The following is a 45,840-nucleotide window of genomic DNA, read 5'->3' on the forward strand; positions in this document are numbered from 1 at the left end:
TCACGCTGGCCCGGCGCTCGACGCGGTGGCGAATGTGCTGCTGGCGCAACCATCCATACAGGTGCGTATTGAAGGCCACACCGATTCACGAGGAGGGCTTCAGTATAACGAGGCCCTCTCCGAACGCCGCGCCAAAGCTGTATATCAAGCTCTATTACAAAGAGAAGTGCCGCCCGGGCGGTTGGAAGTTGTGGGTTATGGGCTCACGCAGCCGACAGACACGAACAACACAGCTGCCGGGCGCGCCAATAACCGCAGGGTCGATTTGGTGCCATTCAACTGTTAATGCAAAACGGGTCGTGTCGCGAAGAGTGTGGAAATTCCGGAGCGATACCTCCGGGCAGGTTTTATACGACGCGGCTCAGCCCGCGGCGTCAAGGACTGCGGTTCGAGCGGTTGATGCAGAGTTTCCCAGCCATCCAGCTTTCGCATCTGGATCTAGCGTGAGACCATCAGCGCCCAGACGGTCTCGGGGGTAGGCAGCACGGTCTGCGTTTTGATGCGCAGGCGGAATTCCTCGTTCAGGCGCTCGATCACGTTCGTCGTCATGACCGCCTTCCATTGGGAAGGGCCCAGGCGGGTGAGCGTCAAGAGGCGGTCTCCGACCTGTTCGAGGCTGTCTGCGACCGCTCGACATCGCAGGCGCCATTTCCGCAGGAAGATCTAACGCCGCTTCATCACCTCCAGCGCCGTTTCGGTATAGATCATGGCGTGGAATGAGGCGGAGCCTGCCCTCAGACGTCAACCTCGACGACGTCAACCTCGACCAGTCGGGCTTGCAGATTCGCTCCCACCGCCCACTTCGACGGCCGAAGAACCCTTGGCAGACCGTCTGGGCTCAAAAACGGACGACGCCGAAGCGGTATTTCAGTCATTCCTCAGATTTGACCGAAGAAGCGCGGAGGTACTAGATCAAGCCAGCCTGGGCAAAGGGGAAGAACCCTGCTTTTTTTGCAACTGAGCGCTTGATGGACACCGCTTAAAAGACTAAAAACATCTAAAACCGGGACAAAGCACAAATTGGCACATAACTACGTTTCACAAACCACCCTAGACGCCAGGGTCGCTGACGCTATCAGTCGTGCGCACGACGTTTTTTTGCGCGCGAACTCCCCTAACAACTTCTATTTTCACGATTTTCTGAATGTATTTATCACACTTATCCAGCAGCCCGCAATATTTGTTCTGTACCGCCAGGCAGCCGGTGATGTTTTGGAGAGGCATTACATTCTTTCAAGAGATAAAGGGTTTTACTCGGGGTTATTGGATCACTTGACCGAAGAAGAGCCAGAAAACAACCCTGAAAAACTGTTTTCCATCTTCCCCTCAGCGTCTGATTTTGCTTCAGAAGTAGAGGGTGAGATATCAAGCCAGCGTACAAAGTACTTTCTTTTGATTTCAAAAGTAATGGGTTCCGCTCAAGAAAAAAAGTATGAACGTGTTAAACCGCTAGAAGGCACTCAGCAGATCGCCTCAAACCCCTTCGACTACATAGCTTTATGCGCAAAAAAGTTTTTTGATACGGAATGGGCTGAATACCCTAAAAGCTTTCAAGTTTTAGCATACGACTATCTACAGCGCTCAATGACAGACCTCGTTCAGGGGCACATTAACCGTTCAGCGCGCCCTGAGGAAGATCCTGAGACAGCCAATCTTCCTGCTCCAAGCTTACAGACCGCTTGGAATAAAAAGCTTTCTTCTGACCTTTCGCCACTATTTGATGGATTGACGGCCCGGCTTTCTTATCTAACAGAGATGGCCAGCATTCGAGCAGAAACTGAAGAAACAGATGAAGATGCTGTTGGTCCACGTCTGAGCAATTTTTTCTTGGCAACGAGAGCTTACACGCGACCAACATCTAGACGGCCTTTCACCAGCAAGGCCTACGAAAAGTCCTTTGGATATAAATACGATGTTCGGTTCATCATACCAAGAAAGCAAGAAGATGAACTAATGAATTTTTTCATTTGGCTGAAGTCTTCGGCTAACAACTCTAAGCTTACTAAATATTCTAGCGCAAGCTTGGGCAGAAAATACTTAAAGCAGAGAAAAATACTAGAAGAAGAATTTTTTAGTATCTTGCGCGGTCCAGATGGGCCCCGTGAGATACTGAACATATATACCAGCAAAATTGGGGATCACGCCAGGTCGTTCACTGATCCTATTTTTGAGACAGGATTAATCGATTTTCGCGACGTATTTGAGGATGGTGGTCTCGCGAGAGTTCCAGGCCTTATATCACTTAGAACGACTGGATCACTCTCCGCGCACTCTGACGTGCAGGATGGACTTCGTATTGTGGCGGCGCACTACGTGTTCTCGCAAATGGCTCGGCGAGCACTTGGGCAAAACGGAACAGGTCGTGTGAAGATGATTCTGATTCCGATTATGGAACGGGGGACTGTGTGGGCCGTTTCAGGTCATTTCTACCATGCCAACCAGAACGAGAGTTTCCCAATCTATGACAACCGAATTTGGCAAGCCGTTTTCCACTTATCAAACTACATTCGGAGCATAATTAGACGAGCTTCAAGCGAACTGCTTTGGGAGGACTTTTCCCATTTGATCGTTAACACTATTGCTCAGTTCGACTCGCGAGCGCTTCAGAATGCAGCTAACTTGGGGGCTTCCCTAAAAGCTCTTGAGGACAAGGCGAAGGCACATGGAAGACTGAACCCATTGGGCTTTCCTGCGTTCCGGGAAAGTGGAGGCATCTTGTATTGCTTTCCAAACCCAAACCAAAATTCTGATCCCGTCGAAATAAGAGGCATTACGGAAAGCAACGCGTTCTTTCAGTCTGTCCAGAATTGGGGTGGTGTTGAAGAGCGTGACTATTCACGAGCAATCGATGAAGGCATGAACGCCTTGTACAATAGAGTCGCCTTGGAGAGGATGAATAGAAGCCGTCCCTTGTCCAAAGCCCAAACACGGAAAGCACGGTAAGATGACAGAAACAAAAGAAAACCCATCTTTTATTAGCGGTGATTTCGCGCCAGTGGCCGAATTTTTGAAGAACACACTCACGGAAATAGATCAAAGCTATGAACCAGACATGGATTCTGAGCAGATGGACGCCTTGGCGCGAGAGAGGGAGCTTATTTTTGGCGAATCCACACAGGTCTCCTACATCGGCCTTGAAGAAGTCATTCCTCAGCGGGCCGTTGAAGAGAAGATTGAACTTTTTGACAAAATCAATTCGGCAGTTTTTTTTCGCGCTGCTGAAGTACCATTTATAGTAAATCCATCAAGGCGCAGCAAAAAGGACGTTTTAGAGAATCACTCCAGCTCGGAATTCATAGATCGCGTTATTGATAAGATGTGCGTGGCTATGAAGGCTGTGGGCATAAATGACCAAACAATTTTCACCGTGAAATCAGCCGCAAAAATTAATATCGAAAATTCATTCATGAAAAACGAAGGAACACCTCCCATTCCTGAAGTAGCCCCAAAGAAATACCGTGGTGTCATTCAAGACGGACCACCGGTAGAATTCATAAGATCAGTTTACGCGCAATGGCTAATGGCGGAGGTTCTTGACCGGGAAACATTAAACCAACTTGATCAAAACTTGGTTCTTGCCGTTTATTCCTATAAAAAACGTAATCCAAGCGCGCCAACGCTTAAAAATGTTCTTGCGAGCAAATCGGCTGCGACCGAAAATCGGAAGAAGATTTACGGTGTGCTAACTGATCAACAACATCAGCACTGATTGGGCTTATAACGGCACGATAATCTCAGCCTTGACTTTGACACTTGGCTTGCCAGGCATTGATATTTAGCCGATACTCTCGGTGCTGAAAATAATTAGGGGAAGGTCACGCTTCCCCTTTTCGCGGTGGACGGGCTTATTCTACTGACCTGCCACATCCAGAAACCGGTCCAGCCGCGCATTGCCCTCTTTGTAGGCGTCTGCATCGGGCGCGGACCCGGTCGCGGCATCGGGGTCTCGCGCTTCCATGGCATCGATCTCATCACGTCTCTTGCCGCCGCGGCTTTTAACCGGGGCTCCAAGCTCCCCGGATCGGGCCTTCGGCACATCCAGCGCCCCGATCTTTGCCTCGAGCGCGCGGAGTTGGCCCTGCAGCCCACGCATCTGATCTCCGGCTGAGGGGTACGGCAAGTCACCCGTCTGTTTGTCGTAAATCGCCTTGAAGAAGCGATCGTCGTAATACTTGATCCGCTTCGCGCGCACGGGCATTTGCGCGTCGACCACCATGACGATGTCACCCAGATCCATGCGCCGGGCTTCGTCCTCGGGCAGCAGCGCGGTTTCTTCGGTCCGCTCGGACATGCTGCGCCCGGCAAATGGGTTGCGGCCTACGGAGCGCGACCGGGTCACCACGCGTTTCGTGGTCTTGCCGACGGCCTTGCTGAGCTCTTCGATGGTCTTTTCATCCGAGGGGGTCAGGTAAAGCTTTATGCCGGCATTGCCCTGCAGCGCGCGGCGGGCGTTTTCGCCATAGATTTCATCGAGGGCGGGGATGGTCTGCGTGACGATCGCCAGGTTTGCCCGGTAGGAGCGCAAGGTCTCGATACTGTCCATCACGATGGGCATTTTGCCCAAGCGGTTGAACTCATCGAGCATAATCATCACCGGCCAGGGCTCATCCTTGCCCGGCTCGTGATCCTGCAGCGAGGCAAGAAGATCCGAGAAGAACAGCCGGATCAAGGGCGCCAGCGGTTTTACCATCAACGGCTCGACCACCAGATAGACGCTGAAGGGCGCCTTGCGGATATCGCGGAAGTCGAAGTCCGAGGTCTCGGTCGCGCGGTCGATGGCGGGGTTTGACCATTGTTTGAGACCAGAGGTCATCAGCAGCGAGAGGTAGGAGGTCAGCGTGTCATTATTGGTCGAAGCCATGCGCATGAAGATCAGTTTGGCTGCGGGATTCACCACCTCGTCAGCCCGACGACGGTATTCCTTCTGCTTGTCGCCGCCCGAGGCCGTGATGCGGTAGATCTCGCCCAGGGTCGGCCGCTTGCGCTCGAATGCCAGAAGCCCGGCCGCGACGAACAGGTCGATACCGCCGTCGAGAAGGCCCTGCACGCGATCACTGTCAGCCTGCAGGAAAAGCGATGCCAGAAGCTGCAGCTCCATCTGCTGGCGATCGACATTCTCGAGCGACGCGATGCGCAGGAGGGGGTTGTAGCGATGCGAGCGGCCATCCTTCCAATCGGTGGGGGCAAAGCGGAACACCCGGTCACCCTGAGCGGCACGGCGACGCGCGGTCGCCTCGAAGTTCTCACCCTTGACGTCCAGTACCACCGCGCTGCCCTGATAGGTCAGCAGGTTCGGGATCACGAAGCCCGTGGTCTTGCCGCGTCCCGTGGGGGCCACGATCAGGGCATGTGGAAAGACCTTGGACATCACGAAGGGCGCGCGGCCGCGGGGCGCGCCCATCTTGCCCAGGATGAAGCCGTGGCCGGGCTTGCCGAAAAAGCCGTTGCGCTTCATCTCGGCGCGCGTCTGCCAATGGGTTTCGCCAAAGCGGGTGAGTGCGTCATTCATCAAGACGGCGCTTAGGAGCAGTCCGGCACCCGCATTGATGCCGATGATCAGATGCACAATCTGCATGTCAGCGGGGTTGGTAACGCGCAGATCGGCATAGCTGCGGGCGATCAACAGGAAATCAATCTCGGCACCGATACCAAACCAGCGGAAGGTGACAAAGGCCGAGGCCAAGGCATAGCCGAGCGCGGCGCCAAGCAGCGCAAAGCTCAGAACCCCGAGAGCGATGCGGGCCTTACCCATGGCTCACGCCCTTTTCACCGTCGGTTTCTGCATGGCGCGCGCGCTGGACGTCGATCTCTTCATTGGCGATCTCGTCGCGCACGTGCTCCATGGCCGCGCTGTTTGCCAGCGCGGCATCGCTCTGCAAATAGGCCTTGGCCATGTAGAGCCGGTCCAGCCGATCCTCGAGGACCTCGTCCAGAGCCGCGTCATTGCCCATCGCCAGTTCAGCCGTGCGCTCCTCGCCGATCATGTCACCAATTTCCTCGCGCAATGTCGCCTGCTCAGCGGGATCACGGAACGGATCAGCGCTCGGGTCATCGCGCATGCGGGTCATCACATCGGCGGTGGTCGGCGGCAGGTCAGCGATATCGGGATCACGGACGGCGCGCTCTATTCGCTCCGCCTCATCCACGGCCCCGCTGTCGCGCAGCACCTCGGCCTCAGCCAACACGCGGCCCAGATCACCATGCGCCGCGTCGAGCCAGTCGATGGCCGCCTCCAGCTCATCCGCCCGGTTTAAATCCAGCCCCTCTGTCTCGGCAATGGCCTTGAGGTCCTGGCTCAGCCACTGCCGCTCCAGCGCGGCATTGTCGGCGCCCAGCTTGACACGGGCAACGACGTCTTGCGCGGAGATCCCGGTGCCGTCGAGCGCGCGTTCGACGCGCTCGGCCAGCTCTGGGGCCTGCAGCCGCTCGGCGGCCTCGCGGTCGATGTTCGCGGTGGAATAGATCCCGCTGGCCGAAGGGGCGTCCAGCAGCGTGTGGGATTGCGACCCGATCGGGCTCAGATGCGAGATATCGCGGTAAATCTCGTTGAGCTCATGCTCCAGCGCCACGCGCCGGTCCGGCGGGGCCTCAGCGACCACGCGCTCGGCCTGGGCGATCTTGTCATGGAACGCATCCACGACCTCGTCGAATGAGAGCTGGTCCTCTGCCATGCCATACACCTTTCCATCTGCTGTGATTGCCTGACCTTGTCCGAGCAGCGTCGCCGCCCGGTTCAGGGCTGTCGCGATCTCCTCATGGGTTTCGCGCGAGGCCTCGGCCGCAAGCCCGCGATAAAGCCGGGCGTGCCCGGCAATTTCCGCCAGGGCTCGGTCAAGCTCAGGGCCCACACGCTCCCGCTCGCATACCGTCTGGCCGCTCTCCATGGCGCGCCGCACCTGCGCATCGGCCGGGGCCTTGGTCACCACGCCGCGCTCCGCCCGCCTTGTCGCCTCGAGCCGCAGACCATAGCGGTCGCTCACCTCCACCATCGCCTCGCGGAAGGCGTCATAGTTGAAGTGATGGTCCCGCTTGAGAAAGAAGACCTCGCCATCCTTGCTGCGCCGGTTCAGCACGATATGCGCATGCGGGTGGTCGCGGTCCTCATGGACGGCGGCGATATAGTCAAAATGGCTACCCTCGCCCTGGAAAAAGCGCTCGCAGATCTCGCGGGTGATCTCGCCTACATCCTCGCCCCGTGTGCCGATGGGAAAAGCCATCAGCAGATGCGAGGTATGTCCCAGCTTGGGGTGGAACCCCTCGTTCCATTGCGCAGCAAAACGGCGGGTGACCTGTTCGGCTTCCTTCTCGCTGAGCCGCTCCTGCCCGTCATAGGTGCCGCGGCTGTCGATGATCATGCTGGATTTCGAAGTAAGGTAGCCAAGCTGATTGCGCAGCTGCGCCCGGGTATGGGTCCCGCCACCGCGAATGGCTTTGAAGATCGCGGGCGAATGCCCCATGGCGGCGCGCACCATCTGCTTCTGGCGCGCCCGCGGGACGCTGCCACTGATCCGGCTCCAGTCGCGGTCGAAGAACGCGCTCTGGGCCGCGGCCACGGCGGTATTATTCCGGGCCATCGCTTGCTCCCTCCAGCACCCGCACAACCTCGGCTGAGAGCGCGCCACGCCGACGCTCGGCCATCTCCTGTACCTGGTCGGCGATATCAAAAACCATCGTGCCCAGGGCTCGCACCTGGGCATGGGCGCCGTCGCCATAGGGCGGGGTCTTGCCGCGCCGCTTTGCCTCGTTCAGCCGCTGCGCGATCTGGTTCACGTTATTGCCCGCACGGTTCAGCGCCGCCGAGAGCCCGCGCATCTCAAAGGCCAGATCATCATCGGGCACGAAGAGATCACTGGCGGCATGGATCAGCCGGCGCAGCGCCTCGGCCCGGCTTGCGATCTCGCGCCGGGCTAGCACCGCGTCGAAGCGAGACAGCTCCTGCGCGGTGAGCCGGACATTCACCACCTCGCTGCGCACCCGCCCGTCGATCTGGCGGCTCCGGTCGGTCTGCAGCGTGTAGTAGATCGTCCGCGGTGTGACACCGAACTCCCGCGCCAGATCGGCCACCGGCACGCCCTGCCCGCGCTTGCGCACGATGGCGAAGCGCTGCTCCTGGCTCAGCCGGTTCACTGGTTTGGCGCGGGATCGGGCCATGTGAAGTAATCACCCCTATTTCTTGCCACTCTCATACAGGCAGCACCGTTATGACGCTTCGTCATAATTGTTGCAATACTATCATATTGCAGCAACTGCCTGTATTCCGTTTGGCAGCCAGGGGCTGCCTCTTTCGCCGGGGGGCAGAATGTCCCTCCGGCGGGTCTTCATGCTCCGGGTCGATCCCGGGCGTGAAGGGGCTCTGGGTAGGGACCCGCGCTTGATTCATGCCGAGAGCATCGGTATATTCAAATAGAATATAGGTGGAGTGAGAACGACCATGGCCAGCACATCAATGACCCTCGGCCCCCACTGGGAGGGCTTCATCAAAAGCGAGATCGAGGCGGGGCGCTATGCAACCGCATCGGAGGTCGTGCGCGCCGGTTTGCGGGAGCTTGAAGAACGTAGCACCAAGCTTGAGGCGCTGAGGGATCATCTCGCCACTGGGCACGCGGAGGCGCTGAGAGGCGCCTATGTCGACACCTCGGCCGAAGACATCATTACTCGGGCCAAAACGCGGGCAGCCGGCTCCGATCAATGACCGCAACTTACAGGTTGACGCCAGCAGCCCTTCGCGACCTGGACAACATCGCAGATTACACGCTCGCCCACTGGGGCGTGGACCAGATGGATAGATATGTCCGGCGCCTGATGGAGCGCTGCGCGTGGCTTGCAGGCTACCCCAACGCTGGCAGACGCAGGCCGGATATCCATCCCGAATACATGTGCTTTCCGGAAGGCAAGCATCTGGTCTTCTACCTTTCAGAGGCGGACCAAGTCACCGTCATCGGGATCGTGCACCAGTCCATGGATGTGGTCGCGCATTTTGACGGGTGATCTTAGGTTGTGCGCAGGTTCCTTCGAGCAGTGATGGCGGGCCCGAAGGCCGCCCCCGGAGCCAGTCTTGGATGACCGCGGCCGCGGCGCGGCGGCGCTCGTCATGGCCGAAGTCGTCAAAGCTCTCGGCGACGAGCCGGTGCCGTTTGCGCCTCAGACATGGGGCAGCAATTCACCGGGCAGGATCATCTCCGGGCTGACCACCAGTCCGGCGAAAAACCCGTCCAGTTCTGGCAACAACATGCCGCCCGCCTCTTCCGGGATCGAAAGCAACAGGGCGTCGAGCTCGTCCAGGTCTTTGTCGCTGAGCATCCGCTCCTCCTAGCGCCAGTTTTGTCCTGGCATCATGAGGTCCAGCACATGCACCTCGTTCGTGTCTTCATGGTATTCGTAGAGGTAGGTGTAGCCTTCAAGCGTCAGAAAGCGCACCCTGCCCTGGAAGAGCGCGCCAGCCTCGGGGAAGTCTGACAGGGTGCGCGCCATGCGCTGGTGAATGCCCTCAAGGAAATTCAGCACATCCGGGATTTCGCTGGGGTCAACGTGGTCGATCAGGCGCAGGATCGCTCCATCCACCTCGGGAGCGAGAATGATCGTCGCGTTCTTCATGCAGGGCTATCAGGAAATGCGGGACAGCGCGCGGTCGCGCAGCGACGCAAAATAGCTATCGTCCGCGACAAGGCCATTGCCCTCGGCAATCGCCTTGCGCCCGGCCTCCAGCCGCCGGTTGATCTCCAGCTGTGCCATCAGCGCATCGAGTACGGAACGTTTGCCCTCTGCCACCTCGGCCTTGAGCGGGTCAGCCAGGAAAGCATCCGCCAAAGCCTGAACATCCTGCATCGAGAACATTGCGGCGATCTCGCGGTTGTTCTTCGTCACCATCACCGGCTCACGGTGGGTCGCCTCCAGAAGGCGGCCAAAGCTGTTCTTGGCCTCAACGGCCGTCACGGTTTTCATGGTCATACTCGCAGGGGTTACAAGCTATCACTGGACTGTATAGCCAGAATGGCTTGTTTTGCAAGTTTTTGAGTGTCGAACCTTGGATGCGTTCCCGCTTGCCGCAATCTGGCCCCAAGGATAATCCAGTTTCCCCCTCGGCGCTGTCATCTGACCCAAACGCCCCGTACCGACAAGCGGGGCAGATACGCCGCGACGGCGCAATGTGGTGGGCTGCCTTGGGGATGGCGGGCCCGACGGCCCGCCCCCGGGATCAGTCTTCGACGACCGCGGCCGCGGCGCGGCGGCGCTCGTCGTGGCTGACGTCGTCGAAGCTCTCGGCGGCGAGGGTGACACCGTAGACGGTGGTGCCGTCCTGAGCCTCCCACTGGCTCTGACGGATCGTCCCGCGCGCGTGGACGATATCGCCGGGGCGGACGTTGGCCTTGGCCCAGGTGATGGCCGCCTCGTTGAACAGGGTCACCTCGTTCCAGAAGGCGTTGGGCTGGAAGTTGCCCTGCTCGTCCTTGCGGCCGTACTCAGCGGCGATGCTGATGCGCAGGGTCGGGCCGACCTCCTTGAGTTTGCCAACCCGGCCGATGATTTGGAATTCGCTGAAGCTCCGCATGATCTCATCTCCTTTTCAATGCGTGGTTCGATGGGAAACGCCCGGGCCGGGACGGGCTGCGATCCACTGCAAAATCGGAGGGTTCGCGGCGCGGAAACCGATTTTGTGGTTGAAGGGCGTGGCACCGCCGCGCCCGGTCGCCAAAGCCTGGCCCGCGCCAAAGGTCGCGTTTTGAGAACTCCGCAGAAAAGGTGGGGCCCAGATCGGCATGCGCGCGTCAGACGTCCAAATCGGCCGGGTGCTATGACCAGTGGTCGGCATCTCCAGCAAAGACATTCGCGCGCCTCGACCAAGAACAGGGCATACCAGCCAAGGCCTGAGAACGACCGGGATCCATGAGACAAGGCGGCCCGGACCGAGGCGGAGCAGTCCGGGCCGGAGCAGCGACCAAGACCCCGGGCAGACCGGTCTCGATCGCAGGCAGAGCCGGCGTCAGGGCTTGTGGCTGTCAATCCAGCGGCTCAGCATCTGCCGATCCTGAAAGCATTCGTCTGGAACATTGGTGCGCTTGATCGCGGCGAGGCGCTCCGCGAAGGCAACCTGCTTTGACGTGGGACGGCGCGCCGCGTCTGAGGCTTGGGCGCTCGCCTTCTGCGCATCGATCCACCGCGACAAGGCCCTGCGGTCCTGCTGCGCTTGCCAGGGCAAGATCGCATTGGTCTGTATTGCAAGCTGACGCGCATAGAGAATTTGCTTTTCCGTCGGCGGCAAGGTGCCCGGCGCGGGCATCATGGTGGCTGTATCAGACATCGGGGCAGCTCCTCTGTTGATGCGCCAAAACTGGAACAAAGCATGATCAAAGTCAAGTATGTTGTGCCTCTCCACCAAATCTACGCAACATATAGTGTCGCCACTTGACGCCTCACCGTCTGACGCGGTCGCCAGCGTGCGACGCGCCGGTCCGGTCGGCGGGCGGGCCCGCCCCGCATGCCGACAGGACAAAATTTTGCGCTCCGCACCGCCAGCAGCGGGCCGGCGGTGCGCTCGGGTCAGTGGCTCCAGTGCTCCGTGCCAGCGCGGGTCACGAAGAGTTTCCGGCCATACATCCGCACCGGCCGCGTGCTGCCATCGCTGCATTCCACATGGCCGCAATTGCCGTCATACTGTGGATGCTCCGGCCACTCCGCGCGGGTGCTGAAGCCGGTGACGTTGTAGCACCACGGGCCGGGCGTCGCCGGACCCGGCGCATAGGTGAACACACCCGTCGCGGGGTCGTAGTCCTCAAGCACGCGCGCAAACTCTCGCGCGACACGCCACCCGTTTATCTCTCCGACCTGCCAGCCAGTGCCATCCGGACGGCGCAAGTCCTGAACGATCCGCACTCTGGTCATGCCTGCCCCTCCTGCTCAGAGGGGGCGACAAAGAACTGATCCGGCTGGCCATTGAGTCGCGTGCCGCTCCGGTCGGTCAGCCCGATGGTGTCGCCATTCCGGATGAACACGATCAGGTATTGCCCAAGACGGTCACAAATAACGCGGTAGCCCGGGTTGGCCCAGTGGACGCGATGCCTCGCGTCCACGGCTGCCTTGATCTCCTGCAGGGTCATCTCAGCGCCTCCTCGAGCATTGCGATGGCCACAAGGCAATCGTCGATGAAAGGGCCCTCCTCTCCTTCAAGATCGTTCAGCTCCAGCCGGCTCAGGGCGCTGTAAAGCGCGGCCCTGGCCTCCTGCGCGGCGCTGCGCAGGGTAAAGGTATCTTCAAGGCGGGCGGTTGCGAGGTTGTCGCTGTAATGATCAACGCTCATTGCTCTGCTCCCGTCCCGGTCTTCCAGCGCGGGGCGATATCCTTCAGCGCAACGGTGAACGGCGCGAGCTGGTCAAAACCGTTCGCGTTCCCCACCACCTGCACTATGGCGCGGGCTTCTCCAACCTCGAGGATCTCCACGGCGAATACGCCGCCCATGCCGGACGGCACGACGATCTCCTTCAGGGCAGACCGGTGCTTGCCGCAAAAGACGCAAGCCGCATAGAGCCCGGCGATGATGTGGCCGCCGGTGGTGCGGTCGCAATCGCAGGTCCAGAATTGCGGGGGGTGATATGTGTGAGCCATCTGTGGCCTCCTTCCGATTGACGCGGTCGGCGGGTGCTGCCTTGCCTTCCGCCTTTGGGCTGCGCCTCGGCCAATCTGATCTGACCGGAAACGCATGTTTCCGGCGGAACAGAGTGGCTGAGGGCAAAGCCCGACCCACGGCCCGGGAGCGGACAGTCAAAGGATCGCAGACGGGGATGGTGCGGCCCGCAGGCCTTGGGCCGAGGACACGGTCCCCGGCGAAGACGACGCGCATGCGGCGCTTGTCTTTTGACTTTCCGATCCCGGGATGTTGGGCGGATCTCTTAAAACAGAAACAGGCCTGCGCGGGGCTGAGCGGGCCAAGGGCCCGTCGAGGCCGCGCGCAGACATTTGCACCATGTCGCCCGTGCGCATCAGCGCGGGCTCCACTCTCATCTTGCACGAAGGGGCATCACCCGCATGGGCCGAGACAGCGGCCCGCTGGCTCGGGTCCGGCTGGCCGGACTAGAACCTGGTCACGGCAGGGACGTGCCACAAGGAATGTCGGCTCTGCGCAGAAAGCGGGTTTTGCAAAGGAGGCCAGCGTCAGCCCCTGGGGTGGCGATCCAGCGTGATTTCTATTGCCGGGGCCGGAACAGCACCGAAACCAGGCAACGAACCCAACGCAAATCTTTGCCGCGCGGAATCAAGGCCGAAGGCCGCCGCGCATCGCCGGGCCGCCCCCCGGCACGGCGATTGGGCTGGTCTTGGTACATCGCATGAATGTCGCGCGCCAGTTGCAGAGATAAACCGCGAAAGCGTTGCCGTCTGATCGCCGCACCGCGGCCCGTCAATGCGCGGCTTGATCGAGCGTCCGCTCAGAGGCTGACTGCCGTCATCTGACAATTTTTATAGGCCTTTCGAAACACGGCACCGTCCGCAGCTGCGCACCCACTCTGACCTACCCTTCCAATGGCCGTTCGTTCCTGCCGGCCGCGCCAGATGGCGGCGGCTCCCGCGCGGACAGCGCCGGTCCGGTTTGAGGTCGGGCTCGCTCCGGCCTCAAACCGGACAATTTTTCAGCCTTCCGGATGCCCAAGGCAAAACCCCCGCCACGGTTGGCGGGGGCTGCAGCTGATCAAAGCGTGATCCCGGGTTTGAGGTTTCCGTCCGGGTCCAGCCATCGGCGCGCTTCGGCGCAGTCAAGGCAGATGCAGGTGCCAGCGCCGGCCACCACCACGGGAGCCAGGAAGATCACCGGGTTAGACGTGCCGCATTTGCGGCACGTCATTGGGGGCAGGATTGCCGGGGCCGTCATGCGGCGGCCTCCTCGCGGCGGTCGGCGGCGTCCATCAGGAAATCGGCCGCCTTCTGGGCCTCGGACGCGGCGCGGAAGATCGCGCGCTTGTCATCTTTCAAGGCCTGAAGCCAGCTTTCCACATAGGCCGCGCTCTGATCGAATTCCGGCTCGATGCCGAGCTGCGCGCCAAGGAAACAAGCGCCGATCTCGGCCACCAGCTCCTCGAAGGCATAGGCCTCGCGGTTGGCGAATTTCTTGATCCGGTCAAGGCGTTTCTCGCTGCCAGTCCAATGGATTGATTCATGGGCAAGGGTCGCAAAATACCCCTTCGCATCGTGGAACGTCGCCACGGGCGGCATATGGATGTGATCCTTTGCCGGGCTGTAATAGGCGCGCGGCTCGTCGGTGGTCACGATCTCCGCGCCAGTGCGGGCGAAAAACTCCTCCAGTTCCGGGTCGGCCTCGGTGCCAAGGTCGCAGGCCGGTTCGGGCTGGATATAGTATTCCTCTGACAAGCCCTCGATCTGATCGGCGTTGAACACGCGATAGGCGCGGGCATAGGGGATCTCCTCCTCCATGCCGGCCTCGTTCTCGCGCTTGAACGTGCCGTATTTGACGACCGTGGCGGATTTCTCGCTCTTGCAAACCTGCGCGCCAAGTTCCTGCGCCTGCTTGTAGGTCATCCAGCGGCTCGACAGGTAGCCCTGCTTTGCCGCCATTACCCAAAGCATCAGCACGTTGATGCCGCGATATTCCTCACCGTTGTGCCGGGTGGGAAAGGCAATGCCGGACGTGCTGCCGGTCCACGGCTTGCGCCATGGCGGCGTGCCAGCCTCGATTTCAGCGATGATGGTGTCGGTGACATGGGTGTAAACGTCAAACTTCGGTGCCATGTGTGGCCTCCCTTCAAGGTGACGCGAAAGGGCCCTTCCCTTCCGCCGATGGGCTGCGCCTCGGCCACCTGATCTGACCGAATACGCATGTATTCGGCGGAACAGAGTGGGAGAGGGCGAAGCCCGACCCACGGCCCTGAACGGGGCTGTCAACCAGCCACATTTGCGAAGAAAATGTCTGCCCCAAAAACCGACGCCAATTTGCGCCGCGAGGAATGGCTCGCTCGCGAGACAGGGGAAATTGGCGGCTGCTTTTGGGGATGGCGTGTGGTTGACCGACCCGATCAGGGCTGTTGGGCGGACCAAACAAACACAAAGATGCCTGAGCCGGGGTGAGCGGGCCATAGGCCCGTCGATCCCCTGCGAAGTCTGCCGCCTCAGCTGCCCGCGCGCATCAGCGCGGGTTCAATAAAAAAGGCACCGCGAGGTGCCCTGAAAAGATGTTCTTTTCAAATGTGGGTAAGCTCAAAGCCTCATTTGCGGAAGATGCCGGCCTCTTCCTCGAGCTGCTTGATGCGCTGCTCTATAAAATCCTGGATCTCGGCGCCCATCTTGCGGCCCGTCGCGCTGCAGGCCGTCTTGAAGCGGGTATGCATCGACGCCGGCAGATCAAGGCTCAGCCGTTTCATCGGCTCGGTCGGCCGTGCCCCAGCGTCCCCATCCACCGGACGATCATGTCCCGCGCCGCCTTGCTCGTAGGCGCTGATCTGGTCATCCGTTGGCGGCTTGGGCTTCGGCGCTGTTGAAAACGTCTTCTTGGGCATAAGCGTCAATCTCGGTTGTGAGGGTTTCGATTTCGTCAGCCGCGCGGCTCCCCGGCGCCCATTCGAAAATGGTCTGGCCCATGGTCAGGCTCTCGGCAAACGCGACGCGCTGCTCGATCTCCGCGTCGAGGATTGGGATGCCTGCCTCTGCGGCCATGGTACGGATTTCGCGGCCGATCACCGTATTCCCGATTTTGCGGGAAACCACGAACCCACATTTGAGGGTTGGCTTGAAGTCCTGCGCCTCACGGACCTGCGTTACGGTAAGATCCGAGGCCCACGCCGAGAGGCCTGAAGGCTCGATCGGCAAGACAACGAAGTCCGAGGCGATAATGCAGGAGCGCGCCACCTCTTGGGCGTGGGGCGGCCCATCGATGATGGTGTGCGTGTAGTCCGCCGCGAGTTTCAACGCGTCACGCGCCATATTCGCCCGCGCCATGTTTACCACCTGGAACGGCGCCTCCTCGCGCAGGCCGGCCCAGGTGCTGGCCGAGGCTTGCTTGTCGGCGTCGATCAAAAGCACCTTTCGACCCCTTCTGGCCAACTGCGCCGCTACATTCACGGCCAGCGTGGTTTTGCCGACGCCGCCTTTCTGATTGAGGAACGAGATGATCATGCGCAAAGACTCTCACAATGCAGGGTATGTGTAAATGTAAAAACCCACATTTGAGCATATATAGGAATGTGGCAAGAGCTCTTTGGCATGCTCGAAGCCTCTTGGTTTCAGATGGCTTGGGGCTCAGGCACCACCCTGCACCTGCGCGCGGTTCTTGATCGCTACGGACACTGGAGCAGCAGATGCGCACGTCTTGTGTAAGCGGCTCACTGCAGAGCGGACAAAATCACAGGACTTCAGGCCCAAGATCATCATCCCCCGACGCCAAGCCGTTCGGCCACATCCTCGAACCCCGGATCAGCCGCGTAGATGCGCTCGAACTGCTGGCGCGCCCGGGCGCGCTGGCCGGTCTCATCGTACAGCACCGCCCGGTCGTAGCGGATCTGATGCAAGAGCCCATCGGGCCGGTCCTTGCGGCGGCGGTTGGCCAGGGTAAACACATCTATCGCGGCATCCGGCAGGCCCAGTGCGGAGAGCGCACGGCCGCGATAGAGCAGGATCGCAGTATCGACCGGGGTCTTGTTCTCCACATGCACCGTGGCGCGCACCACCCGGTCCATGAGGGAGCGATCGCCGGGCGTGTCGAGCGCCAGTTCCACGAAGGACAAAAGCACCACCGGATCGGTCGGGTCGAGCTCCATCAACCGCTCGACATGCGCCATGGCGTCATCATGGCGGCCCTCGATCTGCGCGATTTCCAGCAGGGCCAGCCGTGTGCCCCGTTCGCGCGGGAGGATGTGGGCGAAGATATCCTCGGTGATCGGCAGGCTGGCTTGCGCAGCGATCTCGTATTTCTCGAACAGCACGCCCAGATCTGAGAGGCGATCCAGAGCATGGTCGAAATGGGCCTTGGCAGCTTCGAACTCCTCACGGCGCAGGCGGATCAGCCCGGCCATCCAGGCCGCATCAGGCAAATCACGCGCCTCCTCCAGCGCGGTGAGTGCCGTGTCCAGATCCCCCTCGTTCAATGCGCGAATACCATCGACGAAGCGCTTCTCGTCCGCCGGGGTGAAAAGCCGCTGAAAGAACCCGAGGGTCAACCGGTCCTGCGCCGCCACCTCTGGTGCAGGGGCCGCGCCGCCGCGGCCCGCCCGCTTGCGATCATGAACGGTATAGAACAACCCCGTCCCGGTAAGCCCTGCCGTCGCCCGATTGCCGCGCGGGCTGATGGTGTATTTCGCGCCCTGCGGCCCAATAGACAGCGAAGCCATCGACTTCGACAGGTTAAGGGTCACGCCCGGGGCAAGGCGGATGCGGCGCCAGAAGCGGAAACTCATGCGATCACCCGCATGACATTCGCCAAATCTTTTTCAATGTAGTCAGTAATCGCACCACCTCGAAGCTCAGTCGTCACATTGCCACTCGTCACGAAGGCCCTCTACAACTTACAATGTTTCAGGAATGCCGCGGGTCGACCTAAACATAATTTAAGGGCCGATGACACCGACCTGCAGTAAAATTGGTTGCGGGAGGGCGCCTTGGACTTCGTTTGCTGTTTGCGGCCTATTGTTTACGTCCTACCCTCCCCGAGCCGCGTGGCTCTGCCGCTGGCTGAATAGCCAGGCCCAAGTCGCTTCGTCGGCGTAAACGACCTTCCAGATCGTATAGCCAGCGCCTTCCATTGGGAAGAAGGCCGCGTACGAACCGCGAAAAACTAAGGTTCGGTTTCTGGATTGAGAATGACTGCCAGATTGCCGAGGGGAAGGGCGTAAGACTCCCCGGGATACGTCTGCGAAATTTCTTCGGCTTCAGTTCTCAGTAGTGACGCGATATCGGCGATCGTGGCGCGCGGATTCTCGTAGCGGACCCGCATCAAATGATTCCAGTCGGCCCATACGGCACGATCGTCGCGAGACGAGAACCCGCTAAAAAAGGCATTGTAGCGGGCGACAACGAATAGATAGACTTTGGTATCGGCACTGATCGAGAAGCCTGCCCTTCGACCAAACTCCGCCAGCCCGTTGCGATCCAGCCAACTGAGCACGCGCTCCACCCAGTCATTACCCTGCGAGACAAGGTTCTTCCCCGCACTCCGTCGGGCGCGATTGTCCATGCCGACAGGATGTTGCCACTTGAGCTGAAAGATCGCCAGCTGGTCGTGTTCCCTGTCGTAGGCGATATAGTCGATGTCGGTAACGGTCTTCCCGCCCTCGCGGAGTTTGAGGTTCCGGTCATTGATCTGCCATCTGTTTCCCGCGAACAGCTGGTTCAGGTCCGCTAGCCATCGCTGCTCCCTGTTGTTCGCGGCCCGGAACCAGTCTTTTTGGAAGCGGGCCTGCAAGTCCTTCAGCAGGAACAGGAAAGGATTGATTTCAAGCCCGTACACCGGAAGAATGTAATGGTGGACAGATGAACGGATGATCGGTGCCCACGTCATATCACCCGACACTGTGTGAACGTCGCGATTGTCGGGACCGATCACGAGGGGACGAAGCAATTTTTCGATCTGCGTGGTTTCGGCGTCCAGGTGTGCGGCAAGTCCGTCTATAAGATCGGTACACGGCGAGAACGTCGTCAGTAAATTCCGGAGCTGCAGGTCCGGACGTCGCCTTTTGAGAATCGACGCATAGCACAGGTGTTTTTGCGCGCGCCCCGCGAGTGCAGCAAGGACGCCGAGATAGTCGCCGAACGGTTCACCGCCGATTTCGTCGTCGGTACCGAGTAAGTCCTGGCTCCACATGCGTCGGAGATACAGTCCACCGATATCCAGAAAGTGATTGTCGATCTCGTCGGTCGTCGTGTAGCCGATCCCCCAGCCACCGAAACAGCCGACCGAGCGTTCGAGTTGGCTCTCCAACGCAGCATGGCGCTGCTGGAGTTCTCGTTCTAACGGTTCGTCATGCTCTACCGTCAGATCGCTGATCCAGGCCCGGTGCGTGCGGGCAACCACTTCGCCGAACATGGAGAGGTCTTCGGACTTCAGTACGAGGATTTTTTCCGTCCCGGACGGTAGCGCCTCGCGAATATGGTCGATACGAGCACCAAGCAAGCCCTCCCGCAGCCATCCTTCAAGGGTTTCGGCGCGCTGGAGGATTCCGGCCTGAAGCAGGAATTCATCGGCTTGGGCCCGCGGTTGTCCGGAGCCGTCGAACAGGCGGAATGGCCCGTCGGGAAGCTCTTCGGAAATCATCAGGGAAAGAGCCTTGTTCACGCCCCATGAAGAAAGAGTGTATTGCGGTTTGGGCGTGCGTTCCGGCGTGCCCTCTTCGAAAAACAATTCTTCGCAGAACAGATTATCCAACGTACGGACCATTTGGAACAGAAGCGGCTCGGCGGGTTGACGCCAGTGTTCGAGATAGCGTCGTTGGCCCTCAATCTTCTCCCCAAGTAGCGACAGCGCTTCATCACTCATCGATAAGCGGTGTCCAGTCAAATACCATCTCAATTTCCCGCCGATAGGCTGTTGCGATCTGCACCGGTGCCTTGCGAACATATTCCTCGGCGCGCCTCTGTGGCTCGCCCGTCAATGCTTGGAGATACTGTATGACCTGCCCGGCGTTCGGCGTGATGTAGTTTGGCCCGAATTTGGGTTTCAAAGCTGTCCAGACGACGCCGCGATGCCCGTATCCTTCCGCCCACTTGCCGATTATATCCGCGTCACGATGGTCGCTCACCGCGCTCGGAGACCAGAAACCGATCGAGCGATGGGCGAACTTGTCCGGCACCCCCTCCCTTATGGCGAGCCGCTCCTTGGCGTCGTCGACCGACGGAACGTCGAGTTCCGCCCAATACACAGGAACCGGAGCGGCCCCTGGCGTAAGCACGAGTGTAATCCGGCCATCGCTCGATTGCCGCGCGAATTCCACAGGCAGCGAAGGGCCGTCCGTTCTCCAATCCGAATTTACCGGCAATGCGCCTGGGTCCCAGATCAATGAGCCCCAACCGAGACAAACGATAGTCACGAGCTCCCCACTTTCTTCGAAATCAATCCCGACAAATGCCCTTCGATCACGCCGGTTTCTTTTCCGGAGTGTAGCCAACGAATGACAGACGCCACGACTTCTTCGAGCGGCCATGCTGTCTTGCCTTTGAGCGCGCATTCCCAGACGGTCATAACGCGCCAATGGCGTTCTCTCAGAGCGGTATCGTTGCGGGCGTCACGTGCACGATTGGCTGCGAACTTGTCCCGCCAGAAGTCCTCGCGCGTCTTCGGAACGGTAGAGCGATAGCAGCCGTGGCTGTGCCAGTAGCATCCATGAACGAAAATCACCGCTCCGAATCTGGGAAGGACGAGGTCGGGACGTCCCGGCAGCTCTCTCCCATGAAGGCGATAGCGAATTCCGGCCCGGTGCAGGCCGCGGCGCAGGGTCAGTTCGGCACCGGTGTTCTTCTGGCCAACGCTAGCCATGATGCGTGAACGGGTTTCGGAACCGACGCGATCCATGTCACACCCTTTCGATGACGCCGGTTACCGCCAGTGCGTCGAGGTGAAGGTGCAGATTTTGCGGAACGGTGCCCCCGGACACGAGAATCCCGGCCTCCATGTTTTTTTCCATGGCATGGCCAGTGAGATTGGCACTCGAAATGAAGCAGCGTCGTTCGTCCGCAACCGCGACCTTGGCATGGACTTTTCCACCAACAAATGCGTCTGGGCGCTCTCGCCATGAATACACAAGAACATCGGGGAGTGCCTTCTTCATTGCGGCGATTCCATCGATCGAAACACCCCCACCGTGATCTTCGCTGGCTTCGAGAAGAATGGAGACGGCTACGCCACGGGCAAGGGCAGCGTCTATAGCCTCAATGATCGTGCTCAGTTTGTATGCGACAAAACTTGTCATGAAGAGCTTAGTCTCCGCGGCACGAATGACTTCCAGTAGCGCCTGTTCTGTCTTCCGCGTCGCGATCATTTCGCTCGACGGTCCGGTCCATACGAGTTCGACGGTCTCCTCGGCTTTCGCCTCGCGGTAAGCGTACGCCGCCCCGGCGAGCATCCCCGCCAGCTCTGGAGCCGGGACATCCGTACCGTTCCAGGCATCGATCAGCGCACCAGCACGACGTTTGCCGGCGGGCGTCACGGCCCACGCATCGAGCTTGCGCCGATCGAAGGGCTTCGGTTCGCTTTTGATCAGTTCGGCAAGATGCGTCACCCTTTTGGGCGGCGTATTGGAAACGATGGCAGTGATGGCGTTCAAAAGCTCGTTCATGCCGCTCCTCAATCGAAGAAGGCGGCACCGGTTTCGTCCAGGGTCGGGACGACCAGAGCGCGGTCGATATAACGGTTACCGAACTCGCAAGAGGTCTCGGCGACAAACGAGCAGGCATGGCAAGCGGCGGCGTGTAAAGACCGGTCTTTCTCCGGCCTGTGCTCTGCACAGAGCGGATCGGACGAACAGACCTGGGACCGTGCGAGAGCCTGCCGTAGGAGACGCCCCAGATTTTCCGGACGACCGAGATTTACCAGCCCGCCGAGCGTGCCGTCGGAATCGGCTGCAGCCGTGTAAATCAAGATGCCCGCCTGATCTTCGTTGCCGGACGTATCGGCGTAGATTCGTTCTCGGATGCTCGCGGCGTTATATCCGCATTCCAAGGCGAGCTCGCGGATCAACAGATGGGCGACGGTATGGAGCATGGCGTAGCGAATGCCAGGATAGTGCTCATCCGGATCGAGCCGCCGCGCAGCGCGCCATCCGCAATGTCCGCCGGTCAGGTGCCGGTCGCGGGTGACCACGGCTTCGCGCTTCTCCCAGTCTTCTATGGTCGACAAATCGAAACAGATGAAAATCCCTTCTCCATGCACTTCCGACGCCGGCACCCATTCAGGTGCACCTTTGCACAGGGCGGCGCGCGCCGGCCTTTCGTCCGGTGCTCCACCTTCTTCCGGCGCTTCGACACGAGTGAAGCCGAGAAGAGCGTTCACTTCACGCAGGCGTTCGAGAAGCAGCACTGAAGAGATGCATTTCTCGAACCCAGTCGGTGGTGCGGCGGGTTTACTCAAAAAATGCGGCCAATCGGTCGGCGGATGCGGGTTCGTAAGAACCTTCCATTCCGGTCCCTTGATATCCGCCGCATCGACAGCGGACTCTCCCTCGCCGGACCTTCTCGCTTCTATAGCGCCCCAAACTTCGTCGAGTGTGAAGTCGTCGAGGCCGGGCATCGCCTCCCTCTTCTTCAAGGCCTTGAGAACACCCTTGAGTTCCGCCTTGTCCTCCACGTCTTCGAAGTCGTCCCATAGCGAGTCGACAATGTCGCGCGCCGAACCGACGTCGACCGGAATTGCGAGCGCCGAGAGAGTGATCGGAAACCAGCTGTTTGTCGCCCCGAGCAGTACAGCGCGCGCCTGCTCCTGGCAGCGCTCGCCGTATTCGTCGAGATGGGGATGACGACCGCGACACGCCGGAAGATTGTCTTTGCCGGCCTTGCCGAACGCATGGGCCATGCTGCGGGATGCTCCGCAAGTATCGCACTTGACCCAGAGGTTTTCGGTCTGGAGTGATGCCCCGCTTTCGAAGAAGCGCAGAGTCCCTTTGCAGGCCGACGGTCCGCTATGTACAAAGTAATGCCACGGAAAGTCATCGAGATGCCCGTCGCGACATGCCAGCAAGAAACGTGCGGGAACGGCATCGGCGTCCTTTGCCTTCTGGTCGCCCTTCGAGCCGGTACAATCCTTGTGCACGAAACGTGTGCGTTCGGGTTTGAAGTGCTCTTTGCATTCGAACAACCCGAGATCGTACTCGGACAGGAGTCCGCATTTGACGCAGCGTAGCCAGCGGGGAAACGGGCGGACAGGAACGCCGATGAGCGATTCCGCCGAATACCGTTCGACATTCTCTTCCGGCGTGAAGGGTGGTACACGAAGCGACTCCACCTGAGGGCCGAGTACGCGCTTGACGGCTGCGAGCAGCCTTTGTTCGTCGATCGGTTGGCAACGGCTCTTTTCCCAACGGTCCGTTCCGAGCGTCACGACCGAGAGGTTCGGGAGATCAATGAGCGCTCCGGGACCGTAAGTCCACAGAAGCTGCGAAGGCCGGACCTGGCCGACCGGTGTGCGATCATCGCTCATGAGCCCTCCTCCCCGTCATCGTCGTTTCCGGCAGCCGGTGGCATCCAGTCAGGACCGGCTCCGCCGCGTAGCTTGTTCATCACGAGCCGCACGCCGGGCTCGACCTCACGCATGGACATCGGAACCGTAAAATCGTCCCAGGCTTTGATGCCGGGCGTTTTCAGGAGCGCTACCATGGTGTCCTTACCGGACCCCTTTTTTTCATAGGCGAGTGTACGTCCGCCCTTTTTCGCTTCGCTGCACCATTCATCAATCCGCGACTTGATTTCGGTGTTCGCGAGACTCTTGATTTTGCTTTCCTGCGTCACGTTCCATGCCCGTTCTACGAGAACGCTTGCGGCATGGCAGATCGCGTCATTGTCGGTTCGATCAAGCGCACCGGCTCCCGTATTCGAGTTGAACTCTTCATTCGCCAGACGGGCGACACTGACCAGTGCGCCTGTCAGTCCGCGATCCATCGCCCGTGGCGAAAATGGCGTTACGGATTGAGCTTCCACATGTTTGTAGAAGGTGGAGTGATAATGCTCGAAGGTTTCATAGTGTGACAGATCGCGGGGGCGCGCCCATGTCAGGACCGTGCAAACGAGACCGGGTGAAGCGCGTCCGACGCGGCTCGTGGCCTGGATGTACTCGGCGGTGCCCTTCGGTTGACCATTAACCACCATCAGCCCGAGACGATTCACATCGACACCGACGGACAACATGTTCGTCGCGAGCACGACATCGACAGACCGATCGTCGCTTTCCTCCCATTCGGTAACGTATTTTCCGGCAGCTGGATCGAAGCGTGCTTTGAACTTCACTTCCAGTTGGTCGAGCCGCTTCGGGATGTCGCGGCTCGAAACCCTCGAAGTGAGTTCGCCGATGTTGCTCACGCTACGTTGTGCAAGACCGGGCCGGTCGACCATACTCATCTGGACCCTGTAGGATCGTGTCTGCACATCGTCCTCGGCAAGACGCTTCATGCCGCCGAGTTCCCTTAGAGAATTGAAGTATCCGACGGTTGTCATGTACGGGTCGGCGGCTTGCCCGAACCGGTCGAATAGTTCCTGTGAAGCGGTCAAGAACGCCGTGTAAACACGGATCAGCATGGCTGGACGCGAGCTTCCGGGAGAGCATATTCCGAGATAGCGACGGCCGGGTATCTGGTCGATCGGTCGCTGTATCGAGAAAAAATTATCGCTGATGTCGAGACCGTGCGGCGGGAATACCGCGACCCTGCGCATGAAGACGTTGTTGACCTGTTCGGGCGCCTTCCGGACGGTTGCCGTAGAAGCGACGATCTTGGGCCGAACGACGTGACCGCCCGATTTCCAGCCGGATAGCTCGTCTATGGCGGTTTCGTAGAGGCCGACCATCGTTCCGAGCGGGCCACTGATGAGATGGAATTCATCCTGAATGATCAAATCGGGTGGCCGGAGCGGTGAGATCGTCTGCACGCTCGTCGTTGGAAGTCCCTTATATGCTCTGTGATTGCCGTTGCAATCCGCCTCCGGCCATAGGAGTCCGTGACGGGGACAGGCTGACGTCGCACGACCGAACAGTGTTCGCGCCTCGCCACGCCAGGCCATCAATGCGAACTTGTCGACGGTCGCGATCATCATCGATGGCGGACGGTGATAGATTTCTTCGTCTACCACAACCACCGGAAGGCCGGGATGGACTTCCTGACTGGATTGTCCTTTCGAAAAGGCGCAGCGGCCCTTTTTGTCGCCGCAGTAGAGGATTGTCCTCTTACGGGCTTTGTCGACCTCAATATCACGTTTGTCGAAGATTTCGGTCCCACACCAGGGGCAGCTCGTCAGCTGTGCGGGAGAGCTATTGCCTTCATCGTATTTGTCCGGATCGCGGATGTCCTGAATGGCGCGGTGGCTGTCCTCGGTCGTACCCGGCGTCACCTTGTTTCCGACCCACAAGCCGATCGTAAAGGGCGAACGTCCGAGACGCGCATCGCCATTCGCGATTGCGTCACGACGGATGACTTCCATTGCGCAGATCAGCGTCGATGCCCGCTGGAATTGCTGCAAGGTCAATAGGCGCAGAGTGTAGCGCATAATGACACCGAGCCCCCGCGTGCCGTCATACCCGTCGATCTTTCTATGCAGACGTCGGATCGCCATCGCGAAAGCGGCGACACCGAGATAGGCTTCGGTCTTTCCGCCTCCGGTCGGAAACCAGAGCAAATCCGCAAGCGCTTGATGCGGCTCCGTCCGGTCACGGTGCAGCGGATCGGCGAGAGACGGCAGCGATAGCAAAACGAACGCGAGCTGGAAGGGGCGCCACGAACGGTTCTTCCGGACTTCGAACTCCGAGAGCGGCTTGTTCTCACCGCGCCGTCGGGACAACGCGAACATGCTGTGTATACGTTGACGAGCCATGGCACGGTTGGCGAACCGGAAGGCTTCCAGAGGTCTTTCGTCACCAGTGTCCGCCAATACGGCGATGCCTTCCTCCAGCCTTTGCTTGATGTCTTTACAGCGGTCGAGCGCCTGAACGGCCTGCGCATCGTGATTGGTGATTTCTTCACCGATGCGGGCTCTCTGTTCGTCGATCCATGCCCCGTAGTCGTCCGCGAGTTTCTGTAGTGCGGCCGTCAAATCGGCCCGCTCCATGTCCGCGAGGACTTCCATGTCGAGATGGCCGTCGGCGATCATTTCCTGCATCGCGAAACGGTCTTCAGGCCTGAGGCCCGGCGTTTCGGTCACGGGGACTTCGTATTGCGGCATGACCTCAGTGCGGACGAGCGTGGCCCGCTCGGGATCGCCCGCGCGTGTGTCGGCATGAACCGCTACGCCGTGTCCGACGGCAAACTCGACCTGGCGCCGATAGACCATCTCCAGTGCGTCACGCTCCGGATCGTCGCCGTCAGTCGGCACTGCCAAACGACGCCGGAATATCGCGGAGTCCTGCGCAGTCCCATGTGCGGTCGCGATCACCTCGGGTTGGAATAGCCAAGCGCTGTCCTTGTTTTCTTCGGGCTCCTCCTGTCCGTTGACCAGAAACAGCGTCACGAGACGATCGCCGTTGGCGTTCTTACCACGGACGGTTCCCTGCACGCGCACGTCGGGATTCTCGTCATCTGGCTTGCGTGAACTCAGCGGGCCTTCGGTCAGCGGAATGGTGATAGTGCCACCGCATGGAACACGCTGCCAGACCCGCGCCTTTACCTCCTCCTGCCGCGTTTCGAGGACGTTGCCCTCTCCGTCACGGATTTTCCTGTTCACGGATTTGGTATGGTCATGGTCGTGGACCCGGACATACTTGCCCCACCGCGCCTCGACCTCGATGGACTCGACATCGCCGTCGACACATAACGTGAAGCCAATACTCGAGGGCACGAGGGACTGATTGCTGGCGGCGTCGATGTCTTCCGCAGCCTCGACCTCGGCATCCACACGCCCTGTCGTGGTTTCGAACTCGGCGCCCGTTTCGTGCCGCCCCGTATGGACCTGAAGGTCCTCGGGCTCCTCTTCGTCGCCCTCCACATCCAGCGGTCCTTCGAGACCTTCCAGCCCGCCGGTCGCAGCACTTCCGGGCTGTCTCGGCGCGAGTTTACCGACCAGATAGCGGTCCCGGACCCCCATATCGACGATCTGCTCGTGAGGGCCGTTCGCCGGCCCGAGCAAGTCGTCGGTGACGGCGAGCTGCAAGAGATCACGAATGTATTCTTGCGCCTCGATTTGAGGCAGGTCGTCAAACGGCAAACCGGTGAGGACAGGCACCGCGGCGACGAAGTCGTCCCATTGCAGGCGTGTGATCGCTCCCTTCGACGGTAGCGGAAGCCCGGCTTTTCCGAGGTCTGCTCCATCAGCACAAGCGCCCTGGCGATCGAAAAATACGGTGGTCACATCCGGACCTTCGCGTAGTCGCAATACCCTACCGATGCGCAATGGCTTGCCGGACTCGTCGATAACCAAGATACCGTCGTGCTCGGCGACGCCGGACTTCAGAGTACCGACCCGCGCCAGAGCTACGGAATAGTCTTCGTATGCCTGCGCGTCGGTCTTCGCTTCAGACCCGATCACCAACCATGCATTCGAAGTGTTTGTCATGGCCGGCCCCTACAATCTCTCGACAATTTTTTCGAGCCGGTCGAGTTCCTTGCTCTTTTTCAGATAGTCGTCATAGGATGTTTGCGCGCCCGCGATGAGAGAGTCGTAGTGAACGATCCGGCTCCCCGGCGAAATCGCATCCATCGAGGACTTCACACGGTTCGGATTGCTGGTTTCCTCGTCTACGGGTTTCCCGACAACGAAAATTACTTCGATGTTCGGTGAAGCGTCGCCCTGGGCGGCGAGTATTTTCCTCAATTTGTCGACATAAGTCTGCCCCTGCTCCTGGAGTTCCAGAAGCTTCATTTTTCTACCGGCTTTCTTGAGTTCGACGATAATGTGCTTTCCGGCATTCGTCCGGTAGGCGATATCGACGCGGCCGAGTTTCTCCTTCTCAGTCAGGTCATCGACTATCACACCCTCCGTCGCGAGACGCGACTCCATGATCTGGCTATCGGTGGCGCGTTCCCACGCGGGATCAAGCAGCCACAGGTGATCGAACAAATATTGTTGAAGTACTTTTTCCTTCGCATCCTCGTCGACGATCTCCTGAAAATCGTTGATCGCATCGAGACGCGACTTGACGATATCGCGATAGAGTGAGGCTTCGAGCGCGTCGCGGTCCGCAAGCACGGAAAGAAGTTTGTCGACATCATGAACGCTCTCGACGAACTCGTCCGCCGATCCCCGGATTCTCATGCGTTCGAATGCGAGGATTCCGTGCCTATACAATAGCTTGCGGTCGTCATCCTCGTCGACCGGCAACGCACTGAGCTTCGCGATCAGCGTCTCCGCGCTTTTTCTGAAGCCGTCGGGCAGGCTTTCGAACCACTCCTTGAGCGCGGGCGATGTCTCTTGCGCATCCTGGACTTCGTGCTTGCGGCGCCATTCGGTCCAGCGCCGTTCGACTTGACTCAGGCGGGATCGCAGGAACGCGATCAGCTGGGCGTACCGCGGATCGTCCTCCTGCACACGTTGGCGATCGCTGGTCGCGATATCGGGTTCGTCGTCGTCATCTAGAAAGTCCGCCTCGATCTGACCGGTGAGATACTTGGTGTAGAGACGGCCATCATTGACCTTGTCGAGTATGTTCTCGTGAAACAGGCGCCCGCGGGCGAAGACAACGATACCGTTGAGGTTGCCCGTATCCTCGCTGTCGAGCTGTTTCGGCTTACGGGCCGTGCCGATCCACCCTTTGACGTTCCAGTCTTCCTCCCAACCGTCAAATCGACTGGGTAGCCTCTCCTGCTCCTTGACCCGAGGGATTGATCCCGGCTCGGGCTCGAAGTCGCCCATGGTCCAGAGGAACTGGACGATCGGCAAATCACCCCGTTCTTCCGTCGTGACAGGCTGCCCGTCGATCATGATTTTGAAGTCGTACAGCTCGCCGATCACCGAGAAGCGACGGGCCAGTCGTTTCCGAAGGGCCGCGGCACCGCGACCGAGTCGCTGGCGTTTGATATCGCGCAGGACGATTTTCGTTCCCTCGGTGACGTCGATCTCTTCGGCGGGAAGCGCATCCGGAGCATAGTGGCGCTCTTTTCGGTTCACGGACTCCTTGATGCCGTCGACACTCATCCGGAGACCGTGGGCTTCGCCATCTTTGGAGGATTGTACATCGATCCGGTCCGCGATCGAAAACAGCGACAATTTCCCAAGACCTTTGCGACCCATGACTTGACGCCCTTTGGCCGTGGTTCTGCCGTGCGCCGCATCTTCTTCCCGCCTGCGATAGCCGACACGCAGATACTTGTCGTTCATGTCGGCGACATTCATGCCTATGCCGTCATCAATGATTTCGATCCAATCGCCGTTGGGGTCGATCGAAATCACAACGTTCTCGGCGTCAGCGTCCCAAGCGTTCGCGACCGCCTCTGTCAGGACGGCAGCGATGTTGCTATAGAGATTAATGCCGAGATGATCAAGAACGTTTAGATCGACCGTCATCCGATAGATGTCGTCGGCTCCTGTACCCTTATTGCTGCTCGCTATCGTGTTTTCGCTCACAACCGTCATTTATGGCTACCTCCCGCAGAGAAAAGATCGCCTGAGTCGGCGATCACCGCCCGGGGTGCCGAGTCCGCTTTTGATCGGCCCTTTTCTTCGGCCTCGCTACGCAAACTGTTCAAGCTCACCAACCTCGTTAACAATTCCAATCGTGCACCTTCAGAAATCGCAAACCGAGTCCGGTCTGTTTTTGGCAAACTTGAGATTTCTCTAAAGTCATGTTCCAGCTCTACGCCCTGCCAGTCGTACGCCCTAGTCACGGCAACATCGAGAGCCGCGAAGATCTTTCTAAATTCGAGCACGGCGCCTTCATCGCAAGACGGGTCATGAAGAAGATTATAAAATTTGGTGAAGCCAACACCCAAAGAAGAGGAAATCGCCTGCCGAGCATCATAATATTCTTTCGATATCTCTTCCAAGTTTTGAAAGTTTCCCGCTGGAATCGGGAACGTATCGAGCGCCTTAGACGTCGAGTAAGACAAAGTTACACCTCTAGCTCCCGAGCGCCACCGCGCCCAAGCGTCGTGAATCGACGACTGAAGCACTCCAAAAGCCCAGAAATCCTCATAGAATATCGCCTTTGTTTTCTGATTAAAAACGGCTTTTCCGGAATACCTGTGTATGGCCAGATACTTGGAAACTGAGGGCATCACTAAGTAGACTGAACCTGAAGCTTGCGCAGTTCTGAGCTTCGGACGCATGTCCCAGAACTTCCAATAACAATCCTGGTGAATTTGACCCGACTGACAATCTCTAAATGGCTTTACAAGTTCCTGAACCCGAGAAACTGCAATAGGCCAAGCTTCTATCTCAGTTCTAGACCTGTCCTCGAAATCGATACACCAACGCTTCGCTTCCAGCTTCGGAAGCTCCATTAGGTCATCGCCACCAAAATATGGCCTAATTATTTCGCGATAATGAAACCCATGACTGAGGAGGTTTTCGACTTCAACTTCATCCAATACAAAACCTTCACCCATGAGCTTGAAGCCATCAGACTTGACATCGCGCATAGACTTGAGCTTATGAACTTCAAGGTCGACGAACTCGTCCAGAGATGACGAAACGTAGGGCACGCTCTTCCCGGAAAGTGTCCTGTCTCCTTCCCAAGCCCCCTTCGTAATGACGAACACGCTCACCACGATTGACGCGCCTCCCGGCCAAGGCAAGTCGGGCTGAGCGTGAATTACAATCCCGTCACACTTCATTATCTGCTGAAGTCCAACTTCCCGGTTTCCAGTGTCTTTAATGGCGTTTGTGGTAACCAACCCGACACAAGCCGTAGCTCGGCAGAGAGAGAAAGACCTTAGCAAGAAGTAGACTGCCAAATCAGGCGACCCTCGGACATGATTTCTCACATGATCTAGAAACGTATAATATGAAGCTCCAAAATTGGACGATATTATTCGGCCACCCATGTATGGCGGATTCCCGACCACAGCATCAAAGCCGGCATTAACTCGACAAAATACTTCAGGGAATTCGAGCGGCCAGTGAAAAGGGTTTCTGGCAGACTTTCCGGCTGCGAGACCGATGCTAAGTCCATTTTCGGCTCGCCGGCGCAAGAGTCCTGTCGCGTCGCTGTCACCACCTATAGCCTTGCCCGCTTCGATTGAAAGTGAGGTCGCGTCGATGGCTTTCTTACCGGCGGCTAGTGCCTCAGCCACCAGGGCGTCCGCAATGAATTCCGGAAGGCGCAACTTTTTTCGGGCCATATTGTCGAGTCCGGCCATCTCTTCGACGTCGCGAATATCTCGAATCGGCCGGTTACGGAGATCAGTACGAAGCGCCACAGCTTCGGATACAGCTTCATCAATATCTGCAGCAAAAAGATTTCTCGCACTGTTCTTCGTCGGCGCCATCTCAAGACAAAGCAGCTGGTTTAGCTCGCGGATGCCCAGCAGGCTGTCCCCTGCCCGAAGATTGTGGTCCAGAAACCCAAAGGGCCTGCCCTTTGCCAACGTCACCAGCCAAATCGAGAGCTTCGCCAACTCGACCGCTAGCGGATTGACGTCAACACCGTAAAGGCAACGCTCCGCAATGAGGCGACGAGCCGTCAGCAACCTTTCTTCCGGGTCGTTACGTAGCGGTTCATAGCCGTTTTGTTTTTCGACGACGATGCCGTCAGCCGTAACGGCATTTCCCGTCCCTTCGGCGTCCGCCCACGCTTCGACCAACCGCTCGGCGAGCCAACGGCAAACCTGCACCAAGAACGCACCGGAACCCATCGCCGGATCGCAAATCTTAAGGTCGAGCAGCTCGGCCGGTGATTTCAGCTTCCACTCTTCGCGCGGTATGCCCTCCGAAGGCCCCACATAAACGATCGGTTCGAGCGTTTCCTTGACGATCGCCTCGGTCAAGGACTTCGGGGTGTAATGCGTGCCAGACTCCCGCCGATCGCTGCCGCTCGTCACCATGAAAGTCCCGACCGGATAGGCCAGCGGGTACCCCCAACGGTCAGTACGGAGCAAATGGAAGTAAGGCTTGATCCTATCCCGTAGGTCTGTGCTTCCGTGACAGGCCGTGAGCAACTTGTCCGCGTCCGATGCGTCCACGGCTTTCGTGAGATCGTTTCTCACCCGACTGGCCGAACTACCGGTGCGCTCCTTGAGCAAGCCGGCAACAGCATCGTCGCCCTTGGCCGCGACTTCCTCGACCTCGTCCAACGTCACCCAGGGTTTCTTGGCATTTTTCGTCGCATCGAGATCAAGCGTTACGTGGTCCGCGCGCACAACGGTACGTTCCAGCAAGCCCTCATAAACATAACCGATTTGCTCTACATCGAGCGCCCGGTACGATAGCGCACGTCCTTGGAAAAGTTGTACGGCGTCGAGCAGCAGAAGGACTGTCCGATTGTCGATCGGTAGCGGGGTCGCCGCATCCTTCCGCCAATCGGTTCCGCGCGCACGCCCCTCAAGGAATGGATAGCGGTCGGGATCGAAAAGCGAGCCACCTAGCGCTGGCATCCTCAGGGCTTCGTGCTCTATGCCGCCATAAACGGCACGGAAGATCGCCAATAACCGTGACCAAGCGTCGTTCCGCCGCTCCAATATTTCTTCGGATTCGGCGCGCAGTTGCATGCGAAGAGTCGATACGGCGTAGTTGGCCTCGTATCGCTCGTCACCAAGCAACAACAAGCCACGCTCTTCTGCCGAGAGAAGAAACACGATGCGCATCATGACGGTCAAGCCGGCTTCGTAGAGAGCGGTTGGTTCGATGCCGGCCAAAAGCTCCCGATTTCTGTCGACGTCGGCGCGATCCAGCGACTGGATCAAGACCTCGACGGCACGTCGGACCTGTTCGCCGAGCGCGTCGGTCACCTCGTCCTGTAACTTAAGAGAGGCGTCGAGCAGCGCGGGTAGTTGGTCGTCCTTGCCTACGAAGAACCGGCGCACACCGAGCAAATTCACGAAAGCCTGCAGGGTTTTCGGTTCCTGGCTCCAGAGGCGAGCATACCAGCTCGCGAATGTCGTCACGGCTCCGACCGGCGCGTCAACGAGCATCCAGCGCTCACCGTTCGTTACGAGACCCAACCGCGTTCCCGTCGCGCGGCATAACTCCACCAGGCGTTCGGCCGGTGACGTCGCCCACCCGTCTCCCCGAACGGGTTCGTCCAGAGGACGATCGGGGTCCCAAACCGAGATAAGCATCAGCGGATTGTTCGCCTCACGGTCATCGACGACCGCATAGTCCGGCATTAGTGTGAGATCATGCTCCGGTACGCGATGGCACAGGCCATCTCCGAGTTCATTCCCGGATTTGAGGATATCTCCGGCTCCGTCTTCGTCGAGTTCGAGGCCTTGGCGTAATACGAGGTCGATCCAGGCTTGGTGCAAATCGGACAGATCGGCATCTTCCAACTCTTTCGCTTCCCGCCATTCGTCATAGGCTTGGCGGAGTAATCTTCGTTTGTCGGACGCAACGTCTTCCAGACCTTGAGGAAAGGCATCTTTCAGGACGGGTTCAGCCAGAAAAGGACCGGATATTTCGAGAAGGGCCAGCCATTCTCCGTGCATGCTCATTTCGGTCATAACGCGCCTCCATGAGCCATCGAATCAGGTAGCAGCAATATGACGGCAACAGGAAATGTGCGGGCGGTGAACCCGTCATAACGAGCTTCGATCGCAGCGATCTCCCTTTCTTTTTCTTCTGGTATGCCTGCAAGTCGGGCCCTTAGGGCATCAATGTCGCGACGCACTTGAGTACGTTCGTCCTCATGAAGCTGGCTGATCCAGTCCAGCTGTTCCGGACGGGTATCTTTCGCGATCTCGTTCTCGATCGCTGCACTCAGATCATCGAGCACCGTTCCTATGTTTCTGATCTCCTGGTCTTTACGGGTGCCAAGAGTGTTCTCGAGGTTCCGCAGCCTATCACGTGAACGTGCCTCGACAGTCTGCATGATCGATTCCTTGAACTTCGTGAAGCGCTCGGCCAACGCCTCGAAGGCATCGGTTGATGGCGTCGCGGGAGAGGCGCCCTCCAGCCACTCGTTCACGCGTGTGACCCGTTGCTCCCGCGCGAACGTGTCCTTACGGAGATAGCCCCCCGCAACAGTGAGTTCTTCATGAAGCCTGTGATGATTACCTCCCGTAATGACAAGCCGGGAGACGACAGCGGCGGCGGGTGTTTCCAACAATGCGTCTGGGATCGCACGGACATCGACGCGGTGGAGTCTCTTCACGTCGTCTTGCGCCCAAATCTCGGCGCGCATCAGCCGCAAGCACATCTGCACGAGCCGATGGTTGAGGTGAACGAGAACGACGTCGTCCCGTCCTTTGGCTACCCCATGATCGAACGTAATCGGTCGTATCGTTCCAGTATGCGGGTGGCGAAGCCCCTCCATGCATCGGGACCACGATCCCGTCAAAGCCGGCATATTAAAGACAGTCCCAGCCGGCGCACCGTCCAGGTGCACTGGTTCGAGAGCAGGCCTCTCCGCGAGGGCCAAACCGGTTTTCACCGCCGCGCAAATTCTGTCGGGTGTGAGGTGAAAATCCTTTCTGGTTTCCATCAGGCGGTCGTGTAGTTTCGCGATCCTGTCCTTGAGTTCACGCTCGGCGCGCACGAATTTTCTCGCTTTTGCCGCTCTCGCCTCAGCAACGCGGGTGTCGAGCTGCTTGCGGGTCCCTTCGATCAGACCCGCCATCTGTGGCGCGATGACCGGATTAACGCTCCCCATGTCTTCGCGCATCGACTCCAGCTTGGTCAGTGCACGAATGATGTCTTGCTCGTGACCCCCAAGGCTGTCTCCTTCGGCCGCACCGCCATCGACGGGATGCCAAATAAGTACCTCCCCGTACTTCTGGCCGTGCCGATCTATCCGGCCGTTTCTCTGCTCCATGACGTTGGGGTTGTAGGGAATTTCAACATGAATCAAGCAGTTACAGTAATTCTGTAGGTCGATTCCTTCTGCAGCTGCATCGGTCGCCAGCAAGATGCGGACATCCGAGTCTTTGGGGTTGGTCTGGAACGCGGCTTTGACCTTCTCGCGCTCTTCCTGGTCCATTCCGCCATGTATCGTCGCGAGACGGTCACCTCCAAAGTCGTGCGACGCCAGAATGCGCTGGAGCCATTGATGTGTTGACCGGTACTCCGTGAAGAGAATGACGCGCCGCTCGTTCCACTTCCCATTTTCTCTAAGATTTTCTTCGATCCACGATACGATTGCCTTGGCCTTCGAATCCGGCTTATTCGCGGCCCGCTGGGCCCAATCGCGCATCCTGTCTATCAGCGCGTGCTGTTCGTCCGTTAGCGGAGCACTGCGTTTGCTGGCTTCTTGTATGGCCTCTTCCTGCGCGGCTTCCGCCTGCCGATCGTCTGCATAATCCTCCTCGGCTTTCATGATCGCTCTTCGCAGAATGCGATCACCGAGCACATTAGCGTCCTGCGAGCGGGCGCCGGATGTTACCGTTTGGATATGCTTCTCCAAAGTTGACGCAAAAGCTGCTGGTGAAGAGAACAATCTCTTCTTCAGCAACGTGTTGACGAACTTGGTGCCGGTATGGGATTTCTCGTCAGTCGAACCCTCTCGACTCTTGCAGTATCGATCCAGCGTCGCGTGTATCGAACGCTCGTCATCCGTGAACGGCACCGACAGTGCCTTGAGGCACCGGCGCGGGTACAGAGGTTTTCCGTCGCTATCGATCAAATCGGTTTTCAGCCGTCTGACCATCACCTGCGAAAGCTGCCTCTCGTCGGGCATGATGTTACGGGAGAAGCGCTGGTTATCGAGCAACTCAAGCAATGATGTGAACGACTCGGTATACCCGTTGTGAGGGGTTGCTGTCAGGAAAAGCCGGTGCTGAAAATGAGGGGCGATCCTTCTGATCAAGCGCGTTCTCTGGCTTTCGATAACGTAGTTTGCCGAACCCGCAGGAGCGACGTTGTGAGCTTCGTCGACAACGAGAATGTCGAATTTACGCGGATATGTCGGATGCACCGGCAAGACATCTCGCATCATTCGTAGAGGATCACCGGCTTTGAGCCAGTCGATCGAGGTGATCAAGCGGGGATAAGATGTCCAGGGGTTCGCGTGGATTCCCCGATCCCGTCGAAGTTGCTTGATGTAGTCGGTATTGACGATCCGGAACTCGAGACCGAACTTTTCCAGCATCTCGACACGCCACTTCTCTTGAAGAGATGCAGGACAAACGACGAGTGCCGTTCGTGCACGATGGCGCAGCAACAGCTCTTGTATGACGAGCCCGGCCTCTATGGTCTTGCCCAGACCGACATCGTCCGCGATCAAGAGGTTGGCTCTCGCCATTTCTATCGCGCGAACCATCGGGTCGAGCTGAAAATCTTCGATGCTCACGCCGCTTCTGAATGGGGCCTGCAGGAAGCCACGGTCGGCATTCGTGGCTGCGCCCCATCGCACCGCGTCCAGAAACGCTTCCAGTTCGGTAGTGTCGTCCTGCCCCGTGATCGATGGCAGACCTGCCTTTTCGATGACGTGCGCACCCGGTTCGAGCTCCCACACGACTTCGATTTCTTCACCGAGATTGTCATCGTCAATCGAGGAAAGAGTCAGCAAATGCTGTGGTAGTGTCCCGGCCCCTGTCAGGGTCGAGCCGATAACATCCGCGACGACCCATTGGCGGCGACGAACCTCGACCAACTGGCCAGGTTCGGGAACGGCAATAACGGGATGGTCTTCGGGAACTGCTGCTGCCGACGTCTGGGTGCTCACGCAGCCTCCGCTTCGCCAGCCCTGATGGCCTCGACATGCTGAATGATGCTCTTGCCGATGGCACGTCCAAGATTGACGGGAACGGCGTTACCGATCAGGCGACCGATATGCTTCGTGTGAATCGGGGCTCCATTTGGTACGAACTTGTACCCTTTCGGAAAACTTTGGAGCACAGCCCCCTCCCTGAGCGAGATCGCACGATCCTGCTCGGGATGACCGAACCGCCCGTTTCCGAACCCGAAATACTGCGTGGTCATCGTCGGAGCGGGAGCATCCCATACCATGCGCCCATACACGCTTGCGTAGGTCTTGCCTGTATCTTTGCGATGGCATGCAGCAACCAGGTTCTCGTCCCAATCCCTCCAGCTGCCACCGGGCTTCGAGGCGCGGATTCGCAACAGGTTCAATTCCGAAAGCCTCGACGAATGGTGCAACGGGTCTTTGTCATGACGCTGCCCCGCTTCTATGGGTGGAAGCTTTCCGATGGCGTCGCGGACCGTCTTTCTTTTGCCCGCCGGAGTAGTCGGTGGACACAAGCGCAACTCGCCGAGCTTGGACGCCAACAACACCAGCCGATTACGCTGCTGAGGGACGCCATAGTCCGCACAGTTGACGACACCGTGCGACACATAAAATCCTGATTTCTCCAATAGAGCTACGAACTCGGAAAAAACCTCCTGCTCTGCGAGACGCGGTACGTTCTCCATCGTCACGAAATCGGGGTTTACCTCTCGGACCAAGCGGCCGAATTCCATCAGAAGGTTCCATCGCTCGTCCGATGGCCCGATCTTCCCCTGCTGATATGTGGAAAACGGCTGACACGGAGCGCATCCGGCCAGTAATTTATAGTCCGCACCTTCGAACGCTTCGTTCAGTTCGGCTGCAGTGACGTCCGATACCGATCTCTCGAGAAAGCGCGCACTGTTGTTTTCTTCGTAAGGAAACTTGCACTCGGCATCAAGATCGACGCCCAGCCTGACCTCCAAACCGGCTTTCTCCAAACCACGAGTAAGCCCACCCGCACCACAAAACAGATCGACGCCACAAATCCCGACGTCACGCTTTTGCTCTTTTCCCTTCGCCCCTTTTTTCATTGCTCTCGTTTTTCTCTGCTCGTGTTTTCTTTATGCCGCACTCCGCTCAGAGCATTATGATTCTGGACGTATTGCCGCATGAACTCCCTAAGGACTTGCGCTGCAGACTTATCCTCCGCCTTGCAAGCTTCTTGGAAGCTTTGTCTCAACTCACGTTGGACACGGATGCGCAGCCCTGCATCTTTCATCGGAGAGAAGTGTACCCAATGGATACACATTTGTGTAGTATTTTCATTGTTTTCCCAGAACATATTCCATTCAGCACAGCGCCACGGGCGTACTTGCAGGGTCATAATGGGACATTTCTAGGAGCGAGCCGGGCCGGCCGCCGCCGGAACTGCACCAATCGGCGGAACCACGGTGCAACCTGTCACGATCCATCGTTGGACAAGTCCGGCTACTCGTCGCTGAGTCAAGCACCCTGTTCATGGCCGCACTCTAGTGGTTGTTGGTCCGTCTAGATAGAGACATTTCACCCGTAGCGAGACCTATCGCCCTGCTTCGCCGGAGCCGTCCGTCACCCCTCACTTGCTGATGGGGGTGCGGCGGCGGAGACGATGCAGGGCACCGGCGCCCGCCCTGCTTTGCTGGAGGGCTCCCGAGCCTTGTCGTGGCGGCAACGCTTTACCATTCGTCAATTTTGTCCATCCAGGACGGACCAAAAGCATTCTTTTCAAAGAATGGAACGGGGCGTTGCGGGGTGTCCCCGCTGGAAGGGGTAGCGGAAAACCGCCAGCGGCGGGTTGCAGCGAGGGGAAGGCTTTCCCCGCCTGCCGTGATAATCAGGACCAGCTTGATACCCGTGCTGATGCTCGATCTGTGTCGCGCGTCATACCATAGTCGCGACCACGTCCGCGCCGGTGACCTTTTTCCTGCCCGCCCTTCTTTGCTGGTGAGACGCAAAGCTCTTTGAATTTCATCCACCTTGTGCCCTGTCGGTACACCGGATCAACGTTTCCCAAACAGCTCCGAAGCTTCTATACGCTCCAGCAGATATTTCTGGTTTATTTGTTTCGGCGTATAATTAAGCATTATCCGTTACACCGTATATTGATACTATATGCGCTATGGCGTATATTTACTGCATGAGTAACCTTGCACGCACACCAAAGCAGATCGGCACCATCATCCAGCGCGCGCGCAAGAAGTGCGGCTGGACACAGACGCAACTCGCCGAGCGCGCCGGCCTCCGCCAGGGCACGATCTCCGTGATCGAGAAAGGCGACAAGCCCGCAAAGCTCGACTCGATCCTCGCCGTCCTCGCTGCCCTTGATCTTGAATTCAGGGTTGGAGAGCGCTCCAAGGGCGCGGGGCAGGATATCGAGGAGCTGTTCTGATGGGACGGCGCCCGGCCTATGCACCGCTGCGCGTGTATCTGAACAACCGCCGCGTCGGTACGCTGAGCCGCGAAGCCAGCGGCGCGATCAGTTTCACCTATCATGAAGACTGGCTGGGCTGGGAGCATGCCCTGCCGGTTTCACTGTCGCTGCCGCTACGCGAGACACCCTATCGCGGCGAACCAGTGGCTGCCGTGTTCGAGAATCTCCTGCCGGACTCGGACAAGCTGCGCCGCCTTGTCGCCGAAAAGGTCGGGGCACGGGGGATTGACGCCTACAGCCTGCTAGCGAGGATCGGCCATGACTGCGTGGGCGCGCTACAATTCATCACTGGAGATGACGCGGCGCCTGACAGCACGAGCAAGCTGGAGGGCGAAGCTGTCGATGCCGCCGCCATCGAAAAAATCCTCAACGGTCTGAGCCAGGCCCCGCTCGGCCTGAGCAGTGATGACGCATTCCGCATATCCGTGGCCGGGGCACAAGAAAAAACCGCCCTGCTTTACCACGAAGGCGGCTGGATCAAGCCCCACGGCACAACACCGACCACAAATATATTGAAGACGCAGATCGGTGCGCTGCCCGGCGGCATCGACCTGTCCGACAGCGTCGAGAATGAATATTACTGCCTGAAACTGACCGAAGCCTTTGGCCTGCCGGTCAACGCGGCCACCATCGAAACCTTCGGCGACACCAAGGCGCTTGTCATCGAACGCTTCGACCGGCGCTGGACAAAGGACGGGCGCTTGCTCCGCCTGCCGCAGGAAGATTGCTGCCAGGCGCTGTCTGTACCCCCGACCCTGAAATACCAGAATGAAGGCGGGCCGGGCATGGTCGATGTGCTGGACCTGCTCAAGGGCAGCGATACGCCGATGGAGGATCAGGAGGCTTTCCTGAAAGCGCAGATCATCTTCTGGCTGATCGGGGCCACAGACGGCCACGCGAAGAATTTCAGCGTATTTCTGAGCCCCGGCGGCAGCTACCGCATGACCCCGCTCTATGACATTTTGACGGCTCAGCCCGCGCTGAACGCCCGCCAGATCGAGCGCAAGCAGATGAAAATGGCGATGTCGGTCGGAAAGAACCGCCATTACCGCTTCGATCAGATTCACGGGCGGCATTTCGTGCAAACGGCCATGCGTTCCGGCATGTCCAAAAAACGAGCAATGGCGATCATCGAAGAGATCACGGTATGCGCGCCAAAGGCGCTTGAAGCAGCAAATGCCAATCTGCCGAAGGACTTCACGACGTCCGTTGTTGATGCTGTGAGCGAGTGTGTCACGGACCGCCTGCCCGGGCTTGATCTGGCAGCTGTAGACTGAACAGCCGCCCTGGCGCTCAGGTCACTCGGTGACTGGATCTTCGTCCCGGTGCGGAAGGGCGACCATTTCGACGTCGGGGATCCTATCGGAAGTTCGACCCCAGATCAGAGCCAGCCCAATTTCGCACGCTTTGGGCCGTCCGCCGTCTTCACTCAACTGTAGCGAATTGGTCTTCAGCCCAGCGGCGGATTTTTTCTTCTCGCGGCATACCTCGATATTGGCGCGGAGTATTCCAGGCTTGGGTTGATGGGTGCCCTGTTCGGTAGGCTCTTATGTCAGGCATATGCGCTTCAAACACTTCGTGGGCGAACTGTGCCGCCTTTCCCAAATAAACGATGATTTCGGGCTGAACGCGTTGCAAACGGGCAATGAGCCTAGCTCGGTTCTCGGGTGCCAGAACGTCCTGTTTGCGTGGCTGCGTGCTCCCATCATATCCCTCGCGCTCGGGATATCTTGGCAGTGAATGTGCATTGACTAAGCTGTAGGCATCCAGTTGCGGCGATGGAAAAACCAGCGGATGCAGGACCTGCAAGCGTCGCAGCATGATTTCAAGATTTTGTCCGGACTGCCCTGCGAAAGGCCGTCCTTCCCGTTCTTCTTCACGTCCAGGGCAGGCCCCGACCAGCAGTACTCTTGAATGTACATCGACAAATCTGAAATCAGCGGCGTTCCTACACATCTCGAAAACCTAGCCGACCATGATAGGGAAGCCCGAAGGCGTTTTCGTCGGCAAGCCAGTCGTCATGATAGGTAAAGGACACCCCCTCTTGGCCGCGCCCAGCTGTGCGGTGGAGCGCACCAACCCGTTTCAGCCCCTTCCAGTCGATCCAGACCTCAACCATTTTTCAGTCTCGCACGCTGCGGGAGGCCATCAAGGGCCATCTGCTCGCCAACCGGATCATCAATATCCCCCCAGCCTTTCACAAGGCCGAGCCCCTGCAACACGGCCACGTAAGTGCCGATCTTAACTGCGGGGTTCCCGCTTTCGATCTTGGCGATGGTCTGCCGCGTAGTGCCAGCGCGCTGCGCGACAATCTCAGCGGTCAATTTGCGGCGCAGTCGAGCAACACGGATGTTTTCCCCAAGTGTCACGAGCTCCTTACGGGCCGCTCTAGGCATTTTGATGGGAACAGCCATAATGATATCTCCAGGTGACACTAAGCCCATAAATGTTACACTGAGAAAACATTACCGTCAATCTTCACGACTTAGAACAACGGCCCAATACCCCGCTCAATTCACAACTTATGTTATCTCAAGAAAACATTTGGCGCAGTAAGGTTATCTTTGCGTAACGTAAATCGGTCACTCCACTGCACCTGCAGGCTCACTTCACCACACACATCCAACGCGTCTGCTCGAACGAAACGATTGCGTTGCCTTCCTTCGAAACTCACGCCTGCAGTCCCTCCGCGCGCACCTGCTTGGGGGTCGACAGCTAGGGGCGGGCCATGGCTCATTGACTTTCAGAAAAACATACCATATTTTCCAACAAGGAGTTCGGGCATGATTACGTCAAACATCAAGCAACGCATCATCGGAAAAGGTCGCGGCGCAATCTTTGCGCCGTCCGATTTTCTCGATATTGGATCCCGCGCAAGCGTGGATCAGACCCTGTCACGCCTTGCTGATCAGGGTGTGATCCGGCGACTGACGCGGGGGCTGTATGACTACCCGAAGAAGAGCCCGCGCTTTGGATTTCTGTCGCCTTCCGCCGATGACATCGCAAAAGCTGTTGCTCGAAAGGATGGTCAGATCTTGCAACCTTCTCCTTCGATGGCTGCCAATCAGTTGGGCCTTTCCACTCAGGTACCCTCCAAGCCGACCTATATGACCGACGGCCCGACCCGCACCAAAAAAGTTGGACGGCAAGTCATCCAATTCCGGAACGCGTCCTCCAAGACGCTCGTCGGCGCAGGCAATAAAACCGGGGTTGTCTTCCAGGCGTTGCGTTATGTCGGAAAGGACCGTGTGGACAGTCAAATCATCGACCAGCTTGCACGCGCACTGGACGACAATGATCGGAAGCTCTTGGCAAAGCAAAGCAGGCACGTCCCTGCGTGGATGCACCCCGTCGTGCAACAGATTGTTGCGCATAAATGAGTGTGGATCATTTGGTCGACGGCCGATTAGTCTTCAAAGACGGGCTTTGCAGGGAGCTGCCACTTGTACCAGTTTCTGAACGCCTACCTCCTGAACAGCTCGATATATTCGTTGAAAACAAACAGTCGATTTCGGCGTTGCCCCGTAACTTCAACCAAAACACCGTGACTGACCATATCGGTTATCAGCGCGGACGCAGTATTGCCGGTAGCCCCAATGATTTCGGCAACCATGTTCACATCCACAACTGGACGCGCATACAGGTGCCGCATGAGCGCCTGCGCGTTGTCTTGTCGGCGCACGCTGAACCGAGGCAGTACATCTCGTTCGATCCGTTCCTTGATTGCCAAAATAGACCGGAATACGTCTGCTGAAGCACGCGCTGTTTCCTCAACGCCATGGAGGAAAAACACCAGCCACTCCCGCAAGTGATTGCCCTGGCGCACGGCCATCAGGTGATCCACATACGCGGTCTTGTTACGTTCAAAATAGTCCGACAGATAGAGCGCCGGCCGTACTAGCAGTCCCTCTGACGCCAGATATAGCGATATCAGCAAGCGCCCTAGACGCCCGTTACCGTCCAAAAACGGGTGAACTGTCTCAAACTGGTAGTGCCCAATGGCAATCCGCACCAATGGATGCACAAAAAGGTGGTCCGCGTGTAAGAATGCTTCTAGGTCACCCATTAGCTCTGGGACATGGTCATGATGCGGCGGCACAAACACGGCGTTTTTCAAGCTGACCCCTATCCAGTTTTGACTGGTACGAAAATGTCCGGGCTGTTTCTGTTGACCACGCACTCCAGAAAGCAATATTTCATGCGTTTGACGCAGTAATCGGTTCGACAAGGGCAACTCGTCTAGGGCTTCAATCGCAAAGTTGATCGCATGGATGTAGTTTTGTACCTCGGCCCAGTCGTCGCGTTCTCCTGGGTTCAGGTCATCAGCATCCTTGAACGCATCTTCGATGTTGGTTTGAGTACCTTCGATCCGACTGGATTGCGTAGCCTCCTTCGCGACATACATGCGAATGAAGAACTCGATATCGGGGATCAGCTGTGCAAAAGCGTTCAATTCTCCCAAAGCACGGTCAGCTCGACCCAAGAGCTCTGACAGCTCAGGGTCAGCTACAACCCATTCATGACAAATGGTTTCTGGCAGAAATGCCTTGTATTCATACTGATCTTCAAGTTGACCAGATTTGAAGTTCGCGATGTCCATACCTCAGAAACCTCTCCACTTTCTGCGTTACTGAAACCTTTATCTCAATTTCTGCGCTTGCCGCAACCACTACCTCAGAAACGTGGGGGCTTTTTGAGATATAAATATCCCAATCTCAAATTGCACAACAACTCTCACGCCTGCAGCCCCGCAGCACGTACCTGCTCAGGCGTCACCAGCTTTGTCGCGATCAGATCCTCGATCTGCCGGTTGGTGATGTGGCGGCACAGGGGATGGCGCTCGTGGATCCACTCGGCGAGACTGACGCGGCTTTTGGCTTCGGCCTCGCGCGCTTTCTCGCGGTCGGCCTGCATCTGGGCAAGCCCCTTTTCCCACCGGCGCATCTTGAACCAGTTGTCGGAGAAACAAACCTTGCTACGCGTGTAGCCCTCGCTTTCCTTAGCATAGGCTTTGACCGCCTGGAGCAGGTCATCGGGCTTCACACTGGCCTTCACAGCTGCCGCGATCAAACGCAGACTGGTCCGCCTGTCTCGGATCCTGTCCTCGGGATAGGCTGCGAGGATTTTTACAGATTCCAGATCCTCAACCTCCGCCGCCGCCTCGCGCGCGCTCGCGCGCGTAGGTGGTTTATGGATGGTTTTAGGGTGGTTTGGGGTCCACTGTGGACCCCCTACCCCGTCCACTGTGGACCCCCTACCGGGTTCAGGCTGGACGGGGTCCACTGTGGACCCCGTGTCGATGTCGGGCTCTGCGATCGGTTCGAGCATGCGGATTGTATTGATCACGATGCGGTAAACGACGGTGTAGCCGTTGCGGCAGGGACGGCGTCCGGTTTCGACCAGTATCCCCTCCCGCAGAAACTCGGAAATGATCCGTTTAACGGTCGTCTCGCCCAGTTCTGTGTGGCGCTGGATGGTGCCTTTCGAGCACCAGATACCTGACCCGTCGTCGCTCGCCTTGTCTGCGAGGAACATGATGATCTGCTTGCGCGCGGCACTGCCAAAGCGGCGCTCTGCGCATTCGTTCGCGATACGCCAGCTCATTGGACCCCTCCTGCACCAAATAGAGGGGTTCTCAAGATTGCGTCGGCCACCTCGTTTGTGGTATCAATCGAGGAAAGCTGATCCGCTTTTTTTCTGATGGCCCCGTTCGCAGTTGCCGCTGCGTCGGGGCCTATTTCATTTTGAACCCGCCCCCAAAACTTTGAAACTTTCGCGGTTTGTTCACCCCTGGATTCAGAGAATTTTGAACACTTACCATGCTGATTTCGCTTGATATAACTCTGGATTGCAAATCCGTGTACACCGGTTCGATTCCGGTACTCGCCTCCATTTACTTTCAACACCTTAGCGAAACTAGGAAACTGCGCGACCCATGCCGTTTACAGGAGCGTTTACAGTTTTGTTCACGCTCTGCTCTTTTTTGCCTGCGCCAACTTGACCAGAACACTGTCCGTTTCGGCAGGGGAAACCTGTGCATAATGCTCAATCACGTTGGCCGCATGTCGTAGCGACCAGCCCATGTGAACAGCAATTTCTGACAGGCTCAATCCGGCGTTCAGCAAACGCGTGGCTGCTGTCCCCCGGCAATCCTGTAAACGCAGTTCCCGGCCAAGACCCACCTTGTCCCTCCACTGCCGCAACCCCTCAGAGGCTCGGTGCTCCGTAAGCGGCGTTCCACTCGCATTGGTAAGGATGAGCATTCTGTCTTTTGGCGTTTCATCGATGATCTCCGCAAGTGCAGGGGTGATAGGTATGTGGGCCACCTTGCCCCGCTTGCTTGTACGGACCCGGAGACGTCGCCCATATGGCGTTTCCTCCACGGCTGCTCGCGTCAGCTTGACCAAATCGCCAGGGCGCAAACCCGTCTCACATGCCACACAGAGAAGCCGGCAGACCCAAGCTGGTGCCTTGGCATTGATTGCCTCTCGATCAGACGGCGTCCAAACAACCTCAGAACGATCAACGTTATAAAGTCTTGGCAGCTTATGACAGTGATGTTCTGACAGATGGCCTTCTTCAACCGCCCAGTTCAAAACACGAGCAGCATGGGTTCCTGCCATATCATGTTGCTTCGGTGAATGCTTCCACTGCGCGCGCCAACTGTTAACTTCTCCACGAGAACCACGTTCTTCGAAGATGACCACAGGCGCATCCCTGAAGTGCGTTGCAAACCGCAGAAGCCATTTTCTCTGATCCGCAAAAGATCGGGGAGACCTGGCACGCGCTGCACTTGATAGAAATAGGTCTACTAGAGCAGGCGTCATTAGCGCTTCTGGTTTCGGGCGCTCGAAAGCCTCAGCGAACGCAACATGAAAATCTGGGTCCGACGGTTCACGAATATTGACCCAGCCCCTTAATGCGGGCCGTTTGGATGTAGAATCCGTTCCTGTTTCTTTCTCGTGATTAGGTTGCGGTCAAGGCCTGCTGAGCGGAGTCCTTG

General features: G+C 58.3%; 42 protein-coding genes and 1 pseudogene (1 of these 43 running past the window's edge). 8 read left to right on the forward strand and 35 right to left on the reverse strand.

Going from position 1 to position 45,840, the window contains the following annotated elements; genetic code table 11:
* Positions 1-286 carry the 3' end of an OmpA family protein gene (locus N5A93_RS06350; RefSeq protein ID WP_268954236.1) on the forward strand. It extends 530 nt beyond the left edge of the window, so only the last 286 of its 816 coding nucleotides appear in the window; its start codon lies off the left edge, out of view; it ends in the stop codon at positions 284-286.
* An 89-nt stretch (positions 287-375) separates the two neighbouring features.
* Here the strand turns inward: N5A93_RS06350 and N5A93_RS06355 are convergent.
* Positions 376-717: pseudogene (locus tag N5A93_RS06355) on the reverse strand (transposase); the annotation flags it as partial.
* 303 nt (positions 718-1,020) lie between these two features.
* On the opposite strand from N5A93_RS06355, the gene N5A93_RS06360 reads away from it, so the two are divergent.
* Both N5A93_RS06360 and N5A93_RS06365 read left to right on the forward strand, forming a co-directional pair.
* Entirely contained in the window at positions 1,021-2,943 is a 1,923-nt protein-coding gene (locus tag N5A93_RS06360; protein WP_268954237.1) for a hypothetical protein, read from the forward strand.
* A 1-nt stretch (position 2,944) separates the two neighbouring features.
* Positions 2,945-3,709 (forward strand): hypothetical protein, encoded by a 765-nt coding sequence (locus tag N5A93_RS06365; RefSeq protein ID WP_268954238.1) that lies wholly within the window; start codon positions 2,945-2,947, stop codon positions 3,707-3,709.
* A gap of 141 nt (positions 3,710-3,850) precedes the next feature.
* Here N5A93_RS06365 and N5A93_RS06370 read toward each other — a convergent pair whose 3' ends face one another.
* From N5A93_RS06370 to N5A93_RS06380, 3 genes are read right to left on the reverse strand one after another with little or no spacing between them, the layout of a single operon-like run.
* Complete coding sequence (locus tag N5A93_RS06370) at positions 3,851-5,752, reverse strand: type IV secretory system conjugative DNA transfer family protein (RefSeq protein ID WP_268954239.1); 1,902 nt, start codon at positions 5,750-5,752, stop codon at positions 3,851-3,853.
* Positions 5,745-7,574, reverse strand: coding sequence for a relaxase/mobilization nuclease domain-containing protein (locus tag N5A93_RS06375; protein ID WP_268954240.1), 1,830 nt, complete (start codon positions 7,572-7,574; stop codon positions 5,745-5,747). The genes N5A93_RS06370 and N5A93_RS06375 overlap by 8 nt, the downstream gene beginning before the upstream one ends.
* The gene (locus tag N5A93_RS06380; protein WP_268954241.1) at positions 7,561-8,151 is read right to left on the reverse strand and encodes a helix-turn-helix domain-containing protein; all 591 of its coding nucleotides are present in this window, start codon (positions 8,149-8,151) and stop codon (positions 7,561-7,563) included. Before N5A93_RS06380 ends, N5A93_RS06375 begins: the two co-directional genes overlap by 14 nt.
* 280 nt (positions 8,152-8,431) lie before the next feature.
* Here N5A93_RS06380 and N5A93_RS06385 point away from each other — a divergent pair, with 280 nt between their 5' ends.
* Positions 8,432-8,692: a type II toxin-antitoxin system ParD family antitoxin gene (locus N5A93_RS06385; RefSeq protein WP_268954242.1), complete on the forward strand. Its 261-nt coding sequence runs from the start codon at positions 8,432-8,434 to the stop codon at positions 8,690-8,692.
* Positions 8,689-8,988, forward strand: coding sequence for a type II toxin-antitoxin system RelE/ParE family toxin (locus N5A93_RS06390; RefSeq protein ID WP_268954243.1), 300 nt, complete (start codon positions 8,689-8,691; stop codon positions 8,986-8,988). Before N5A93_RS06385 ends, N5A93_RS06390 begins: the two co-directional genes overlap by 4 nt.
* A 153-nt stretch (positions 8,989-9,141) precedes the next feature.
* Here the strand turns inward: N5A93_RS06390 and N5A93_RS06395 are convergent, their stop codons facing one another.
* The 25 genes from N5A93_RS06395 to N5A93_RS06515 form a co-directional block, all read right to left on the reverse strand.
* Positions 9,142-9,300 carry a UPF0149 family protein gene (locus N5A93_RS06395; RefSeq protein ID WP_268954244.1) on the reverse strand — a complete coding sequence of 53 codons (159 nt, stop codon included), beginning with the start codon at positions 9,298-9,300 and terminating at the stop codon, positions 9,142-9,144.
* A gap of 9 nt (positions 9,301-9,309) precedes the next feature.
* A complete protein-coding gene (locus tag N5A93_RS06400) occupies positions 9,310-9,594 on the reverse strand; it encodes a hypothetical protein (RefSeq protein ID WP_268954245.1) in 285 nt (94 codons plus the stop codon).
* A 9-nt stretch (positions 9,595-9,603) separates the two neighbouring features.
* Complete coding sequence (locus N5A93_RS06405; RefSeq protein ID WP_268954246.1) at positions 9,604-9,948, reverse strand: type II toxin-antitoxin system Phd/YefM family antitoxin; 345 nt, start codon at positions 9,946-9,948, stop codon at positions 9,604-9,606.
* Between the two features lie 247 nt (positions 9,949-10,195).
* Positions 10,196-10,549, reverse strand: a complete 354-nt coding sequence (locus tag N5A93_RS06410) for a single-stranded DNA-binding protein (RefSeq protein WP_268954247.1) — start codon at positions 10,547-10,549, stop codon at positions 10,196-10,198.
* A gap of 432 nt (positions 10,550-10,981) precedes the next feature.
* Positions 10,982-11,299, reverse strand: a complete 318-nt coding sequence (locus N5A93_RS06415) for a hypothetical protein (RefSeq protein WP_268954281.1) — start codon at positions 11,297-11,299, stop codon at positions 10,982-10,984.
* A 239-nt stretch (positions 11,300-11,538) separates the two neighbouring features.
* Positions 11,539-11,880, reverse strand: a complete 342-nt coding sequence (locus tag N5A93_RS06420) for a hypothetical protein (RefSeq protein WP_268954248.1) — start codon at positions 11,878-11,880, stop codon at positions 11,539-11,541.
* Positions 11,877-12,095 carry a hypothetical protein gene (locus N5A93_RS06425; protein WP_440590571.1) on the reverse strand — a complete coding sequence of 73 codons (219 nt, stop codon included), beginning with the start codon at positions 12,093-12,095 and terminating at the stop codon, positions 11,877-11,879. Before N5A93_RS06425 ends, N5A93_RS06420 begins: the two co-directional genes overlap by 4 nt.
* Entirely contained in the window at positions 12,092-12,295 is a 204-nt protein-coding gene (locus N5A93_RS06430; RefSeq protein WP_268954249.1) for a hypothetical protein, read from the reverse strand. Before N5A93_RS06430 ends, N5A93_RS06425 begins: the two co-directional genes overlap by 4 nt.
* Complete coding sequence (locus tag N5A93_RS06435) at positions 12,292-12,600, reverse strand: hypothetical protein (protein WP_268954250.1); 309 nt, start codon at positions 12,598-12,600, stop codon at positions 12,292-12,294. The genes N5A93_RS06430 and N5A93_RS06435 overlap by 4 nt, the downstream gene beginning before the upstream one ends.
* 1,078 nt (positions 12,601-13,678) lie before the next feature.
* Positions 13,679-13,858, reverse strand: a complete 180-nt coding sequence (locus tag N5A93_RS06440) for a hypothetical protein (RefSeq protein ID WP_147317492.1) — start codon at positions 13,856-13,858, stop codon at positions 13,679-13,681.
* A complete protein-coding gene (locus N5A93_RS06445; protein ID WP_268954251.1) occupies positions 13,855-14,733 on the reverse strand; it encodes an ArdC family protein in 879 nt (292 codons plus the stop codon). The genes N5A93_RS06440 and N5A93_RS06445 overlap by 4 nt, the downstream gene beginning before the upstream one ends.
* Before the next feature lie 473 nt (positions 14,734-15,206).
* Positions 15,207-15,497, reverse strand: coding sequence for a hypothetical protein (locus N5A93_RS06450; RefSeq protein ID WP_268954252.1), 291 nt, complete (start codon positions 15,495-15,497; stop codon positions 15,207-15,209).
* Positions 15,445-16,113 carry a ParA family partition ATPase gene (gene parA / locus N5A93_RS06455; protein WP_328405495.1) on the reverse strand — a complete coding sequence of 223 codons (669 nt, stop codon included), beginning with the start codon at positions 16,111-16,113 and terminating at the stop codon, positions 15,445-15,447. The genes N5A93_RS06450 and parA overlap by 53 nt, the downstream gene beginning before the upstream one ends.
* 251 nt (positions 16,114-16,364) lie before the next feature.
* The gene (locus N5A93_RS06460) at positions 16,365-17,390 is read right to left on the reverse strand and encodes a DUF4236 domain-containing protein (RefSeq protein WP_268954254.1); all 1,026 of its coding nucleotides are present in this window, start codon (positions 17,388-17,390) and stop codon (positions 16,365-16,367) included.
* Positions 17,391-17,767: 377 nt separating this feature from the next.
* A complete protein-coding gene (locus N5A93_RS06465) occupies positions 17,768-19,465 on the reverse strand; it encodes a hypothetical protein (protein WP_268954255.1) in 1,698 nt (565 codons plus the stop codon).
* The gene (locus tag N5A93_RS06470; RefSeq protein WP_268954256.1) at positions 19,458-20,015 is read right to left on the reverse strand and encodes a hypothetical protein; all 558 of its coding nucleotides are present in this window, start codon (positions 20,013-20,015) and stop codon (positions 19,458-19,460) included. The genes N5A93_RS06465 and N5A93_RS06470 overlap by 8 nt, the downstream gene beginning before the upstream one ends.
* Positions 20,012-20,497, reverse strand: coding sequence for a very short patch repair endonuclease (locus N5A93_RS06475; RefSeq protein WP_268954257.1), 486 nt, complete (start codon positions 20,495-20,497; stop codon positions 20,012-20,014). Before N5A93_RS06475 ends, N5A93_RS06470 begins: the two co-directional genes overlap by 4 nt.
* Before the next feature lies 1 nt (position 20,498).
* Positions 20,499-21,260: a DISARM system phospholipase D-like protein DrmC gene (gene drmC, locus N5A93_RS06480; protein WP_268954258.1), complete on the reverse strand. Its 762-nt coding sequence runs from the start codon at positions 21,258-21,260 to the stop codon at positions 20,499-20,501.
* A gap of 8 nt (positions 21,261-21,268) precedes the next feature.
* A complete protein-coding gene (drmB, locus tag N5A93_RS06485; protein WP_268954259.1) occupies positions 21,269-23,116 on the reverse strand; it encodes a DUF1998 domain-containing protein in 1,848 nt (615 codons plus the stop codon).
* Positions 23,113-27,168, reverse strand: coding sequence for a DISARM system helicase DrmA (drmA, locus tag N5A93_RS06490; RefSeq protein WP_268954260.1), 4,056 nt, complete (start codon positions 27,166-27,168; stop codon positions 23,113-23,115). Before drmA ends, drmB begins: the two co-directional genes overlap by 4 nt.
* A gap of 9 nt (positions 27,169-27,177) precedes the next feature.
* Positions 27,178-29,184, reverse strand: coding sequence for a BbrUII/HgiDII family restriction enzyme (locus N5A93_RS06495; RefSeq protein ID WP_268954261.1), 2,007 nt, complete (start codon positions 29,182-29,184; stop codon positions 27,178-27,180).
* The gene (locus tag N5A93_RS06500; protein ID WP_268954262.1) at positions 29,181-33,206 is read right to left on the reverse strand and encodes an Eco57I restriction-modification methylase domain-containing protein; all 4,026 of its coding nucleotides are present in this window, start codon (positions 33,204-33,206) and stop codon (positions 29,181-29,183) included. The genes N5A93_RS06495 and N5A93_RS06500 overlap by 4 nt, the downstream gene beginning before the upstream one ends.
* Complete coding sequence (gene drmD, locus N5A93_RS06505) at positions 33,203-36,364, reverse strand: DISARM system SNF2-like helicase DrmD (protein WP_268954263.1); 3,162 nt, start codon at positions 36,362-36,364, stop codon at positions 33,203-33,205. The genes N5A93_RS06500 and drmD overlap by 4 nt, the downstream gene beginning before the upstream one ends.
* Positions 36,361-37,458, reverse strand: coding sequence for a DNA cytosine methyltransferase (locus N5A93_RS06510; RefSeq protein ID WP_268954264.1), 1,098 nt, complete (start codon positions 37,456-37,458; stop codon positions 36,361-36,363). The genes drmD and N5A93_RS06510 overlap by 4 nt, the downstream gene beginning before the upstream one ends.
* Positions 37,455-37,751, reverse strand: coding sequence for a ribbon-helix-helix protein (locus N5A93_RS06515; RefSeq protein WP_268954265.1), 297 nt, complete (start codon positions 37,749-37,751; stop codon positions 37,455-37,457). The genes N5A93_RS06510 and N5A93_RS06515 overlap by 4 nt, the downstream gene beginning before the upstream one ends.
* Before the next feature lie 792 nt (positions 37,752-38,543).
* Between N5A93_RS06515 and N5A93_RS06520 the strand changes: the two genes are divergently transcribed.
* Entirely contained in the window at positions 38,544-38,795 is a 252-nt protein-coding gene (locus N5A93_RS06520) for a helix-turn-helix domain-containing protein (RefSeq protein ID WP_268954266.1), read from the forward strand.
* Positions 38,795-40,114, forward strand: a complete 1,320-nt coding sequence (locus N5A93_RS06525; protein WP_268954267.1) for a type II toxin-antitoxin system HipA family toxin — start codon at positions 38,795-38,797, stop codon at positions 40,112-40,114. The genes N5A93_RS06520 and N5A93_RS06525 overlap by 1 nt, the downstream gene beginning before the upstream one ends.
* A 148-nt stretch (positions 40,115-40,262) precedes the next feature.
* Here N5A93_RS06525 and N5A93_RS06530 read toward each other — a convergent pair whose 3' ends face one another.
* Genes N5A93_RS06530 through N5A93_RS06540 form a run of 3 tightly spaced genes read right to left on the reverse strand, consistent with a single transcriptional unit; the run spans position 40,263 to position 41,251 of the window.
* Positions 40,263-40,793 (reverse strand): uracil-DNA glycosylase family protein, encoded by a 531-nt coding sequence (locus N5A93_RS06530; RefSeq protein WP_268954268.1) that lies wholly within the window; start codon positions 40,791-40,793, stop codon positions 40,263-40,265.
* Positions 40,786-40,956, reverse strand: coding sequence for a hypothetical protein (locus tag N5A93_RS06535; protein WP_268954269.1), 171 nt, complete (start codon positions 40,954-40,956; stop codon positions 40,786-40,788). Before N5A93_RS06535 ends, N5A93_RS06530 begins: the two co-directional genes overlap by 8 nt.
* On the reverse strand, positions 40,949-41,251 hold the full coding sequence (locus N5A93_RS06540) for a helix-turn-helix domain-containing protein (RefSeq protein WP_268954270.1): 303 nt from the start codon (positions 41,249-41,251) through the stop codon (positions 40,949-40,951). The genes N5A93_RS06535 and N5A93_RS06540 overlap by 8 nt, the downstream gene beginning before the upstream one ends.
* Positions 41,252-41,620: 369 nt before the next feature.
* Between N5A93_RS06540 and N5A93_RS06545 the strand changes: the two genes are divergently transcribed.
* Positions 41,621-42,217, forward strand: coding sequence for a DUF6088 family protein (locus tag N5A93_RS06545; RefSeq protein WP_268954271.1), 597 nt, complete (start codon positions 41,621-41,623; stop codon positions 42,215-42,217).
* Positions 42,218-42,300: 83 nt separating this feature from the next.
* Here N5A93_RS06545 and N5A93_RS06550 read toward each other — a convergent pair whose 3' ends face one another.
* The 3 genes from N5A93_RS06550 to N5A93_RS06560 all read right to left on the reverse strand — a co-directional run bounded on the left by N5A93_RS06550 (position 42,301) and on the right by N5A93_RS06560 (position 45,544).
* Positions 42,301-43,437 (reverse strand): Fic family protein, encoded by a 1,137-nt coding sequence (locus tag N5A93_RS06550; RefSeq protein WP_268954272.1) that lies wholly within the window; start codon positions 43,435-43,437, stop codon positions 42,301-42,303.
* Positions 43,438-43,571: 134 nt separating this feature from the next.
* Positions 43,572-44,441 (reverse strand): hypothetical protein, encoded by an 870-nt coding sequence (locus N5A93_RS06555; protein WP_268954273.1) that lies wholly within the window; start codon positions 44,439-44,441, stop codon positions 43,572-43,574.
* Positions 44,442-44,803: 362 nt separating this feature from the next.
* Positions 44,804-45,544 (reverse strand): tyrosine-type recombinase/integrase, encoded by a 741-nt coding sequence (locus tag N5A93_RS06560; RefSeq protein ID WP_268954274.1) that lies wholly within the window; start codon positions 45,542-45,544, stop codon positions 44,804-44,806.
* Between the last annotated feature and the right edge of the window lie 296 nt (positions 45,545-45,840).

Source organism: Roseovarius salincola (assembly GCF_026891095.1).
In the GTDB taxonomy this organism is placed as follows: Bacteria; Pseudomonadota; Alphaproteobacteria; order Rhodobacterales; family Rhodobacteraceae; genus Roseovarius; species Roseovarius salincola.

What these genes read in the sequence shown, in the direction of transcription:
- N5A93_RS06365 (WP_268954238.1), top strand. Translation starts at nt 2,945, where the DNA reads ATGACAGAAACAAAAGAAAACCCATCTTTTATTAGCGGTGATTTCGCG.
- N5A93_RS06370 (WP_268954239.1), bottom strand. Translation starts at nt 5,752, where the DNA reads ATGGGTAAGGCCCGCATCGCTCTCGGGGTTCTGAGCTTTGCGCTGCTT.
- N5A93_RS06375 (WP_268954240.1), bottom strand. Translation starts at nt 7,574, where the DNA reads ATGGCCCGGAATAATACCGCCGTGGCCGCGGCCCAGAGCGCGTTCTTC.
- N5A93_RS06380 (WP_268954241.1), bottom strand. Translation starts at nt 8,151, where the DNA reads ATGGCCCGATCCCGCGCCAAACCAGTGAACCGGCTGAGCCAGGAGCAG.
- N5A93_RS06385 (WP_268954242.1), top strand. Translation starts at nt 8,432, where the DNA reads ATGGCCAGCACATCAATGACCCTCGGCCCCCACTGGGAGGGCTTCATC.
- N5A93_RS06390 (WP_268954243.1), top strand. Translation starts at nt 8,689, where the DNA reads ATGACCGCAACTTACAGGTTGACGCCAGCAGCCCTTCGCGACCTGGAC.
- N5A93_RS06395 (WP_268954244.1), bottom strand. Translation starts at nt 9,300, where the DNA reads ATGCTCAGCGACAAAGACCTGGACGAGCTCGACGCCCTGTTGCTTTCG.
- N5A93_RS06400 (WP_268954245.1), bottom strand. Translation starts at nt 9,594, where the DNA reads ATGAAGAACGCGACGATCATTCTCGCTCCCGAGGTGGATGGAGCGATC.
- N5A93_RS06405 (WP_268954246.1), bottom strand. Translation starts at nt 9,948, where the DNA reads ATGACCATGAAAACCGTGACGGCCGTTGAGGCCAAGAACAGCTTTGGC.
- N5A93_RS06410 (WP_268954247.1), bottom strand. Translation starts at nt 10,549, where the DNA reads ATGCGGAGCTTCAGCGAATTCCAAATCATCGGCCGGGTTGGCAAACTC.
- N5A93_RS06415 (WP_268954281.1), bottom strand. Translation starts at nt 11,299, where the DNA reads ATGTCTGATACAGCCACCATGATGCCCGCGCCGGGCACCTTGCCGCCG.
- N5A93_RS06420 (WP_268954248.1), bottom strand. Translation starts at nt 11,880, where the DNA reads ATGACCAGAGTGCGGATCGTTCAGGACTTGCGCCGTCCGGATGGCACT.
- N5A93_RS06425 (WP_440590571.1), bottom strand. Translation starts at nt 12,095, where the DNA reads ATGACCCTGCAGGAGATCAAGGCAGCCGTGGACGCGAGGCATCGCGTC.
- N5A93_RS06430 (WP_268954249.1), bottom strand. Translation starts at nt 12,295, where the DNA reads ATGAGCGTTGATCATTACAGCGACAACCTCGCAACCGCCCGCCTTGAA.
- N5A93_RS06435 (WP_268954250.1), bottom strand. Translation starts at nt 12,600, where the DNA reads ATGGCTCACACATATCACCCCCCGCAATTCTGGACCTGCGATTGCGAC.
- N5A93_RS06440 (WP_147317492.1), bottom strand. Translation starts at nt 13,858, where the DNA reads ATGACGGCCCCGGCAATCCTGCCCCCAATGACGTGCCGCAAATGCGGC.
- N5A93_RS06445 (WP_268954251.1), bottom strand. Translation starts at nt 14,733, where the DNA reads ATGGCACCGAAGTTTGACGTTTACACCCATGTCACCGACACCATCATC.
- N5A93_RS06450 (WP_268954252.1), bottom strand. Translation starts at nt 15,497, where the DNA reads ATGCCCAAGAAGACGTTTTCAACAGCGCCGAAGCCCAAGCCGCCAACG.
- parA (WP_328405495.1), bottom strand. Translation starts at nt 16,113, where the DNA reads ATGATCATCTCGTTCCTCAATCAGAAAGGCGGCGTCGGCAAAACCACG.
- N5A93_RS06460 (WP_268954254.1), bottom strand. Translation starts at nt 17,390, where the DNA reads ATGAGTTTCCGCTTCTGGCGCCGCATCCGCCTTGCCCCGGGCGTGACC.
- N5A93_RS06465 (WP_268954255.1), bottom strand. Translation starts at nt 19,465, where the DNA reads ATGAGTGATGAAGCGCTGTCGCTACTTGGGGAGAAGATTGAGGGCCAA.
- N5A93_RS06475 (WP_268954257.1), bottom strand. Translation starts at nt 20,497, where the DNA reads ATGGATCGCGTCGGTTCCGAAACCCGTTCACGCATCATGGCTAGCGTT.
- drmC (WP_268954258.1), bottom strand. Translation starts at nt 21,260, where the DNA reads ATGAACGAGCTTTTGAACGCCATCACTGCCATCGTTTCCAATACGCCG.
- drmB (WP_268954259.1), bottom strand. Translation starts at nt 23,116, where the DNA reads ATGAGCGATGATCGCACACCGGTCGGCCAGGTCCGGCCTTCGCAGCTT.
- drmA (WP_268954260.1), bottom strand. Translation starts at nt 27,168, where the DNA reads ATGACAAACACTTCGAATGCATGGTTGGTGATCGGGTCTGAAGCGAAG.
- N5A93_RS06495 (WP_268954261.1), bottom strand. Translation starts at nt 29,184, where the DNA reads ATGACGGTTGTGAGCGAAAACACGATAGCGAGCAGCAATAAGGGTACA.
- N5A93_RS06500 (WP_268954262.1), bottom strand. Translation starts at nt 33,206, where the DNA reads ATGACCGAAATGAGCATGCACGGAGAATGGCTGGCCCTTCTCGAAATA.
- N5A93_RS06510 (WP_268954264.1), bottom strand. Translation starts at nt 37,458, where the DNA reads ATGAAAAAAGGGGCGAAGGGAAAAGAGCAAAAGCGTGACGTCGGGATT.
- N5A93_RS06515 (WP_268954265.1), bottom strand. Translation starts at nt 37,751, where the DNA reads ATGACCCTGCAAGTACGCCCGTGGCGCTGTGCTGAATGGAATATGTTC.
- N5A93_RS06520 (WP_268954266.1), top strand. Translation starts at nt 38,544, where the DNA reads ATGAGTAACCTTGCACGCACACCAAAGCAGATCGGCACCATCATCCAG.
- N5A93_RS06525 (WP_268954267.1), top strand. Translation starts at nt 38,795, where the DNA reads ATGGGACGGCGCCCGGCCTATGCACCGCTGCGCGTGTATCTGAACAAC.
- N5A93_RS06530 (WP_268954268.1), bottom strand. Translation starts at nt 40,793, where the DNA reads ATGTGTAGGAACGCCGCTGATTTCAGATTTGTCGATGTACATTCAAGA.
- N5A93_RS06535 (WP_268954269.1), bottom strand. Translation starts at nt 40,956, where the DNA reads ATGGTTGAGGTCTGGATCGACTGGAAGGGGCTGAAACGGGTTGGTGCG.
- N5A93_RS06540 (WP_268954270.1), bottom strand. Translation starts at nt 41,251, where the DNA reads ATGGCTGTTCCCATCAAAATGCCTAGAGCGGCCCGTAAGGAGCTCGTG.
- N5A93_RS06545 (WP_268954271.1), top strand. Translation starts at nt 41,621, where the DNA reads ATGATTACGTCAAACATCAAGCAACGCATCATCGGAAAAGGTCGCGGC.
- N5A93_RS06550 (WP_268954272.1), bottom strand. Translation starts at nt 43,437, where the DNA reads ATGGACATCGCGAACTTCAAATCTGGTCAACTTGAAGATCAGTATGAA.
- N5A93_RS06555 (WP_268954273.1), bottom strand. Translation starts at nt 44,441, where the DNA reads ATGAGCTGGCGTATCGCGAACGAATGCGCAGAGCGCCGCTTTGGCAGT.